General features: G+C 73.6%; 51 protein-coding genes (1 of these 51 running past the window's edge). 28 read left to right on the top strand and 23 right to left on the bottom strand.

Going from position 1 to position 57,056, the window contains the following annotated elements:
* Together BU52_RS08130 and BU52_RS08125 are read left to right on the top strand one after the other, a co-directional pair.
* Positions 1 to 814: the 3' portion of a daunorubicin resistance protein DrrA family ABC transporter ATP-binding protein gene (locus BU52_RS08130; RefSeq protein ID WP_037930524.1), read on the top strand. The gene continues 152 nt to the left of window position 1, outside the view; the window shows 814 of its 966 coding nt (coding positions 153-966); its start codon lies off the left edge, out of view; it ends in the stop codon at positions 812 to 814.
* Positions 811 to 1,635, top strand: coding sequence for an ABC transporter permease (locus BU52_RS08125; RefSeq protein WP_037930516.1), 825 nt, complete (start codon positions 811 to 813; stop codon positions 1,633 to 1,635). The genes BU52_RS08130 and BU52_RS08125 overlap by 4 nt, the downstream gene beginning before the upstream one ends.
* Before the next feature lie 87 nt (positions 1,636 to 1,722).
* On the opposite strand, the gene serC is transcribed toward BU52_RS08125, so the two are convergent.
* The 7 genes from serC to BU52_RS08090 all read right to left on the bottom strand — a co-directional run bounded on the left by serC (position 1,723) and on the right by BU52_RS08090 (position 8,863).
* A complete protein-coding gene (gene serC / locus BU52_RS08120) occupies positions 1,723 to 2,841 on the bottom strand; it encodes a phosphoserine transaminase (protein WP_037930514.1) in 1,119 nt (372 codons plus the stop codon).
* 124 nt (positions 2,842 to 2,965) lie between these two features.
* Positions 2,966 to 4,216, bottom strand: a complete 1,251-nt coding sequence (locus BU52_RS08115) for a cytochrome P450 family protein (protein ID WP_037930512.1) — start codon at positions 4,214 to 4,216, stop codon at positions 2,966 to 2,968.
* Complete coding sequence (locus BU52_RS08110; protein ID WP_037930508.1) at positions 4,213 to 5,448, bottom strand: cytochrome P450; 1,236 nt, start codon at positions 5,446 to 5,448, stop codon at positions 4,213 to 4,215. Before BU52_RS08110 ends, BU52_RS08115 begins: the two co-directional genes overlap by 4 nt.
* A complete protein-coding gene (locus tag BU52_RS08105) occupies positions 5,445 to 6,062 on the bottom strand; it encodes a GTP-binding protein (RefSeq protein ID WP_235216285.1) in 618 nt (205 codons plus the stop codon). Before BU52_RS08105 ends, BU52_RS08110 begins: the two co-directional genes overlap by 4 nt.
* A complete protein-coding gene (locus BU52_RS08100; RefSeq protein WP_037930505.1) occupies positions 6,043 to 6,390 on the bottom strand; it encodes a DUF742 domain-containing protein in 348 nt (115 codons plus the stop codon). Before BU52_RS08100 ends, BU52_RS08105 begins: the two co-directional genes overlap by 20 nt.
* Complete coding sequence (locus BU52_RS08095; RefSeq protein WP_037930502.1) at positions 6,387 to 6,794, bottom strand: roadblock/LC7 domain-containing protein; 408 nt, start codon at positions 6,792 to 6,794, stop codon at positions 6,387 to 6,389. Before BU52_RS08095 ends, BU52_RS08100 begins: the two co-directional genes overlap by 4 nt.
* Positions 6,791 to 8,863: an ATP-binding protein gene (locus BU52_RS08090; RefSeq protein WP_037930500.1), complete on the bottom strand. Its 2,073-nt coding sequence runs from the start codon at positions 8,861 to 8,863 to the stop codon at positions 6,791 to 6,793. The genes BU52_RS08095 and BU52_RS08090 overlap by 4 nt, the downstream gene beginning before the upstream one ends.
* 302 nt (positions 8,864 to 9,165) lie before the next feature.
* Between BU52_RS08090 and BU52_RS08085 the strand changes: the two genes are divergently transcribed.
* Positions 9,166 to 12,027, top strand: coding sequence for an FAD-binding and (Fe-S)-binding domain-containing protein (locus BU52_RS08085; RefSeq protein ID WP_037930497.1), 2,862 nt, complete (start codon positions 9,166 to 9,168; stop codon positions 12,025 to 12,027).
* Here the strand turns inward: BU52_RS08085 and BU52_RS08080 are convergent.
* Positions 12,024 to 12,476 (bottom strand): methyltransferase domain-containing protein, encoded by a 453-nt coding sequence (locus BU52_RS08080; RefSeq protein ID WP_037931034.1) that lies wholly within the window; start codon positions 12,474 to 12,476, stop codon positions 12,024 to 12,026. The two genes, BU52_RS08085 and BU52_RS08080, sit on opposite strands and share 4 nt — an antisense overlap.
* 52 nt (positions 12,477 to 12,528) lie before the next feature.
* Entirely contained in the window at positions 12,529 to 12,981 is a 453-nt protein-coding gene (locus BU52_RS08075; RefSeq protein ID WP_037930493.1) for an NUDIX hydrolase, read from the bottom strand.
* Positions 12,982 to 13,229: 248 nt separating this feature from the next.
* Here BU52_RS08075 and BU52_RS08070 point away from each other — a divergent pair, with 248 nt between their 5' ends.
* The 9 genes from BU52_RS08070 (at position 13,230) to BU52_RS08030 (ending at position 24,518) form a co-directional block, all read left to right on the top strand.
* Complete coding sequence (locus BU52_RS08070; protein ID WP_051858034.1) at positions 13,230 to 14,210, top strand: EamA family transporter; 981 nt, start codon at positions 13,230 to 13,232, stop codon at positions 14,208 to 14,210.
* A gap of 222 nt (positions 14,211 to 14,432) precedes the next feature.
* Positions 14,433 to 15,230 carry a TIGR03084 family metal-binding protein gene (locus BU52_RS08065; protein ID WP_037930490.1) on the top strand — a complete coding sequence of 266 codons (798 nt, stop codon included), beginning with the start codon at positions 14,433 to 14,435 and terminating at the stop codon, positions 15,228 to 15,230.
* The gene (locus BU52_RS08060; protein WP_037930486.1) at positions 15,227 to 16,909 is read left to right on the top strand and encodes an acyclic terpene utilization AtuA family protein; all 1,683 of its coding nucleotides are present in this window, start codon (positions 15,227 to 15,229) and stop codon (positions 16,907 to 16,909) included. Before BU52_RS08065 ends, BU52_RS08060 begins: the two co-directional genes overlap by 4 nt.
* Positions 16,906 to 18,504 (top strand): acyl-CoA carboxylase subunit beta, encoded by a 1,599-nt coding sequence (locus BU52_RS08055; protein ID WP_037930484.1) that lies wholly within the window; start codon positions 16,906 to 16,908, stop codon positions 18,502 to 18,504. Before BU52_RS08060 ends, BU52_RS08055 begins: the two co-directional genes overlap by 4 nt.
* Positions 18,505 to 18,510: 6 nt before the next feature.
* Positions 18,511 to 20,352: an ATP-binding protein gene (locus BU52_RS08050; RefSeq protein ID WP_037930481.1), complete on the top strand. Its 1,842-nt coding sequence runs from the start codon at positions 18,511 to 18,513 to the stop codon at positions 20,350 to 20,352.
* Positions 20,353 to 20,406: 54 nt separating this feature from the next.
* Positions 20,407 to 21,552 carry an acyl-CoA dehydrogenase family protein gene (locus BU52_RS08045; protein ID WP_037930479.1) on the top strand — a complete coding sequence of 382 codons (1,146 nt, stop codon included), beginning with the start codon at positions 20,407 to 20,409 and terminating at the stop codon, positions 21,550 to 21,552.
* Between the two features lie 52 nt (positions 21,553 to 21,604).
* The gene (locus BU52_RS08040) at positions 21,605 to 23,185 is read left to right on the top strand and encodes a 4-coumarate--CoA ligase family protein (RefSeq protein WP_037930477.1); all 1,581 of its coding nucleotides are present in this window, start codon (positions 21,605 to 21,607) and stop codon (positions 23,183 to 23,185) included.
* A complete protein-coding gene (locus BU52_RS08035; RefSeq protein WP_037930474.1) occupies positions 23,182 to 23,916 on the top strand; it encodes an enoyl-CoA hydratase family protein in 735 nt (244 codons plus the stop codon). The genes BU52_RS08040 and BU52_RS08035 overlap by 4 nt, the downstream gene beginning before the upstream one ends.
* Entirely contained in the window at positions 23,904 to 24,518 is a 615-nt protein-coding gene (locus BU52_RS08030) for a TetR/AcrR family transcriptional regulator (RefSeq protein ID WP_078903155.1), read from the top strand. The genes BU52_RS08035 and BU52_RS08030 overlap by 13 nt, the downstream gene beginning before the upstream one ends.
* A 12-nt stretch (positions 24,519 to 24,530) precedes the next feature.
* Here BU52_RS08030 and pdxH read toward each other — a convergent pair whose 3' ends face one another.
* Positions 24,531 to 25,217 (bottom strand): pyridoxamine 5'-phosphate oxidase, encoded by a 687-nt coding sequence (gene pdxH, locus BU52_RS08025; protein ID WP_107061118.1) that lies wholly within the window; start codon positions 25,215 to 25,217, stop codon positions 24,531 to 24,533.
* A 271-nt stretch (positions 25,218 to 25,488) separates the two neighbouring features.
* On the opposite strand from pdxH, the gene BU52_RS08020 reads away from it, so the two are divergent.
* Positions 25,489 to 26,589: a citrate synthase 2 gene (locus BU52_RS08020; protein ID WP_037930469.1), complete on the top strand. Its 1,101-nt coding sequence runs from the start codon at positions 25,489 to 25,491 to the stop codon at positions 26,587 to 26,589.
* A 315-nt stretch (positions 26,590 to 26,904) separates the two neighbouring features.
* Here BU52_RS08020 and BU52_RS08015 read toward each other — a convergent pair whose 3' ends face one another.
* Positions 26,905 to 28,335 carry an NCS2 family permease gene (locus BU52_RS08015; protein WP_037931024.1) on the bottom strand — a complete coding sequence of 477 codons (1,431 nt, stop codon included), beginning with the start codon at positions 28,333 to 28,335 and terminating at the stop codon, positions 26,905 to 26,907.
* A 276-nt stretch (positions 28,336 to 28,611) separates the two neighbouring features.
* Between BU52_RS08015 and BU52_RS08010 the strand changes: the two genes are divergently transcribed.
* Both BU52_RS08010 and BU52_RS08005 read left to right on the top strand, forming a co-directional pair.
* Positions 28,612 to 29,286 carry a helix-turn-helix domain-containing protein gene (locus tag BU52_RS08010; RefSeq protein WP_037930466.1) on the top strand — a complete coding sequence of 225 codons (675 nt, stop codon included), beginning with the start codon at positions 28,612 to 28,614 and terminating at the stop codon, positions 29,284 to 29,286.
* 173 nt (positions 29,287 to 29,459) lie between these two features.
* The gene (locus BU52_RS08005; RefSeq protein ID WP_037931021.1) at positions 29,460 to 30,854 is read left to right on the top strand and encodes a PAS domain-containing protein; all 1,395 of its coding nucleotides are present in this window, start codon (positions 29,460 to 29,462) and stop codon (positions 30,852 to 30,854) included.
* 36 nt (positions 30,855 to 30,890) lie between these two features.
* Here BU52_RS08005 and BU52_RS08000 read toward each other — a convergent pair whose 3' ends face one another.
* Entirely contained in the window at positions 30,891 to 31,646 is a 756-nt protein-coding gene (locus BU52_RS08000; RefSeq protein ID WP_037930463.1) for an SIS domain-containing protein, read from the bottom strand.
* A gap of 226 nt (positions 31,647 to 31,872) precedes the next feature.
* Between BU52_RS08000 and BU52_RS07995 the strand changes: the two genes are divergently transcribed.
* Together BU52_RS07995 and BU52_RS07990 are read left to right on the top strand one after the other, a co-directional pair.
* Entirely contained in the window at positions 31,873 to 32,565 is a 693-nt protein-coding gene (locus BU52_RS07995; protein ID WP_037930460.1) for a metal-dependent transcriptional regulator, read from the top strand.
* Positions 32,566 to 33,049: 484 nt separating this feature from the next.
* Positions 33,050 to 33,928 carry an alpha/beta fold hydrolase gene (locus tag BU52_RS07990; RefSeq protein WP_037930457.1) on the top strand — a complete coding sequence of 293 codons (879 nt, stop codon included), beginning with the start codon at positions 33,050 to 33,052 and terminating at the stop codon, positions 33,926 to 33,928.
* Positions 33,929 to 33,958: 30 nt separating this feature from the next.
* Here BU52_RS07990 and BU52_RS07985 read toward each other — a convergent pair whose 3' ends face one another.
* The 3 genes from BU52_RS07985 to BU52_RS07975 all read right to left on the bottom strand — a co-directional run bounded on the left by BU52_RS07985 (position 33,959) and on the right by BU52_RS07975 (position 37,142).
* Entirely contained in the window at positions 33,959 to 35,551 is a 1,593-nt protein-coding gene (locus tag BU52_RS07985; protein WP_037930453.1) for a hypothetical protein, read from the bottom strand.
* Positions 35,548 to 36,339: an ABC transporter ATP-binding protein gene (locus BU52_RS07980; protein ID WP_037930450.1), complete on the bottom strand. Its 792-nt coding sequence runs from the start codon at positions 36,337 to 36,339 to the stop codon at positions 35,548 to 35,550. Before BU52_RS07980 ends, BU52_RS07985 begins: the two co-directional genes overlap by 4 nt.
* A 140-nt stretch (positions 36,340 to 36,479) precedes the next feature.
* Positions 36,480 to 37,142, bottom strand: a complete 663-nt coding sequence (locus BU52_RS07975) for a bifunctional DNA primase/polymerase (protein ID WP_037930446.1) — start codon at positions 37,140 to 37,142, stop codon at positions 36,480 to 36,482.
* 306 nt (positions 37,143 to 37,448) lie between these two features.
* Here BU52_RS07975 and BU52_RS07970 point away from each other — a divergent pair, with 306 nt between their 5' ends.
* Positions 37,449 to 38,834, top strand: a complete 1,386-nt coding sequence (locus BU52_RS07970) for a tetratricopeptide repeat protein (protein WP_037930443.1) — start codon at positions 37,449 to 37,451, stop codon at positions 38,832 to 38,834.
* A gap of 178 nt (positions 38,835 to 39,012) precedes the next feature.
* Positions 39,013 to 40,752, top strand: coding sequence for a hypothetical protein (locus BU52_RS07965; RefSeq protein ID WP_078903154.1), 1,740 nt, complete (start codon positions 39,013 to 39,015; stop codon positions 40,750 to 40,752).
* A 52-nt stretch (positions 40,753 to 40,804) separates the two neighbouring features.
* Here BU52_RS07965 and BU52_RS07960 read toward each other — a convergent pair whose 3' ends face one another.
* Complete coding sequence (locus BU52_RS07960; protein WP_037930438.1) at positions 40,805 to 42,112, bottom strand: ABC transporter substrate-binding protein; 1,308 nt, start codon at positions 42,110 to 42,112, stop codon at positions 40,805 to 40,807.
* 181 nt (positions 42,113 to 42,293) lie between these two features.
* Here BU52_RS07960 and BU52_RS07955 point away from each other — a divergent pair, with 181 nt between their 5' ends.
* Positions 42,294 to 42,731, top strand: a complete 438-nt coding sequence (locus BU52_RS07955) for an SCO4402 family protein (RefSeq protein ID WP_235216284.1) — start codon at positions 42,294 to 42,296, stop codon at positions 42,729 to 42,731.
* Positions 42,732 to 42,778: 47 nt separating this feature from the next.
* Positions 42,779 to 43,660, top strand: coding sequence for a formyltetrahydrofolate deformylase (purU, locus tag BU52_RS07950; protein WP_037930435.1), 882 nt, complete (start codon positions 42,779 to 42,781; stop codon positions 43,658 to 43,660).
* Positions 43,661 to 44,110: 450 nt separating this feature from the next.
* Here the strand turns inward: purU and BU52_RS07945 are convergent, their stop codons facing one another.
* Together BU52_RS07945 and BU52_RS07940 are read right to left on the bottom strand one after the other, a co-directional pair.
* Positions 44,111 to 45,325, bottom strand: coding sequence for a maleylpyruvate isomerase N-terminal domain-containing protein (locus tag BU52_RS07945; protein WP_235216283.1), 1,215 nt, complete (start codon positions 45,323 to 45,325; stop codon positions 44,111 to 44,113).
* On the bottom strand, positions 45,322 to 45,903 hold the full coding sequence (locus tag BU52_RS07940) for a sigma-70 family RNA polymerase sigma factor (RefSeq protein WP_037930433.1): 582 nt from the start codon (positions 45,901 to 45,903) through the stop codon (positions 45,322 to 45,324). The genes BU52_RS07945 and BU52_RS07940 overlap by 4 nt, the downstream gene beginning before the upstream one ends.
* 363 nt (positions 45,904 to 46,266) lie before the next feature.
* Between BU52_RS07940 and BU52_RS07935 the strand changes: the two genes are divergently transcribed.
* The 3 genes from BU52_RS07935 to BU52_RS07925 all read left to right on the top strand — a co-directional run bounded on the left by BU52_RS07935 (position 46,267) and on the right by BU52_RS07925 (position 48,277).
* Entirely contained in the window at positions 46,267 to 46,647 is a 381-nt protein-coding gene (locus tag BU52_RS07935) for an STAS domain-containing protein (protein ID WP_037930431.1), read from the top strand.
* 168 nt (positions 46,648 to 46,815) lie between these two features.
* Positions 46,816 to 47,328, top strand: coding sequence for an EF-hand domain-containing protein (locus tag BU52_RS07930; RefSeq protein ID WP_037930429.1), 513 nt, complete (start codon positions 46,816 to 46,818; stop codon positions 47,326 to 47,328).
* 484 nt (positions 47,329 to 47,812) lie between these two features.
* The gene (locus BU52_RS07925; RefSeq protein WP_037930427.1) at positions 47,813 to 48,277 is read left to right on the top strand and encodes an ATP-binding protein; all 465 of its coding nucleotides are present in this window, start codon (positions 47,813 to 47,815) and stop codon (positions 48,275 to 48,277) included.
* A gap of 392 nt (positions 48,278 to 48,669) precedes the next feature.
* Here BU52_RS07925 and BU52_RS07920 read toward each other — a convergent pair whose 3' ends face one another.
* Positions 48,670 to 49,716 (bottom strand): GlxA family transcriptional regulator, encoded by a 1,047-nt coding sequence (locus tag BU52_RS07920; RefSeq protein WP_037930425.1) that lies wholly within the window; start codon positions 49,714 to 49,716, stop codon positions 48,670 to 48,672.
* 72 nt (positions 49,717 to 49,788) lie between these two features.
* Between BU52_RS07920 and BU52_RS07915 the strand changes: the two genes are divergently transcribed.
* On the top strand, positions 49,789 to 51,102 hold the full coding sequence (locus BU52_RS07915; protein WP_037930424.1) for an MFS transporter: 1,314 nt from the start codon (positions 49,789 to 49,791) through the stop codon (positions 51,100 to 51,102).
* Between the two features lie 114 nt (positions 51,103 to 51,216).
* On the opposite strand, the gene BU52_RS07910 is transcribed toward BU52_RS07915, so the two are convergent.
* Positions 51,217 to 52,416 (bottom strand): flavin-containing monooxygenase, encoded by a 1,200-nt coding sequence (locus BU52_RS07910; protein ID WP_037930421.1) that lies wholly within the window; start codon positions 52,414 to 52,416, stop codon positions 51,217 to 51,219.
* Between the two features lie 107 nt (positions 52,417 to 52,523).
* On the opposite strand from BU52_RS07910, the gene BU52_RS07905 reads away from it, so the two are divergent.
* A complete protein-coding gene (locus tag BU52_RS07905) occupies positions 52,524 to 53,150 on the top strand; it encodes a GNAT family N-acetyltransferase (RefSeq protein ID WP_037930418.1) in 627 nt (208 codons plus the stop codon).
* On the opposite strand, the gene BU52_RS07900 is transcribed toward BU52_RS07905, so the two are convergent.
* The 3 genes from BU52_RS07900 to BU52_RS07890 all read right to left on the bottom strand — a co-directional run bounded on the left by BU52_RS07900 (position 53,128) and on the right by BU52_RS07890 (position 55,123).
* Positions 53,128 to 53,793 carry a pyridoxine/pyridoxamine 5'-phosphate oxidase gene (locus BU52_RS07900; protein ID WP_037930415.1) on the bottom strand — a complete coding sequence of 222 codons (666 nt, stop codon included), beginning with the start codon at positions 53,791 to 53,793 and terminating at the stop codon, positions 53,128 to 53,130. The genes BU52_RS07905 and BU52_RS07900 overlap by 23 nt on opposite strands.
* 27 nt (positions 53,794 to 53,820) lie before the next feature.
* Positions 53,821 to 54,246, bottom strand: coding sequence for a pyridoxamine 5'-phosphate oxidase family protein (locus BU52_RS07895; RefSeq protein ID WP_037930412.1), 426 nt, complete (start codon positions 54,244 to 54,246; stop codon positions 53,821 to 53,823).
* 229 nt (positions 54,247 to 54,475) lie between these two features.
* The gene (locus tag BU52_RS07890; RefSeq protein WP_235216282.1) at positions 54,476 to 55,123 is read right to left on the bottom strand and encodes a TetR family transcriptional regulator; all 648 of its coding nucleotides are present in this window, start codon (positions 55,121 to 55,123) and stop codon (positions 54,476 to 54,478) included.
* A 122-nt stretch (positions 55,124 to 55,245) separates the two neighbouring features.
* Here BU52_RS07890 and BU52_RS07885 point away from each other — a divergent pair, with 122 nt between their 5' ends.
* A complete protein-coding gene (locus BU52_RS07885) occupies positions 55,246 to 55,968 on the top strand; it encodes a VOC family protein (RefSeq protein ID WP_037930407.1) in 723 nt (240 codons plus the stop codon).
* Positions 55,969 to 56,150: 182 nt separating this feature from the next.
* On the top strand, positions 56,151 to 57,056 hold a 906-nt coding region (locus BU52_RS07880), incomplete at its 3' end, for a serine/threonine-protein kinase (RefSeq protein WP_037930404.1).

The raw sequence follows: 57,056 nt of genomic DNA, 5'->3' as shown, positions 1-57,056 counted from the left end.
CGTCCTGTCGACGCTGGTCCGGCTCGACGGCGGACGTGCCACGGTCGCCGGGCTCGACGTGGCCCGGCGGGCGCGTGCGGTGCGGGCCCGGATCGGGCTCACCGGGCAGTACGCGGCCGTGGACGAGGTGCTCACCGGGCGGCAGAACCTGGAGATGTTCGGCAGGCTGTTCCACCTCGGCGGCAGGCGCGCCGGGGTGCGGGCCGCCGAGCTGCTGGAGCGGTTCGACCTGACCGACGCCGCCGACAAGGGCGTCGGCGACTACAGCGGCGGGATGCGGCGGCGCCTGGACCTCGCCGCCTCGATGATCCTCGCCCCGGCCGTGCTGTTCCTGGACGAGCCGACGACGGGCCTGGACCCGCGCAGCCGGGGTGAGGTCTGGGAGTCGGTCCGGGCGCTGGTGGCGGACGGCACGACCGTGCTGCTGACCACGCAGTACCTGGAGGAGGCCGACAGGCTCGCCTCCCGGATCACCGTCATCGACCAGGGCCAGGCCATCGCCGACGACACCCCGGACGGGCTGAAGAACCTGGTCGGCGGCGACCGCATCGAGGTCGTGGTCGCCGAGCGGTCCGACGTCCCGCGAGCGGTGAAGGCGGTCGCGAGGGTCGCCGACGGCGAACCCGAGTCCGACGAGCACGAGTTGCGGGTGCACGCCCCCGTGACCGACCGGGTGGCCGCGCTGACCGACGTGGCGCGCACCCTGCAGGACGAGGGCGTGCGCATCGAGGACATCGGGCTGCGCAGGCCCAGCCTCGACGACGTGTTCCTGCGCCTGACCGGACACCGCACGGAGAAGGAGGCGGCGGCATGAGCGCGCTCGACCCGGCCACCGGACCGGCCGTCCACGGCCGCGTGTACTGGGCGCTGGCGGACTGCTGGAACATCGTCCGCCGCGGCCTGACCCACTACCAGCGCCAGCCCGTCAACATCGCCTGGCAGCTGGGCTTCCCGATCCTGTCCGTCCTCCTCTACGGCTATGTCTTCGGCAGCGCGATGACCGTGCCCGGCGGCGGGGACTACCGGGACTTCCTGATGCCGGGCATGTTCGTGATGACGATGGCGTTCGGCTTCATCAACACCGCGACCGTCGTGGTGTACGACTCCACCAAGGGCGTCATCGACCGGTTCCGCTCCATGCCGATGGCCTCCTCGGCGGTGGTGGCCGGACGCGGGGTGACCGATCTGATCGTCGCCTGCGCCGAGTTGGGCATCCTGGTACTGACCGCCCTGGCCATGGGCTGGCGCCCGGACGGCGGCTGGGGCTTCCTGGCGGCCTTCGGGCTGCTGCTGTGGCTGCGGTTCGCGCTGATCTGGCTCGGGGTGTGGCTGGGCCTCCTGGTGCCCAACCCGGAGGCGGCGGGCGGCCTGTTCGCGGTCGCCTTCCCGCTGACGATGATCTCCAGCATCTTCGTCGCCCCGCGGCTGATGCCGGACTGGCTGGGCTGGTTGGCCGCCTGGAACCCGATCTCCTCCACGGCCGCGGCGACCCGCGAACTCTTCGGCACCCCGGTCGGCGGCGGCGACTCCTGGGTCGAGCGGCACGCGCTGCTGATGGCGGGGGTGTGGCCGGTGATCCTGACGGCGGTCTTCCTGCCGCTGGCGGTACGGAGGTTCCAGCGGTTGAGCCGGTGAGGTGCTGAGGCCTTCAGCGAGCCGCACGCGCGCAGGGCGCCCGGTGGGTCATCCACCGGGCGCCCCTCGATGCCGTGGCGGGTAGGGCTACAGCTGCTCGATCACGTAGTCGACGCACTTCGTCAGGGCCTCGACGTCCGCCGGGTCGATCGCCGGGAACATCGCCACGCGGAGCTGGTTGCGGCCGAGCTTGCGGTAGGGCTCGGTGTCGACGATGCCGTTGGCGCGCAGGACCTTGGCGACGGCGGCGGCGTCGACCTCGTCCGTGAAGTCGATCGTGCCGATGACCTGGGAGCGCTTGGCCGGGTCGGCGACGAACGGGGCCGCGAACTTCGCGCTCTCCGCCCAGCCGTACAGACGGGTCGAGGAGTCCTTCGTGCGGGCCGTGGACCAGTCGAGGCCGCCCTGGCCGTTGAGCCACTCCAGCTGCTCGTTCAGCAGGAACAGGGTGGCCAGCGCCGGGGTGTTGTACGTCTGGTTCTTGCGGGAGTTGTCGATCGCCGTGGGCAGCGAGAAGAACTCCGGGACGTGGCGGCCGGAGGCGTGGACGCGCTCGGCGCGCTCGATCGCGGCCGGGGAGAACACGCCGATCCACAGACCGCCGTCGGAGGCGAAGGACTTCTGCGGGGCGAAGTAGTAGACGTCCGTCTCGGCGATGTCGACCGGGAGGCCGCCCGCGCCGGAGGTGGCGTCCACCAGGACCAGGGCGCCCTCGTCGGCGCCGGCCACCCGCTTGATCGGCATGGCGACACCGGTCGAGGTCTCGTTGTGGGTGAACGCGTAGACGTCCACGCCCGTTTCGGCGGACGCCTCCGGGTGCGTGCCCGGGTCGGCGGAGACGACGGTGGGCTCGGCGAGCCAGGGGGCGAGCTTGGCGGCCTTGGCGAACTTGGAGCTGAACTCGCCGAAGCTGAGGTGCTGCGACTTGTTCTCGATCAGGCCGTGCGTCGCGATGTCCCAGAACGCGGTGGAGCCGCCGTTGCCGAGGATCACCTCGTAGCCGTCGGGGAGCCGGAACAGCTCGCCGATGCCCTCGCGCACCTTGCCGACCAGGTTCTTCACCGGGGCCTGGCGGTGGGAGGTGCCGAGCAGCGACGTGCCGGTCGCGGCCAGGGCGTCCAGCGCCTCCGTCCGTACCTTGGAGGGACCCGCACCGAAACGACCGTCGGCGGGCTTGATGTCAGCAGGAATCCGGATCTCAGCCACGACCGGAGCCTAACGGCTGAGGGAAACCCGGGCGAAACGTCGTCCGTCCGCTGAGACGGGCGGTGGACAGCCGGTGGGCGGGCGGTGGACGGACCGGAGGAGGTCCGCCCACCGCCCGGGCCGGTCACCCGCCGAGCCTCACCGGCAGCTCGTACAGGTCGTTCTGGGTGACCACGGGCTTGTTGCGCAGCTCGCTCGCCGGGACCGCCAGGTCCAGCCCCGGGAAGCGGGCGTACAGCGCCGGCAGGGCGACACCGGCCTCCAGGCGGGACAGGGCGGCGCCGGGGCAGACGTGCGGGCCGTGGCCGAAGGAGATGTGCCGGCCGGCGCTCTCCCGGGTGATGTCGAAGCCGCCGGCCGTGGGGCCGTGCGCCTTCTCGTCGCGGCCGATCGCGGCGTACGACACGATCAGCGCGTCCCCGGCCGGCAGGACCTTGTCCCCGACCGGTACGTCCTGGGTCGCGAACCGGATCAGCACATGGGACGTCGGCGTCGAGTACCGAAGCGTCTCCTCGACCACCGCCGACCAGTCCGCCTTGCCGGAGAGCACCAGCTCCCGCTGCTCCGGATGGGTGGAGAGGTTGACCACCGCGTTGACGATGAGGGAGATCGTCGTCTCGTGGCCGGCGGCCACCATCAGCTGGAGCGTGGCGACGATCTCCTCGTCGGTGAGGCGGTCGCCGCCCTCCGACGCCTGGATGAGCGCGGAGGTCAGGTCGTCGCCCGGGTTCTCGCGCTTGTGCGCGACCGCCCCGGCCATGATCCCGGCCAGCTCGGTCAGCGTCGCGACGACCTCCTCGGGCGGGGTCTGCGTGGAGAAGAACTTCTCGAAGAGCTCCTTCAGCCGGGGCAGCCGCTCCTGGGCCAGCCCCATCAGGTCGGCGATGACGTACATCGGCAGCGGGTAGGCGAACGCCGCCTTCAGGTCGAGCGTGTCACCGGGCAGGGCGGCCACCTGGTCCAGCAGACCCTCGGTCAGCTCCGTGATCCGCCCCCGCATCAGCTCCACCCGGCGCGGGGTGAGCGCCTGCGCGACCAGCGTGCGCAGCCGGCGGTGGTCGGCGCCGTCCACGGTGAGCATGGAGCGGGGCGGGTTCGCCAGGCCGATCAGCGGCCAGTCCGGGGCGATCTCGCCGCGCTGCCAGGCACCCCAGACGTTGATGTCCTTCACCAGACGCGGGTCGGTGAGCAGCTTCTTCGCCTCGGCGTGGTGCGTGACCGCCCACACCGGCACGCCGCCCGGCAGCGTCACGGCGGCCAGCGGCCCCGCGGCCCGCAGCGCCGCGCTCTCCCCGTCGAGGTCGGAGACGAAGGGGTCCAGGGGGATACGGGTCTGCGCGGTGTCCGTCGTCGTGGTGTCCGTACCAGCCGTCATGCGGGCGAGCCTCCAAGGGCGGGAGTGGGTGTGAACGTCACCGGGAGTTCGGACAGACCGCGCAGCCACGGCGACGGGCGCCGGGTCAGCCGCCCGGCCGGCACCGCGAGGTCGAGGTCCGGCAGCCGGTCGAGCACGACCTCGATGCCGGTCCGGGCGATCACCTCGGCGATCTCCTGCGCCGGGAACGGGCACCGGTGCTCCCCGTGGCCGAACGAGAAGTGGGCGCCGTTGCCGCCGGTGAGCGCCGAGGCGTCGGTCCGCACCTGGGGATCGGAGTTGGCGCCCTGGAGGCCGAGGAGCACCATGTCGCCCGCGCGGATGCGGCGCCCGCCGAGCTGGGTGTCGCGGGACGCCCAGCGGGCGGCCACGTTCTGCGTCGGGGTGTCCTCCCACAGCACCTCGTTCATCGCCTCGGCGATGCTGTTGCGGCCGCCGAACAGGGACGCGGCGAACCGGCTGTCGGTGAGCATCAGGTGCAGCGAGTTGCCGATCCAGTCGGCGGTCGGCTGGTGCCCGGCCGCCATCATCACCATCAGGTCCTGGCAGATCTCCTCCGCGGTGAACCCCGAGGTGTCGGCCAGCATCCGGGACGCCACGTCCTCGGCGGGCTCCTCCTGACGGGCGGCCACCAGTTCCGTCATCGACGTGAACAGATGGACCTGGCCCGCCAGGGCGCGCTCCCGCCCGTCGATCATGTCGTTGAGGGCGGTGACCAGACCCGGCCCCTTGTCGTCGGGGAACCCGTAGAGCCGGGCGAGCACCCGCACCGGCAGCAGCATCGCGAACTCGCTGATGATGTCGGCGCTGCCCCTGGGGCAGATGCCGTCGATCAGTTCGTCCGCGAACTTCTCCGCGTAACGCCGCAGTTCGAACGGGTCGACCGCCTCCAGCGCGTTCACCAGCATCCCGGCGCGCTCGCGGTGCCGCTCGCCGACGGTGTACAGGATCGACGGCTGCCGGCGGCCGATCATCGGCAGCAGCGGCCAGTCGTCGGGGATGTTGTCCCACTGGTTCCACAGCTCGGAGTCGCGGCTGAACAGCACCGGATCGCCGGTGATCTGGTGCAGTTCGCGGTAGCCGAGCACCAGCCAGGCCGGTGCGTCGCCGTCGAGGACCACCGGTACGACGCTGCCGTGCTCACGGCGCAGTTCCCGGTACACCCGGGCCGGGTCGTCCTGGAGCAGGGGGCCGCCGAAGCGGACGGCGTTGGGGACGGACGCGGGACTCACACCAGCTCCTGACGGGGGGCTCGGACCGGGTCGGCGTACAGGCTCTGGATGTGTTCCACCAGCGTGATCAGCACGATCTTGCTGGACTCCCGGGAGCGCGCGTCGCAGTTCACCAGCGGTACGTGCGGGTCGAGGTCGAGGGCCTCGCGGATCTGCTGGGGGGTGAACACGGGGCCACCGAAGTCGTTGCAGGCCACGATGAACGGTGTGCCGTGCCGCTCCAGCCGGTCGATGGCGTACCAGGAGTCGTCGATGCGGCGGGTGTCGACCAGCACGACCGCGCCGAGCGTGCCGGAGAAGAGCCGGTCCCACAGGAACCAGAAGCGTTCCTGGCCGGGCGCGCCGAACAGGTACAGCACGTTGTGCGCGTCGAGGGTGATGCGGCCGAAGTCGAAGGCGACGGTGGTCGCGGTCTTGCCGCGCACCCCGCTGATGTCGTCGACGGCCTCGCCCGCCTGGGTCATCGTCTCCTCGGTGTTGAGGGGACGTATCTCGCTGACCGAGCGGACCATCGTCGTCTTGCCGGCACCGAAGCCGCCCACGACCACGATCTTCAGGCCGTTGTCGGCCGACGCGTCCAGCGGCGTACGCGTCTCAGAGGTTGCGGAGTCCAACGAGCACCTGCTCCAGGATGTCGGGGTCGGGTACGGCGGCCTTGCGGGGGTGACGGGCGCTGACCCGGCCCGCCGCGAGGAGGTCGGAGAGCAGGATCCGCGTGATGCTCACGGGCAGCTTCAGCTCGGCCGCGAGCTCCACGACCGCCGTGGGGCGTTCGGCCAGCCGCAGGATCGCCGCGTGCTCGGACTGCATGCCGGGCACCGGATCGCACTCGGCGACGACCAGGGTCACCAGGTCGAAGGGGTTGTCCGGCCCGGACCGGCTGCGCCCCCCGGTGAGGGTGTACAGCCGGTCGGGGGCGTCGTCCCTGCCGGGCCTGCTCATGAGGTGCGCGGCAGGGCGGTCAGGTGCTCGCCGATCTGTTCCACGAGCTCGCTCATGTTGTGCCCGATGAGTCCGGCGTCCGCGTCCTCGGTGGTGACGACGGCCAGGTGCGCGCCCTGACCGGCCTCCACGATGAACAGGACGCCCCCGTAGAACTCCGTCATCGCCGAGCGCACCCCGCCGGTCCCGTCGCCGAACTCGACCGAGGCGCCGTGCGACAGCGACTGGATGCCGGCGGCGATCGCGGCGAGCTGGTCGGCCTGGTCGGCGGACAGCTCCGGGGTGCGGCACAGTTTCAGGCCGTCACGGGACAGCACGAGCGCGTGCCGCGCGCCCGGCGTGCGCTCCAACAGGCCCTCAAGGAGCCAGGTGAGCTTCTCGTCGGCGGTCGTCGTGCCGGTCATGAGGTCGTGTCGCCTTCCGGGTTCGCGGGGGTGGGTCGTGCTTCGGGGGTCGGGTCGGGGGTGGTGCGGGTGTCACCGGCGTCCGGGGAGCCCGTGACGTCCGTGGGGGCGCCGGTGTCCGGGTCGGCCGTGGCGTCCGGGGTGGGTGGGCGCACGGCCTGGCGGAAGCTGCTGAAGCGGGCGGTGCGGGCCCTGGTCTCCTCGGCCGTGGGGGCGGGCCGGGGGGCGGGCGCGCGTCCGCTGCCGGAGCGTGTGCGTTCGGCTTCGGCGAGGGTCCGGCCCCGGCGGCGGCGGGGCAGCACCAGGGGCGGCGCCGCGTCGACGTCCGGGGAGGGGGACTCGTGGGTGGGGACCGGGTCGGGGTCGAGGTCGGCCGGTGCGCGGGAGGCGGCGTAGGAGGCCGCAGGCCGGGCGCCGTCGGGGGAGGCCGGCCGGTCGGCCGGGGCCGTGCCGGTGCCGGGGCGCGCGGTGGTGTGCGTGGTCTCCGGTTCCGGCCGGTAGGAGGCGGTGGCCGGGGCGGTCTCCGGGCGGCTGTCGCGTCCGCTGTCGCGGCGCTGGGGAAGGCCGGGGGCCGCCGCGTCCGCGGAGGTCCCCGAGCCCTGCAGGGCCGCGGAGGCCGGAGTTCCGGCGGACACGCCGGTGCCGGTCGCCGGCGCGCCGGCGCGGGGCGCGGTGGTGGTGGCGCCGGCCGCCGTGGCCGCCGTCGCCGGGACCGGGGGCGCCGCGTCCGGCGGTACGAGGATGTCCTGCGGCACCAGCACCAGGACACCCGTGCCGCCGCGGGCCGAGGGACGGTAGGAGACCCTCAGGCCGTACCGCCGGGCCAGCCTGCCGACCACCGCGAGGCCCAACCGGGTGCCGGTCAGGCCGCCGAGTTCGGCGGACTCCCCGGAGACGGCGCGCTCGGCGCGGCGCAGTTGCGCCTCACCCATGACGAGCCCGCTGTCCTCGACGGACACGATGACCCCGGCCGGGACCTCCTCCACGTACACGTGGACCTCGGCGGTCGGCGGGGAGAAGTTCGCTGCGTTGTCGAGGAGTTCGGCGAGGGCGTGCATCACGCCCTCGGCGGCGTGTCCCGCGACCGCGGCGTCGCTGGCCGAGTGGACGCGGATCCGCTGGTAGCCGCTGATCCGGCCCATGGCGCCGCGCAGGATCGACTCCATGGCGATGGGCCGGGCCCAGCGGCGGCCGGAGCGGGCGCCGGTGAGGACGGCGATCGAGTCGGCGAGCCGGCCCGCCTGGGCGGTGCGGTGGTCGAGGTGCAGCAGGTCGGCGAGGACCTCCTCGTCGTGGTGCTTCTCCTCCATCGCGCGCAGGTCCGCGAGCATGCCGGTGGACAGCGCCTGCATCCGTCCGGCCGCGTTGGCGGTCGCGGAGAGCGCCGCGGCGCGGGCGCCTCTGGCCTCACGCAGCCGGGTGGTCAGCCGTGCGTTCTCCGCGGTGAGCCGCTCCAGGTCGGCCCTGAGCCGGTCCTGCTCCTCGCCCAGTTGGTCGCGTGCCTCCGCGTGGTCGCGGGCCGCCCGGGCGGTGTGGGCGTCGTGCTCCTCGGTGATGAGGCGCAGCTTCCCGGCGTGCTCCTCGGCGAGCCGCTCCAGTGCGGCGGCGTGGTCGTCCATGAGCCGGGCGGTGGCGGCGGCGTGCTGCTCGGCGAGCCGGTCGCGCTCCGCGGCCAGGGTCTCGGCGAGGTGGGTGCGCTCGTGGTCCAGCTCGGCGGACAACCGTGCGCGCTCCCGGTTGAGTTCGCCGGTCAGCCGTTCGTGCTGGCGGCGGGCCTCCTCCACCAGCCGGGACCGTTCCTGGAGCAGCCGGCCGACGTCCTCGGTGACGGCCTCCAGCCGGGTCCGTGCCGCCCGCGCGGACAGGGCGGTGTACGTGGCCGCGGTGGCGGCCGCGCACAGCAGCACGACGGCGATCGTCCCGGTCAGCGCCACGGCACCGGCCGCGGAGTCCGGGACGAGGAAGACCGCGGCGAGCACGGCGAGCGCGCCGAGTGCCGCGGTGAGCAGCGGGACGGGCAGCAGGCTGCGGGGGGTGGGGCGGTCGCCGGGGAGCAGGGGAGAGGTCATCAATCAGGGTCCTCGGTCGGGTCCTCGGTCGGGTCCGCGGGCGTGCACCGTCATGGCTGCGCGGCCCTCGGGCGGGTTCGATGGGGGCGCCGGACCTGATTCTGGGGTCGCTTACTCGAACGCGGTCCGACAACTGCGCGCAACTCGCGGTCACTATATGAGAGTTCGTGATCGGCTTGGGAAGATTCAGCGTCCCTTTTCCTCGAACGACCCGTCCTGGGCGTGTTCCGGGCCTTCGTGAAGGCCGCGGCGGCCTGTGCGCCACCGCGTGCACCCGGCCCCGCCGGAGGCATCCTGAGGGCATGACGGATCACCGGGAACTGTCGGCCCGGCTGCGGGCCGCCGTGCGCGGCGAGGTCGACTTCGGGACCACCGCACGGGCGCTGACCACGATGGACGCCTCCAACTACCGCCGCGTGCCGCTAGGCGTGGTGGCCCCGCGGGACGCCGACGACGTGGCGGCGGCGCTGTCGGTGTGCCGCACGTACGGCGTTCCCGTGGTGCCGCGCGGCGGCGGCACGTCGATCGCGGGGCAGGCGACCGGCACGGGCGTGGTGCTCGACTTCACACGGCACATGAACCGTCTGCTGTCCCTCGACCCCGGGGCGCGCACCGCCGTGGTCCAGCCCGGTCTGGTCCTCGACCGCCTCCAGGAGGCCGCCGCGCCGCACGGTCTGCGCTTCGGTGCCGACCCCTCCACCCACAGCCGCTGCACCCTCGGCGGCATGATCGGCAACAACGCCTGCGGCTCCCACTCGGTGGCCTGGGGCACGACGGCCGACAGCGTGCGCGAGCTCGCGGTCGTCACCTCGCGCGGGGAGCGCCTGCGTCCGGGCCGGGACTGGTCGGGCGCCCCGGCCGGGCTGCGCGGCCTGGTCGACGGCGAACTGGCCCGTCTGCGCACGGGTTTCCCCGACCTCCCGCGCCGCATCTCGGGATACGCCGTGGACGCCCTGCTGCCCGAGAGGGGCGCCGACGTCGCCCGCTCCCTCTGCGGCTCGGAGGGAACCCTCGGCGTGCTCACGGAGGCGGTCGTGGACCTCGTACGGGTTCCCCGCGCGCGTGCGCTCGCCGTGCTGGCGTACGCGGAGGAGAGCGGGGCGGCCGAGGCGGCGGCGGGGCTGCTGCCGTACCGGCCGCTGACCGTGGAGGGCATGGCGGCCGATCTGGTGCCGTCCGCGGCGGACCTCCCGCGCGGCGGGGCCTGGCTGTTCGTGGAGACGGGCGGGGACACGGAGGCGGAGGCACGCGCGCGTGCGGAGAGGATCGTCCGCGCGGCGGACGTCACGGACTCCCTGGTGGTCACCGACCCGGCCCGGCAGCGCGCGCTGTGGCGGATCCGGGAGGACGCGAGCGGCACGGCGACGAGGATGCCCGGGGGCGCGGAGGCCTGGCCCGGCTGGGAGGACTGCGCGGTGCCGCCCGCCCGGCTCGGCGCGTACCTGCGGGACTTCCGGGCCCTGCTGGCGGACCACCGGCTGCACGGGACGCCCTACGGGCACTTCGGGGACGGCTGCATCCACGTCCGCATCGACTTCGACCTGCTGACCGGTCCCGGCGTCGCCCGCTTCCGGCGCTTCTCCCAGGAGCTGGCGGACCTGGTGGTGCGCCACGGCGGCTCCCTCTCCGGGGAGCACGGCGACGGCCAGGCGCGGGCCGAACTGCTGCCGCGCATGTACGGCGAGGAGACGGTCGCCCTGTTCGAGCGGGTGAAGGCCCTCTGGGACCCGGACGACCTCCTCAACCCGGGCATGCTGGTCCGGCCGGCCCCGCTGGACTCCCACCTCCGCTTCTCCGTCCTCCCGCGCGAACCGGTGGACGTCGCCTTCGGCTACCCCGCCGACGGCGGTGACTTCGCGGCGGCGGTGCGGCGCTGCGTGGGCGTCGCCAAGTGCCGCACGACGTCCGTGGCCGGGCCGGAGGTGATGTGCCCGTCGTTCCGGGCGACGGGCGAGGAGGAACACTCCACGCGCGGGCGCGCGCGCCTGCTCCACGAGATGCTCGCGGGCGAGCTGGTGACCGGCGGCTGGCGGTCGACGGAGGTACGGGACGCCCTGGACCTCTGCCTGTCCTGCAAGGGCTGCCGCTCGGACTGCCCGGTCGGCGTCGACATGGCCACGTACAAGGCGGAGTTCCTCCACCACCACTACGCGGGCCGCCGCCGCCCGGCCGCGCACTACGCGATGGGATGGCTGCCGGTGTGGCTGGGCTGGGTCGCGCGGACGAGGACCGCGGGGGCGGTGAACGCCCTGGCCTCGGTGGCTCCGTTCGCGCGCGTGGCGAAGCGGCTGGGCGGGATCGCGGGGGAGCGGGAGATCCCGCGGGTGGCCGGGGAGACGTTCACACGGTGGTGGCGGCGACGGCGGGTGCCCCCCGGGGAGGGGAGGCTGGTGGTCCTCTGGCCGGACACGTTCACGGAGCACCTGTCCCCGTCGGTGGGCCGGGCGGCGGTACGCGTGCTGGAGGCGGCGGGGCTGCGCGTGGCCCTCCCCCCGACCCTGCGGCCGGCGGGCGGCCGCGTGGGCGACGCCCGCTCCCGCTCGCCCCTGTCCCTGCCGGCGGCGCGCGGGGTCCGGGTCTGCTGCGGCCTGACCTACCTCTCCACGGGCCAGCTCGACCGCGCCCGTACGGTCCTGGGCCGCACCCTCGACCTCCTGGAACCCGTCCTGGCCACGGACGCCCCGCTGGTGGTCCTGGAACCGAGCTGCGCGGCGGCCCTACGCACGGACGCCCCGGAACTGCTCCCCGGCGACCCGCGCGCGGCGCGGCTCGCCGCGCGGGTGCGGACGTTCGCGGAGACCCTGGAGCAGTACGCCCCGGACTGGGCCCCGCCCTCCCTGAACCGCCCCGTCACCGGCCAGACCCACTGCCACCAGCACGCCGTCCTGGGCGACGCGCCCGACCGCCGCCTGCGCGCCGCGGCCGGCCTCACCGGCGAGCTGACGGGAGGCTGCTGCGGTCTGGCGGGCGACTTCGGCTTCGGGAAGGGCCACTACGAGGTCTCCCGGGCCTGTGCGGAGGAGCAGTTGCTCCCGGCGGTCCGGGAGGCACCGCGGGACGCGGTGGTCCTGGCCGACGGCTTCTCCTGCCGGACGCAGCTGGAACACCTCGCGGGCGTGCGGGGGCGGCACCTGGCGGAGGTGCTGGCGACGTACCTGCCCTAGATCTCGTCGGGTGACTCGGGCCGTGGAATGAGCAGTTCACGCAGCGGGTCGCCGCCGTCGACGAAGAGCCGGGCGTCCGCCGTGGTCGCCCTGCCGAGACGTCGCAGCACCCGCTCACCCGCCTCGGGGTGCCGCCCGTCGAGGGCGCCGACGCGGACGGCGAACACGAGGTCGAACGGCTCCTCGTCCGGTTGCAGGACGAAGCCCTCGGCCGCGACCTGCCGGACGCTCATCCGGCCCGACCCGATCTCCTCCGCCGCGGCGGCACGCGCCTGGGCGACGGCGGTGGCGGATCTGTCGACGGCCAGGATGTGGCCGGTGGTGAGCCGTCCCGCGACCGCTCGTGCGGCCGCCCCCGGTCCGCACCCGATCTCCAGGACGCGGGAGTGCGGTTGGAGGGGGAGCGCGTTCACGATCGCGGAGAGCCGCGGCGACAGACGGACAGGCACGGAGGAGACGATAGGCGCCGGACGGCCGGTGTGCACGCGCGGCCGCGCACCGTCACGGCGTGGTCTCGCCCCGCACCAGCGGGTGGCACACCGGCTGGACGTCCTCCGGGAGGTCGTCCGGCCGGCACCAGCGGGCCTCCAGGATCTCGGTGGGGTCCAGACGCAGTTCGCCGCCCAGCAGGCGGGCCTCGAAGGCCACCTCCAGGCGGGTGCGGAAGCCGCTGTTCAGCATGACGAGGCGGCCCGTCTCGACGTCGAGCCCCGTCTCCTCCCTGACCTCGCGCACCACGGTCGCGCGGAGATCCTCGCCCTTGCGCGCGAAGCCGCTGGGCAGGCCCCACTGGCGGCCCGGCGGCCACATCCGGTGCCGGAGCAGCAGCACCCTGCCCTCCTCGTCGCGCACCACACCGGTCACGCCGACCACGAACTTGGCATGCAGGGCCCACACGATGCGGCCCTGCACGGGGCGCAGGAGTCGCCACAGCCGGACGAGCAGTCGTCGCACAGAACCTCGGATGGTGGAAGCGGACGGGGTTGTCACGGAGATGTCACCACGGGGATGTCACCAGGGGAAACCGTACCCGCTGGGGTCCACGTGGCGGACGGAGTTGACCGCGGCGGGGCCGGGGCCGCATCGTCAGGCATGTAAGCGTTGTACGGTGCTGACGAGGTCCAATACGCTGGACTGCGAAGTGCATCAAGTCGCACACTCGGTACAGGCAAGTGTCCGCTCCGACGTCCCTGGAAGGCCCCGTGACCACCCCCAGCGCCGCCACCCCGCCCACCGCACCGGGGATCGCCCCCGCGCCCCCGCCGGCCGGCGTCCCGCGCGGGCGGGGTTCCCTCGGGCCGGTCGGGCTGGTGCTCGCCGGCGGGATCTCCGTGCAGTTCGGCGGGGCGCTGGCGGTAACGCTGATGCCGCGGGCCGGGGCGCTCGGGGTCGTGTCGCTGCGGTTGCTGGTGGCCGCGCTGGTGCTGATGGTGCTGTGCCGGCCGCGGCTGCGCGGGCACTCGCGCGCCGACTGGGGCACGGTGATCGTCTTCGGCGTCGCCATGGCCGCGATGAACGGCCTCTTCTACCAGTCCGTCGCCCGCATCCCGCTCGGCCCGGCGGTCACCCTGGAGGTCCTCGGCCCGCTCACGCTGTCCGTCCTGGCCTCCCGGCGGGCGGTCAACCTCGTGTGGGCCGCGCTGGCCCTCGCCGGCGTGTTCCTCCTCGGCGGCGGAGGCTTCAGCGGCCTCGACCCGCTGGGCGTCGCGTTCGCGCTGGGCGCCGGCGCCATGTGGGCGGCGTACATCGTCTTCAGCGCGCGGACGGGGCGCCGCTTCCCGCAGGCGGACGGGCTCGCCCTGGCGATGGCCGTGGCGGCCGTGCTGTTCCTGCCGCTGGGGATCGCCGAGTCCGGCACGAAGCTGCTCGACCCGACGGTCCTCGGCCTGGGCGCGGCGGTCGCGGTGCTGTCGTCCGTCCTCCCGTACACCCTCGAACTCCTCGCCCTGCGCCGCCTGCCCGCGTCCACCTTCGCCATCCTGATGAGCCTGGAACCGGCGCTCGCGGCCGCCGCGGGCTTCCTCATCCTCGACCAGGTCCTGTCCGCCCCGGAGGCCGCGGCCATCGCCCTGGTCATCGCCGCGAGCATGGGGGCGGTGCGGACACAGGTGGGACGGGTGAAGGCCGGCGCCGGGTCGGGCGAGCGGTCCCCCGAGCGATCTGACGGACCCGGCCCTGGGTGACGCCCTTTGCCTTCACGCCCTGAGCCCGGGTGAGGCCCTGGGCCTTTGCGCACTGAAGCGGCTCGTCTCCGGGGCAAACGGTTGGTCCTCCCCTGCGCCTGCCCGCCGGGACGGGGGGTGAGGAAAATCCAGCAAGCATGCTTGCTTGTTTCCGGGCGGGCTGCCATGCTCCACGCAATCGCGCCGCACACCGCCGTGTCCGTGCACCGAGGGGAGCGCCTCGTGTCCGATCCGACGCCCGTGATCGACGACCTGCGTGAGGAGAGCGAGGGGCTCGACCGGCTCGTGGCCGGGCTGAGTCCCGGGCAGTGGGGGCTTCGGACGCCCGCGGCCGGGTGGACCGTGGCCCACCAGGTCGCCCACCTCGCCTGGACCGACCACTCCGCGCTGCTCGCCGTCACGGACGCCGACGCCTTCCGCGCGCTGGTCGAGCAGGCGCTCGCCGCCCCCCACACCTTCGTCGACGACGGCGCCGAGGAGTACGCCCGGTCCGCGCCCGCCGAACTGCTCGCGCGCTGGCGGGAGGGGCGCGCGGCGCTGGACAAGGCGCTGCGGGAGGCGCCGGCCGGTGCACGCTTCCCCTGGTACGGGCCCCCCATGTCCGCCGCCTCAATGGCGACCGCCCGTCTCATGGAGACCTGGGCCCATGGACTGGACGTGGCGGAGACGATCGGTGTGGCGCGGCCACCCACCGACCGACTCAGGCATGTGGCGTGGCTCGGCGTGCGCACCAGGGACTTCGCCTACGGGGCGCACGGGCTCACCCCGCCGGCCGACCCCTTCCGGGTCGAGCTGGCCGCACCGGGGGGCGGGGTGTGGGCGTACGGGCCCGAGGACGCGGCCCAGCGCGTCACCGGCCCCGCGCTCGACTTCTGCCTCCTCGTCACCCAGCGCGCCCACCGCGCCGACCTCGCCCTCACCGCCGAGGGCGCCGACGCCGACCGCTGGCTGGACATCGCCCAGGCCTTCGCCGGTCCGCCCGGGGGCGGGCGGGAACCGAAGGGGGACACCGCGCGGTGAGAGCGACGACCCTGCGCGTCGGGAACTTCTCCGGCTTCTACGGCGACCGCTTCGACGCCCTGCGCGAGATGCTCACCGGGGGCGAGGTCGACGTCCTCACCGGTGACTACCTCGCCGAGCTGACCATGCTCATCCTCGCCCGCGACCGGCTGGGGGACCCCTCCGCCGGATACGCCCGCACCTTCCTGCGGCAGCTCGAGGACACCCTCGGCCTCGCCCACGAGCGGGGCGTCAGGATCGTCACCAACGCGGGCGGGCTCAACCCGGCGGCACTCGCCGACGCCGTGCGCGCGCTCGCCGCCCGGCTGGGTATCCCCGTGCGGGTCGCCCACGTCGAGGGCGACGACCTCACGGCGCGGTACCCCGGCGCCCTCGCCGCCCACGCCTACCTCGGCGGGTTCGGGATCGCCGCCTGTCTGCGCGAGGGCGCCGACATCGTGGTCACCGGCCGGGTCACCGACGCGGCCCTGGTCACCGGTCCCGCCGCCGCCCACTTCGGCTGGACGCCGACGGACCACGACCGGCTCGCGGGGGCCGTCGTCGCCGGGCACGTGCTGGAGTGCGGGGCGCAGGCGACCGGCGGGAACTACGCGTTCTTCGGTGAGGGCGGGGCCCTGCGGCCCGGGTTCCCCCTCGCCGAACTGCACGAGGACGGCAGCAGCGTCATCACCAAGCACCCCGGGACAGGAGGCCTGGTCGACGTCGGCACGGTGACGGCCCAGCTCCTCTACGAGACGGCCGGCGCCCGGTACGCGGGGCCGGACACCACGGCCCGCCTGGACACCGTGCGGCTCACCCAGGAGGGCCCCGACCGGGTCCGGATCGACGGTGTCCGGGGCGAGGCGCCACCCCCGGCCCTCAAGGTCGGGATCAACCGGCTCGGCGGCTTCCGCAACGAGGTCGTGTTCGTGCTCACCGGGCTGGAGATCGAGTCCAAGGCGGCGCTGGTCCGGCAGCAGATGCGCGCCGCCCTCGCCGAGTCCCGTCCCGCCCGGGTCAGCTGGGACCTGGTGCGCACCGACCAGCCCGACGCCTGGACCCAGGAAACGGCGAGTGCGCTGCTGCGGCTGGTCGTGCGGGACCCCTCCCAGGAGAAGGTCGGGCGCGTGCTGGGCGCGGCCGCCGTCGAGCTGGCGCTGGCGAGCTATCCCGGGTTCCATGTGATGGCGCCACCGGGGAAGGGCTCCCCCTATGGGGTCTTCGAGGATGTGTACGTCCCCCATGGCGACGTCGACCATGTGGCCGTCCTCCACGACGGACGCCGTGTCACCGTGGACCCGCCGCACGACACCGCCGTACTCGACGACGTACCGGAGCCCGAGCTTCCCGACCCGCTGCCCGAGGGACCCACGACTCGCGCGCCCCTCGGCCTCCTCGCCGGTGCCCGCAGCGGCGACAAGGGCGGGAACGCCAACGTCGGCGTCTGGGTCCGCTCCGACGACGCCTGGCGGTGGCTCGCCCACGAGCTGACCGTCGAACGGTTCCGGACGCTGATCCCCGAGGCCCGCGAGCTGCCCGTCACCCGGCACGTCCTTCCCCGCCTGCGCGCCCTGAACTTCCTCGTGGAGGGAATCCTCGGCGAGGGCGTCGCCGCGCAGGCCCGCTTCGATCCGCAGGCCAAGGCGCTCGGCGAATGGCTGCGCTCCCGGCACCTCGACATCCCGGAGGTCCTGTTGTGACGCTCCTCGAATCCGCCCTGAACACGGCCGATCCGGAGTACCGGGCCAACCGCGAGGCCATGCTCGCCAAGCTCGCCGCACTCGACGCCGAACACGCCAAGGCGCTCGCGGGCGGCGGCGACAAGTACGTCGAGCGGCACCGGGGGCGCGGCAAGCTGCTCGCCCGTGAACGCATCGAACTGCTCCTCGACCCCGACACGCCCTTCCTGGAGCTGTCCGCGCTGGCCGCCTGGGGGAGCGAGTACGCGGTCGGCGCCTCGCTCGTCACCGGCATCGGCGTCGTCGAGGGGGTGGAGTGCCTGATCACCGCGAACGACCCGACCGTGCGCGGCGGCGCCAGCAACCCCTGGTCGCTGCGGAAGGCCCTGCGCGCCAACGACATCGCGCTCGCCAACCGGCTGCCCGTGATCAGCCTGGTCGAGTCCGGCGGCGCCGACCTGCCCTCCCAGAAGGAGATCTTCATCCCCGGTGGCGCCATCTTCCGGGACCTGACCCGGCTGTCGGCGGCCGGCATCCCGACCGTCGCCGTCGTCTTCGGCAACTCCACCGCCGGGGGTGCCTACGTCCCCGGCATGTCGGACCACGTGATCATGGTCAAGGAGCGGGCCAAGGTGTTCCTCGGCGGGCCGCCGCTGGTGAAGATGGCCACGGGGGAGGAGAGCGACGACGAGTCCCTGGGCGGCGCCGAGATGCACGCGCGCGTGTCGGGTCTCGCCGACCACTTCGCCGTCGACGAGCGGGACGCGCTCCGCCAGGCCCGCCGGGTCGTCGCCCGTCTCAACCACCGCAAGGCGTACGGCGATCCGGGACCGGCCGCCCCGCCCACGTACGACGAGGACGAACTGCTGGGCATCGTGCCGGGCGACCTGAAGATCCCCTTCGACCCCCGCGAGGTCGTCGCGCGGATCGTCGACTCCTCCGACTTCGACGAGTTCAAACCGCTCTACGGGACCAGCCTCACCACCGGCTGGGCCGCACTCCACGGCTATCCCGTCGGCATCCTCGCCAACGCCCGGGGAGTCCTCTTCAGCGAGGAGTCCCAGAAGGCCGCCCAGTTCATCCAGCTCGCCAACCAGCGCGACATCCCGCTGATCTTCCTGCACAACACCACCGGCTACATGGTCGGCAAGGAGTACGAGCAGGGCGGCATCATCAAGCACGGCGCGATGATGATCAACGCGGTCGCCAACTCGAAGGTTCCGCACCTGTCCGTCCTCATGGGCGCCTCCTACGGCGCCGGGCACTACGGCATGTGCGGTCGCGCCTACGACCCGCGGTTCCTCTTCGCGTGGCCCGGCGCCAAGTCCGCCGTCATGGGTCCGCAGCAGCTCGCCGGGGTGCTGTCCATCGTCGCGCGGCAGTCGGCGGCGGCGAAGGGACGGCCGTACGACGACGAGGCGGACGCGGCGCTGCGCGCCATGGTGGAGCAGCAGATCGAGTCCGAGTCGCTGCCGATGTTCCTGTCCGGGCGGCTCTACGACGACGGCGTCATCGACCCGCGCGACACCCGCACCGTCCTCGGCCTGTGCCTGTCGGCCGTCCACACCGCGCCCTACGAGGGCGCGCGCGGTGGCTTCGGCGTCTTCCGGATGTGAGGGGACATGATCACTTCCGTTCTTGTCGCGAACCGGGGCGAGATCGCCTGCCGCATCGTCCGCACCTGCCGTGAACTGGGCATCCGGACGGTCGCCGTGCACTCGGACGCCGACGGAAACGCCCTCCACGCGCGCGTGGCGGACACCGCGGTCCGGCTGCCGGGGGCGGCGCCCGCCGACACGTACCTGCGTGGCGACCTGATCGTGCGGGCCGCCCTCGCCGCCGGCGCGGACGCCGTGCACCCCGGCTACGGCTTCCTCTCCGAGCACGCCGGCTTCGCGCGCGCCGTGCGGGACGCCGGACTGGTGTGGATCGGGCCGCCCCCGGAGGCGATCGAGGCGATGGCGTCCAAGACGCGCGCCAAGGAGCTGATGGGGACCGAGCCCCTGCGGGAGGTCACCGAGGCCGACCTGCCGGTGCTGGTCAAGGCCGCGGCGGGCGGCGGCGGACGCGGCATGCGCGTCGTACGGCGTCTCGCCGACCTGGACGCCGAACTGGCCGCCGCCCGCGCCGAGGCCGCGAGCGCCTTCGGGGACGGCGAGGTGTTCGTCGAGCCGTATGTGGAGGGCGGCCGGCACGTCGAGGTGCAGGTGCTCGCCGACACGCACGGCACGGTGTGGGCGCTCGGCACCCGGGACTGCTCGCTCCAGCGCCGCCACCAGAAGGTGATCGAGGAGGCCCCGGCGCCCGGACTGCCCGCGCGGCTCACCGAGGAGCTCCACGCCCTCGCCGTACGCGCCGCGCGTGCCGTCTCCTACGTCGGTGCGGGCACGGTGGAGTTCCTCGTCGCCGAGGGCCGGGCGCACTTCCTGGAGATGAACACCCGCCTCCAGGTGGAACACCCCGTGACGGAGGCCGTGTACGGCGTCGATCTCGTCGCCGAGCAGATCCGCGTCGCCGAGGGCCGCGCCCTCGACGGCGAGCCGCCCCGCCCGCACGGGCACGCCGTGGAGGCCCGCCTCTACGCCGAGGACCCCGCCCGGGACTGGGCGCCGCAGGCCGGCCGGCTGCACCGCCTCGCCGTCCCCGGCGACGTGCGCCTGGACACCGGCTGCACGGACGGCGACGACATCGGCGTCCACTACGACCCGATGCTCGCCAAGGTCGTCGCCCACGGCCGCACCCGCGCGGAGGCGGTCCGCAAGCTGGCCTCCGCCCTGGAACGCGCGGTGATCCACGGTCCCGTCACCAACCGGGACCTCCTCGTCCGCTCCCTGCGGCACAAGGAGTTCGCCGAGGCCCGCACGGACACCGGCTTCTACGACCGCCACCTGCCGGAACTGACGGCCCCGGCCCCCGATCCGTACGCCCCGCTCGCCGCCGCCCTCGCCGACGCCCACGGCCGCTCCCGCTTCGGCGGCTGGCGCAACCTGCCCTCGCAGCCGCAGGCCAAGCGGTACCTCGTGGCCGGCGAGGAGCACGAGGCCCGCTACCGGCACACACGGGACGGCCTCACGGCCGACGGGGTGCGGGTCGTCCACGCGGACGCGGGGCTCGTGATCCTCGAGGTGGACGGCGTCCGGCGCAGGTTCGAGGTCAGCCGCTACGGCGACCAGGTGTACGTCGGCGCCACCGCCCTCACCGTGCTGCCCCGCTTCCCCGACCCCACCACCCAGCACGCCCCCGGCTCCCTCCTGGCCCCCATGCCGGGCACGGTCGTCCGCGTCGCGGAGGGCCTGACCGAGGGAGCCGCGGTGGAGGCCGGACAGCCCCTCCTCTGGCTGGAGGCGATGAAGATGCAACACAAGATCACCGCTCCGGCCACGGGAACCCTGATCACCCTCCACGCCGTACCGGGACAGCAGGTGGAGCCCGGAACGCTGCTCGCGGTGGTGCAGGCGACCTAGGGGCGCGGGGAACTGCGCGACCAGCCACACACCACCCGCAGTCGAAGGAGCCACATGACCACCCTCGTCGAATCCGAAGAGCACAAGGCCCTCCGCGAAGCGGTCGCCTCGTTCGCGAGGAACCACCCCCGCACCCCCGCCACCGACAGCCGGCGGTTCTGGCAGGACGCAGCCAAGCTCGGCTACATCGGCGTCAACCTGCCGGAGGCGTACGGCGGTGGCGGTGGCGGCATCACCGAACTCTGCCTCGTCTCGGAGGAGATGGGTGCCGCGGGCAACCCCCTCCTGATGATGATCGTCTCCCCGGCGATCTGCGGCACCGTCATCTCCCGCTTCGGCACCGAGGCCCAGAAACGGGAGTGGCTGCCCGCCCTGGCCGACGGCAGCCGCCTGATGGCCTTCGGCATCACCGAACCCGACGCCGGTTCCAACTCGCACCGCATCACCACCACCGCGCGGCGCGACCCCGGCACCGGCGACTGGCTGCTGACCGGACGCAAGGTGTTCGTCTCGGGTGTCGACATCGCCGACGCGACCCTCGTCGTCGGCCGCACGGAGGACGCCCGGACGGGACGCCTCAAGCCCTGCCTGTTCATCGTCCCGCGCGACACCCCCGGCTTCGGGCGCCGGATGATCGACATGGAACTTTACGCCACGGAGAAGCAGTTCGAGCTGGTCCTCGACGACGTGCGGCTGCCCGCCGACGCGCTCGTCGGCGACGAGGACGCCGGGCTGCTCCAGCTCTTCGCCGGCCTCAACCCCGAACGCATCATGACGGCCGCGTTCGCGATCGGCATGGGCCGCTTCGCGCTGTCCCGCGCCGTCGAGTACGCGCGTGAGCGCACCGTGTGGAAGGCGCCCATCGGCGCCCACCAGGCGATCGCGCACCCCCTCGCCCAGGCGCACATCGAGCTCGAACTCGCCCGCCTGATGATGCAGAAGGCCGCACACCTCTACGACGCCGGGGACGACGTGGGCGCGGGCGAGGCCGCCAACATGGCCAAGTACGCGGCCGCCGAGGCATGCGTGAAGGCCGTCGACCAGGCCGTGCACACCCTCGGCGGGAACGGCCTCACGCGCGAGTTCGGGCTCGCCTCGCTGGTCACCGCCGCGCGCGTGTCCCGTATCGCCCCGGTGAGCCGGGAGATGATCCTCAACTACGTCTCCCACCAGACCCTGGGCCTGCCCAAGTCCTACTAGGGGCCGGACGCCCCGCAGGCCCGCTCTGCTTCACGGCCGTCCTGGAGGAACCATGTTCCGAAGCGAGTACGCGGACGTCGCCCCGGTCGACCTCCCCATCCACGACGCGGTGCTCGCCCGGGCAGCCGCGTTCGGGAGCACCCCGGCGCTGATCGACGGCACCGACGGCACCACCCTCACCTACGAGCAGCTGGACCGCTTCCACCGGCGGGTCGCCGCCGGGCTGGCCGAGGCGGGCGTCCGCAAGGGGGACGTGCTCGCGCTGCACAGTCCCAACACGATCGCCTTCCCCACCGCGTTCTACGCGGCCACCCGCGCGGGCGCCTCCGTCACCACCGTGCACCCCCTGGCGACCCCCGAGGAGTTCGCCAAGCAGCTCAAGGACTCCGCGGCGCGCTGGATCGTCACCGTCTCACCGCTGCTGGGGACCGCGCGGCGGGCCGCCGGACTCGCGGGCGGCGTCGAGGAGATCCTCGTCTGCGACAGCGCGCCCGGACACCGCTCGCTGATCGACATGCTGGCCTCCACGGCCCCCGAGCCGGTGGTGGGGATCGACCCCGCCGAGGACGTCGCCGCCCTGCCGTACTCCTCCGGCACCACCGGCGTCCCCAAGGGCGTGATGCTCACCCACCGGCAGATCGCCACCAACCTCGCGCAGCTCCAGCCACTGATCACGGCCGGCCCCGGCGACCGCGTCCTCGCCGTGCTCCCGTTCTTCCACATCTACGGGCTGACGGCCCTGATGAACGCCCCGCTGCGGCAGGGCGCCACCGTCGTCGTCCTGCCGCGTTTCGACCTGGAGACGTTCCTCGCGGCCATCCAGAACCACCGCATCACCGCCCTGTACGTGGCCCCGCCGATCGTGCTGGCCCTGGCCAAGCACCCCGTGGTCGACCGGTACGACCTGTCGTCCCTGAAGCACGTCGTCAGCGCCGCCGCGCCCCTGGACGCGCGCCTCGCCGCCGTCTGCTCGCGGCGGCTCGGGCTGCCGCCCGTCGGGCAGGCGTACGGCATGACGGAACTGTCGCCGGGCACCCACGTCGTCCCCCTGGACGCCATGGAGGAGGCACCCCCCGGCACCGTCGGCAAGCTCGTCGCCGGCACCGAGATGCGCATCGTCTCCCTCGACGACCCCGGCAAGGACCTCGGCCCCGGCGTGTCCGGCGAGATCCTCATCCGCGGACCCCAGGTCATGAAGGGCTACCTCGGCCGGCCCGACGCCACCGCCGCGATGATCGACCGGGACGGCTGGCTGCACACCGGGGACGTCGGCCACGTCGACGAGGCAGGCTGGCTGTTCGTCGTGGACCGGGTCAAGGAGCTCATCAAGTACAAGGGCTTCCAGGTCGCCCCCGCCGAGCTCGAGGCCCTGCTGCTCACCCACCCGGGGATCGCCGACGCCGCCGTCGTCGGCGTTTACGACGAGGACGGCAACGAGGTCCCGCACGCCCACGTCGTCCGCCGTCCGACCGCCCCGCAGCCGTCCGAGGGCGAGATCATGATGTACGTCGCCGAGCGCGTCGCCCCGTACAAGCGCGTCCGGCGCGTCACCTTCGTCGACGGCGTCCCGCGCGCCGCCTCCGGAAAGATCCTGCGCCGCGAGCTCCGCGCGGCGCACGAGGAGCCCTCGTGACCCTGATCGGCCGCACCCGCGCGCGAGGCGTCGAAACGCTCTGTCTCGACGCCCCGGAACGCCGCAACGCCCTGTCCGCCGCCCTCGTCGCCGAGCTGGCCGGCGCGCTGACCGACGCGGGGGAGGACACCGCCGTGCGCGCCGTGGTCCTGACCCACACCGGCACCACCTTCAGCGCGGGCGCCGACCTGCGCGACCCGCCCGCGCCCGAGGCCCTGGTGGGCCTGTTGCGGCAGATCGTCGAGCTGCCCAAACCGGTGCTCGCGCGGGTCACCGGGCACGTCCGCGCGGGCGGTCTGGGACTGCTCGCCGCCTGCGACATCGCCGTCGCCTCGCCCGCGGCCACCTTCGCGTTCACCGAGGTCCGCATCGGGGTCGCCCCGGCCGTCATCTCGCTTCCGGTACTGCCCCGCGCCGACCCGCGCGCGCTGGCCCGCTACTACCTCACCGGGGAGCGCCTCGACGCCGCCGAGGCCGTCCGCGTCGGCCTGCTCACGGCGGCCGGTGAGGACGTGGACGACACCCTCGCCCCCATCCTCGACGGCCTGCGCAGATCCGCCCCCGAGGCCCTGGCCGAGACGAAACGGCTGCTCACGGCTAAGGTGCTGGAGACCTTCGACCGGGACGCGGCCGGCCTGGCCGCGCTCTCGGCCCGCCTCTTCGCCTCCGCCCACGCGCGCGAGGGCATGACGGCCTTCCTCGAACGACGGGATCCGGAATGGCTGGTGTGAGCACGACCGACCGTGCGGAACGAGTCCCCAAGCAGGACCGCAGCCGGGCCACCCGGCAGCGGCTCCTGGAGGCCGCCGTGGCCTGCCTCGCCGAACACGGCTGGGCGGGCTCCACGGTCTCCGTCGTCGCCGAACGCGCGGGTGTCTCCCGGGGGGCCGCCCAGCACCACTTCCCGACCCGTGAGGACCTCTTCACGGCCGCCGTGGAGTACGTCGCCGAGGAGCGTTCCACCGCCCTGCGCGCCCTCTTCCCCCAGGGCGCCGCGGCGAGCGGCCGCCGCGCGGTGGTCGCGGCCCTCGTCGACCTCTACACCGGTCCGCTCTTCCGCGCGGCGCTCCACCTGTGGGTCGCCGCGTCCAACGAGGAACAGCTGCGCCCCCGCGTGACCGAGCTGGAGTCGCGCGTCGGCCGTGAGACCCACCGCATCGCCGTCGAACTCCTCGGTGCCGACGAGTCCCGCCCCGGTGTCCGCGAGACCGTCCAGGGCCTCCTCGACATGGCCCGCGGCCTGGGCCTCGCCAACCTCCTCAGCGACGACACGGCCCGCCGCGAGCGGGTGGTGGCCCAGTGGGCGGACCTGCTGGAGCAGACGCTGAGCTGAGGCCGCCCGGGGTCACGGGGCGAGCCGCTCCACCCGCCAGCCCCCGTCCGCCTCCGCGACGTACCGCAGGCGGTCGTGGAGGCGGTTCTCGCGGCCCTGCCAGAACTCCACCGCCTCCGGCACCACCCGGAAACCGCCCCAGTGGGGTGGCACCGGCACCTGCTCCCCCTCCGGGTAGCGGGCCGCCAGGTCGGCGTAGGACGCGTCGAGCTCCGCGCGGCCCGCGATCACCGACGACTGGCCGCAGGCCCACGCGCCGAGCTGGGAGCCGTGCGGGCGGGTGCGGAAGTAGGCCGCCGTCTCGTCGCGGCCGGTGCGCAGCGCGGTGCCGGTGACGATGACCTGCCGGGCCATCGGGTGCCACGGGAAGAGCAGCGAGACGTGCGGGTTCCCGGCCAGGTCACGGCCCTTGCGGGAGCCGTAGTTCGTGTAGAAGACGAAACCCTCGTCGTCGAAGTGCTTGAGCAGCACGGTGCGCGAGCTGGGCCGGCCCTCCGTGTCCGCCGTCGAGACGATCATGGCGTTCGGCTCGAACATCCCGGCGTCCGTCGCCGCCTGTCTGAACCAGCGCGCGAACTGTTCCACGGGAGTGGCGGCCAGGTCGGTCTCGGAGAGCCCCTCGGTCCGGTAGTGCTTGCGCATCGCGGCGAGAGCGAAGGGCACGGCGTCTCGGTCGGTCACGCCGTCATCCTGCCCCATGCGCGCGGCGCCCGGGGGAGCGGTGGCCTTCGTCACCCCATGGCACTGAGTGCCGCGAACCCTCCCCAAAGCTGGCACTCAGGGATATCGTGCTGGCACTGATCCGGTTGGGTGACCGCCAGCCGGGCATCACAGGGATACGTCCAGGACGGCGAGTCCACACAGCGTGACCGCGGATCCACCGGACGCACCCGCTCGCGCCGAGCCGACCCGACACATGGTCGTCCCACCCCACAACACCATCTGTCACCACCTCACGAGGAGCCGCCTGATGTCCGACTTCGTACCCGGGCTCGAAGGAGTCGTCGCGTTCGAGACGGAGATCGCCGAACCCGACAAGGAGGGCGGCGCCCTGCGGTACCGGGGCGTCGACATCGAGGATCTGGTCGGGCACGTCTCCTTCGGCAACGTCTGGGGACTGCTCGTCGACGGGGCGTTCAACCCCGGGCTGCCGCCCGCCGAGCCGTTCCCGATCCCCGTGCACTCCGGTGACATCCGCGTCGACGTGCAGTCGGCGCTCGCCATGCTGGCCCCCGTGTGGGGTCTGAAACCGCTTCTCGACATCGATGCCGAACAGGCCCGCGACGACCTCGCGCGCGCCGCCGTCATGGCCCTGTCCTACGTCGCCCAGTCGGCGCGCGGCCAGGGGCTGCCCATGGTGCCCCAGCGCGAGATCGACAAGGCGGAGTCCGTGGTCGAGCGCTTCATGATCCGCTGGCGCGGCGAGCCCGACCCGCGGCACGTCGCCGCCGTCGACGCGTACTGGACGTCGGCCGCCGAGCACGGCATGAACGCCTCCACGTTCACCGCGCGGGTCATCGCCTCGACCGGCGCGGACGTCGCCGCGGCCCTCTCCGGGGCCGTCGGCGCCATGTCGGGACCGCTGCACGGCGGCGCCCCCTCACGCGTGCTGGGCATGATCGAGGAGATCGAACGCACCGGCGACGCCGAGGCGTACGTCAAGCAGGCCCTCGACAAGGGCGAGCGCCTCATGGGCTTCGGCCACCGCGTCTACCGCGCGGAGGACCCCCGCGCCCGCGTCCTGCGCCGCGCCGCCCGCGAGCTCGGCGCCCCGCGCTTCGAGGTCGCCGAGGCCCTGGAGAAGGCCGCCCTGGCGGAACTGCACGCCCGCCGCCCCGACCGGGTGCTCGCCACCAACGTGGAGTTCTGGGCCGCGATCGTGCTGGACTTCGCCGAGGTCCCGGCGCACATGTTCACCTCGATGTTCACCTGCGCCCGTACGGCGGGCTGGTCGGCGCACATACTCGAGCAGAAGCGCACGGGCCGCCTGATCCGGCCGTCGGCCCGCTACGTCGGCCCCGGCAGCCGCGACCCGCGCGAGATCGAGGGCTACGGGGACATCGCCCGCTGATCCGCGGGCCCGGGAACGCGCACGACCCGCGAGTCTGGTTCCTCCCTGGGGAGGAGCCGGCCGGACGTTACCGGCGACTCGCGGGTCGGGTGACTGCGTGGGATTGGGCCGGTCGCGTGCATCACGCACACGCTGGTCCGGCGCCGAACCGAGTACGGCGGCGGGCCACTAGCCCGCAGCCACCTCTTCCGTCCGGTGTGCATACATCTGCCGAACCACCTCCTTTCCGAAGTACCGCCCACATTAGGAACCGATCGGCGTCGGATCAACCACTTTTTCTCCGGGCCGGTCCGCCGCGGGAGGTCCGCACCCCGGTCAGATGCCCAGGAGCTGCTTCACCGGCTCGATGGCGAAGTAGGCGAGGAAGAGCGCCGCGGTGCCCCAGAGCAGCCAGTGCACCTCCCTGGCCTTGCCCAGGCACGCCTTGATGACCACGTAGGCGATGAAACCGGCGCCGATGCCGTTGCTGATGGAGTAGGTGAACGGCATGACGACGATGGTCAGGAAGGCGGGGACGGCGAGGTCGTAGCGGTTCCAGTCGATGTGCCTGACCTGCGTCATCATCAGGAAGCCGACCGCGATGAGGGCCGGCGAGGCGGCCTGCATCGGAACGATGGTCAGCACGGGCGTGAAGAAGAGGGCGAGCGCGAACAGGCCGCCGGTGACGAGGTTGGCGAAGCCGGTCCGGGCTCCCTCGCCGACACCGGCGGCGGACTCGATGTAGGTGGTGGCGGACGAGGAGGAGGCCGCACCGCCCGCGACGGCCGCCGCGCTGTCGATGAGCAGGACCCGCCCGAGGCCGGGGACCTGCCCGCGCTCGTCGAGCAGGCCGGCCTCGGCGGTGACGCCGACCACGGTGCCCATGGTGTCGAAGAAGTCGGAGAGGATCAGCGTGAAGATCAGCAGGACGACGGTGAGCACGCTGACCTGGCCGAACGAGCCGAACACGTCGAACTGACCGAGCAGTCCGAAGTCGGGCGCGGCGACGGCCTTGTCCGGCAGCTCCGGCGCGGTCAGCCCCCAGGACTTGACGTCGGCGAGCTCGTTGATGACGACGGAGAGGACGGTCATCACCACGATGCTGATGAGGATGGCGCCCCGCACCTTGCGGGCCATCAGGACGACCGTCAGCAGCACGCCGAGGCAGAACACGAGCATGGGCCAGCCGGTGAGGCTGCCGGTGCCGAGCTGGACCGGCACGGTGGTGTTCGCGGCGTCCGGGATACGGGTCACGAACCCGGAGTCCACGAAGCCGATGAAGGCGATGAACATGCCGATGCCGACGCTGATGGCCTGCTTGAGCGGCTGCGGAATGGCGTGCATGACGGCCTCGCGCAGACCGGTCAGCACCAGCACGCAGATCAGCAGGCCCTCGAGCACGACCAGGCCCATCGCGTCGTCCCAGCTCATCATGGGCGCGATCTGGAAGGCGACGACGGCGTTCAGGCCGAGGCCGGCGGCCAGGGCGAGCGGGAGGTTGCCGGCCACGCCCATGATGAGGGTCATCACGGCGGCGACCAGGGTCGTGGCGGTCGCCAGCTGGGCGGGGTCGAGCTTGTCGCCGAACTTGTCCTCGGTACTGCCCAGGATGATCGGATTGAGCACCAGGATGTACGCCATGGTGAAGAACGTCGCGAATCCGCCGCGTATCTCACGACCGTAGGTCGAGCCGCGTTCGCTGATCCGGAAGAACGTGTCGAGGGCGCCGGCTCTGGGGGGTGCGGGGTCGGTCCGGCCGGTCGTCATGGTCTGCAAGGGATGTCTCCTGGGCATACGCGGGGGTGGGTGCACGACGCTGCCGCCGGAGAGCTTGGCATTCGGTACGCGGTCACACGCACGGCGGCCTGCGAGCGGATCCTACGGAGCCCTGGGAGGTGGTCAATACCCCTGCAGGAAAAGGAAGTTGCGAGCGCAATGATCTCCGTTGCTTCCTACAGAATCGGCGCCGACCTTCCCGCCATAACGGGATGCAGGCGACAGGAGCCGTGGTGTTCACCCAGCGTCGCTCCCTACTCTCGCACCGTGCATCCTCCACTCCCCTTCAGCGCACGCGCCGCCCGCATCCTGCGCGAGAAAGTCGGGATGGCTCCCGGCCACGTCGCCTACGGCATGCGCGCCTCCTACGGAATGACCCACGTCACCCCCGACCACATCGCCGCCTGGGAACGCGGGCTGGCCGTCCCCGACGCCCATGAGCTGACCGCCCTGGCCGGCGCCCTGTGGTGCGCCCCCCGCGACCTCATGGGCGCACCGCGCACCCTGCGGGAACACCGCATCGCCCGGGGAATCGCCCCGGAGGACGTCGCCCGGGCCACCGGCGTCCCGCTGCACACCTACCTCGCCATGGAGGAGAGCGGCCGCTGGACCGGTGGCCGACGGGAGTCGGCCCTGCTCGGGGCCGCCCTCGGACTCCCCCCGCGGGCGCTGCTCTCCATCACCGGCGGCGAGGAGGAACTGGCCCGGCTGCTCACCGAGGCCGTCTCCACCCGCTGGCAGGCGCACATCCGCGAGATCGCCGACCTCGTCTCCGTCGACCGCCGGGACCTCAAGAGCACGCTGCGCGCCATGCACGACGAGTACCAGACCCTCATGGCGGCCACGCTCAGCCGGGGCGGTGGCGCCGACGCCGGCGAGAGCGGGCGGCGCTACCTCGAGGAGATCGTCCACCACTTCTGGACACGGTTCGAGAACCGCTGACCGCCGCGATCGGGCAGTATGTCCCGCCCGGGCGGGGGACCCGGCCCCCGGCGCACAACGATTCCCCCAATCTTGTCGGGAACCCGGTGTGCGCTGTGTCACGTTCACGTTGAATGATTGCAGTGAGCGAACCGTCGTGCCGTACGTGCGGACGCAGCCTGCAGGGGGTCCAGGTGAGTGCTTCCCGGCGTAGTGGGACCACCGACGAGCTGGGGCCTGACGAGCCCGAGCCCGCGCGGGAGGGGTCGGTCGGCTCCGACCTCCTCGCCGCGCTGCTCGACGGCATGGACGCCGCCCTGTGCGCGTTCGACGCGGACGGTGTGGTGACGCACTGGAACCGCGAGGCGGAGCGGATCCTCGGCTGGACCGCCGCCGAGGCGGTGGGCCGGGCCGGGTTCGCCGGGTGGGCCGTGCGCAGCGCGGACGCCGCGGAGGTCGAGGCGCGGCTGATGTCGGCCATGGACGCGCCGGGCCGGCAGGTGAACGAGTTCGCGCTGCTGACCAAGGACGGCGGCCGGGTGCTGGTGCGGACGCAGTCCGCGGCCGTGCGCGGGCCGGACGGGAAGCCCGCGGGGGTCTACTGCGCCTTCAGCGAGGTGCACGCGCAGATCGACCTCGAGCGGTCGATCGCGCTGAGCGAGGCACTGCTGGAGGACGCGAGCTGGGGCGTCGTCCTGGTCGACGCCGACCTGCGGCCCGCGGTGGTGAACGCGCACGCCGCGCGGGCGCTGGGCGCCGGGCGCACGTCCGTGCTCGGGCGGCCGCTCGGGGAGCTGCTGGCGCGGGGCGCGGAGGAACTGGAGAGCGCCCTCACCCATGTGCTCGCGGAGGGCGCGCCGCCGGCGCCGGCCGAGCTGTGGGTGAGCGTGCGCACGCCGGACGGCGAGCGCAGACGGTGCTGGCGGAGCGGGTTCGTGCGGCTGGCGTCACCGCTCGCCGAGGAGCCGGTGCCGCTCGGCGTCGGGTGGCTGTTCCAGGACGTGACCGAGTCGCGGCAGGGTGAGCAGGAGGCGTCGCTGCTGCGGTTCCGCGCGCAGCAGCTGCACCGCGCGGCGCGCGCGGCGGCGGAGTGCGAGGATCCGGCGGAGGCGGCGACGGTCCACCTGGACTTCGCGCTCGCCGGGTTCGCCGACCATGCGCTGATCGACCGCGTGACCGACGGCGCGGAGGGCGCCGACCGGGTGCGGCTGGTGCGGATCGCGGCCACGCCGTCCGGCGCGCCGGGGCCCAGCAGGCTGGACGGACGGGCGGGGCTGCCGGTGCGGTACGGCGAGGGGCATCCCGCGGTGCAGTGCGTGGAGCGGGCCGGGTCGGTGCGGGCGGCGGCGGGCTCCCTGTCCGCGGAGGACGCGCGGGCGTGGGCGCTGGCCCGGCAGTGGCCGGCGGACGCGGTGCACGCCCTGTGCACGGTGCTGCGCAGCCGGGGGCGGACGCTGGGGGCCGTGACGTTTCTGCGGGGGGCCGGGCGTAACGCGTTCGAGCGTTCCGACGCGATGTACGCGGAGGACGTGGCCGTCCGCATCGCCACGGCCCTGGACCTGGCGAGTCTGCTCACCCCGGACGACTGACCGGGGGCGGCGCCCCCGCGGAACCGGGCCGCGGGGTCAGTGGCCGTAGAAGATGCGGTCGGCGTACTGCTCGAAGACGCGCGCGTTCCACTCGTGGCCGCCGTCCACGTTGCCCGAGCGGAGCAGCGGCGGCTCGATGCCCCGGTCGGCGAGTGCGGCCGCGGCGGTGGCCACGACGGCCTGCAGCAGCGCCGTGGTGACGACCGTGGAGGCGGGAGCGAAGGGCGCGGGCACGTGGTCGTGCGTGAGCTCCGCGTCGCCGACCGCGATGCCGGAGTCCAGGACGAGGTCGCAGTGGTCCTTCAGGAACGTCCCGGAGGAGTGCCGCGACGAGGTCTGCGACGCGTACGCCACCGAGGTCACGCCGATGACCTTCACGCCCAGCTCGCGTGCCTTCATGGCCATCTCCACGGGCAGCGCGTTGCGCCCCGACAGGGAGATGACGAGCAGCGCGTCACCCGCGCGCAGCGGCGAGGACTCCAGCACGACGCCCGCCAGCCCGTCGACGCGCTCCAGGGCGGAGCCCAGCGTCGCCGGCCGCACGTCGACGCCGACGGCGCCCGGCACGGTGAGCAGGTTCATCAGGGCGAGTCCGCCCGCGCGGTAGACGAGGTCCTGCGCGGCGAGCGAGGAGTGCCCGGCGCCGTAGGCGAAGAGACGGCCGCCGTCCGCGACCGTGTCGGCGAGCAGCGCGCCCGCGGCCGCGACGGAGTCGGCCTCCTCGTCGCGGATCCGCCGGAGCAGGTCGATCGCGGCGTCGAGGAACTGACCGGCCGGCGTGCGGTCGCTCATACGGCTTCCCTTCGCGGGTGGAGTGTTGCGGATCACCGTGCGGTCTGGACCAGTACCGTGTCAATACGGCGCCCGAGGGCCCGCCTTCCGGCCCGCTGCCCCCGTTCCCACGGTGCGGCACGGTTGCCGGCCGCATGCGTAAGAATTGAGTCCTGGGCCAGCGCACGCGCCGGTGAGCAGTCCAGCCTCCGGCAGAGCCATTCGCACATCTCATCAAGGGGCATGTATGTCCGGACTGATCGACACCACGGAGATGTATCTCCGCACCATCCTCGAGTTGGAGGAGGAAGGTGTGGTCCCCATGCGTGCCCGGATCGCCGAGCGGCTCGACCAGAGCGGGCCCACGGTCAGCCAGACGGTGGCGCGCATGGAGCGTGACGGACTGGTGTCCGTCGCCACCGACCGCCACCTGGAGCTCACGGAGGAGGGGCGCCGGCTGGCCACGCGGGTGATGCGCAAGCACCGCCTCGCCGAGTGCCTGCTGGTCGACGTGATCGGCCTGGAGTGGGAGCAGGTCCACGCCGAGGCCTGCCGCTGGGAGCACGTGATGAGCGAGGCCGTCGAGCGCCGCGTGCTGGAACTGCTGCGGCACCCGACCGAGTCGCCGTACGGCAACCCGATCCCGGGCCTGGAGGAGCTGGGCGAGAAGGACGGCGCCGACCCGTTCCTGGACGAGGGCATGGTGTCCCTGGCCGATCTCGCCCCGGGCACCGAGGGCAAGACGGTCGTGGTGCGCCGGATCGGCGAGCCGATCCAGACGGACGCGCAGCTGATGTACACGCTGCGCAGGGCGGGTGTGCAGCCCGGTTCGGTGGTGAGCGTGACGGAGTCGGCGGGCGGGGTGCTGGTGGGCAGCGGCGGCGAGGCGGCCGAACTGCAGACGGAGGTCGCCTCCCACGTGTTCGTCGCCAAGCCCTGACCGCGCGTCAGGACCTGGATCCGCCGCTGCGAACGAGCCGATTCCAAGATCCAGTACGTCGAATCGCAGCGCTCGCCGGAATCGCGTGCGAGGCTGTCACGTGAGGCATATGACCTGAGGGGCTCTGGGCCGGGCCGACAGCGATGTCACCCCCGGCCGGGGAGGGGCGGGACGGTGTGCCGTGACCACGTGAGGAGCCCCGGCGCCGCAGGGCGCCGGGGCCTGTCCTCCCCTGTGCTGACCCGGAGCCCCGAGCTCTCAGGGTCATTCCCCTCGGACCGATTTCCCCGAGCGGTCCGCCTCCCGCTGAAGATCTCCCCCGGCCCGCGGCGATCAATCCCCGCCGGGGGTCACTCGAACGAGGGGTGTTGCCGGGCGAAAAGACGTCTTCGAATGTGTATTCGATAATCTGCGGGCGGGCAGGGCGACAGGCAGGGCCGGAACAGGCAGTGGGCAGGCAGCGAGCTTGGGGGGTGCCAGGACCATGGCGCGACGCATCGACGTGACCGGGGCGGACGGGGTACGGCTCGCCGCCTGGGAGTTCGGCGATCCGTCCAAGAGCGGGGCGGGCCCGGCGGAGTCCACCGGGCCGGACGCGCCCGGTGTGCTGTTACTCCACGGCCTGATGGGCCGTGCCTCGCACTGGGCGTCCACCGCCCGCCGGCTCTCCGCGCGCCACCGCGCGGTCGCCCTCGACCAGCGCGGCCACGGCCGCAGCGACAAGCCTCCGCAGGCCTCCTTCACCCGCGACGCCTACGTCGACGACGCCGAGGCCGCCCTCGAACAGCTCGGCCTCGGCCCCACCGTCCTCATCGGCCACGCGATGGGCGCGCTGACCGCCTGGCAACTGGCCGCCAGACGTCCCGACCTGGTGCGCGGCCTGATCATCTGCGACATGCGCGCCTCCGCCCTGGGGGCCGCCTCGCAGCGCGAGTGGGCGGAGTGGTTCAAGGCCTGGCCGGTTCCCTTCGCCACCCTCGCCGACGTCCGCAAGTGGTTCGGCGAGGACGACCCCTGGGTGGAACGGCCGAACCCCGCACGCGGCGAGTTCTACGCCGAGGTGATGGCCGAGTCCCCCGACGGCTGGCGTCCGGTCTTCGACCCGGACCAGATGCTCCGCTCCCGCGAGACCTGGGTGTACGACGCCCACTGGGAGGAGCTGGCCCAGGTGCGGTGCCCCGCCCTGGTGGTCCGCGGCCTCGACGGCGAGCTCGGCCGCGCGGAGGCCCAGGAGATGGTGCGCGTCCTGCCCCGCGGTCAGTACGCGGAGGTCGCCGACGCGGGCCACCTCGTCCACTACGACCAGCCCGAGGACTGGCTGGCCGCGATCGAACCCTTCCTGGACTCCCTCGGCGGTAACTGAGCGCCCCGCGCGGCGTCCGTCGCGCGGGCCTCACCCCTTGCTCACCGCCGTGATGATCTCCGGCAGTCGGCGGGCCGTCTGCGGCGCGGCGAGCCGCAGTCCCAGCAGGGCCAGGGCCGCCCCGTGGACCGTGCCCGCCGGCAGCAGCAGCCAGAGCAGGCCGTGGCCGGCCGCGTCGAGGTTCAGCCAGATCGTGAGCGCGATGACCGGGAGGCACAGCACCGCCGCCGCCACCATCCCGCCGAAGATGGAGATCCAGGCCAGCCCGACCTGGCCGGGGGCCACGTTCTTGTAGCCCTCCTGCGGGATGGAGTACGGGAAGCGGGCCGAGGTCCACGCGCCCGTCGCGAGCATCGCGCCGAGCAGGGCGAAGGACAGCCCCAGCGCCTCCGGCAGCCGCGCCCAGTCGCCCAGCATCGCCGTCGTCAGCACGGTGACGAGCACCGAGTACGGCAGGGTGATCAGCAGCAGGGCCAGCGCGCGGCCGCGCAGTTCGACGTAGGCGTCCCGGGCCGACGAGATGGTCGTCGCGACCATCCAGAACGCCGAGGTGTCCTGCCCGAACTGGTTGTACATCATCACGCCGAGCATCCCGGCGGCGAAACAGGCGAAGTAGACCGAGCCGGTGCCCTGCCAGGCGTTGAACACCGGCACGATCAGCCCGATCGCCAGCGAGGTCACCCACGCGGTCTTGGTCTTCGGGTCGCGCCAGATGTAGCGCAGGCTGCGCTCCATGACCGTGCCGGTCCGGCCCGGGGGCAGCAGCCGGGCGAGCCCGGCCGACGCCCGGTCGCGCACCGGCGTCTCGCCCCCCTGCAGCGTGGAGCCGTCGGGCGAGGTCATCAGGCGCGTCAGGGAACGCGACCACAGGGCGAGCAGACCCGCCAGCGCCGCACCGGACAGGACGAGTTGGGTCGCGGCGACACCGTACGAGCCCTCGCCCGCCGCGTGCACCGCGCCGATCGCCGACGCCGGCGGGAGCCACCGCAGCACGTCCGCGGACGGGCCCAGCTCCGCCAGGCCGGACGAACCCAGGCGCTGCGCACCGAAGTTGACCACCTGCGCACCCACGGCGATGACCAGTCCGCTGAGCACCGCGAGGTCCCGGCCCTTGCGGCTGGTCAGCAGCCGCACCTGGGACACGGCGACCGCCCGCGCGAGCGCCACGCACACCAGCAGCGCCAGCGGCACGGCGAGGGCGCCCACGGCGAACGCCGCCCCGCCGCGCGCGACGGCGATCACCGAACCGGCGAGCAGACACAGCGTGAACAGCGGGCCGATGCCGACCAGCGAGGCCGCGAGCAGGGCCCGCACCAGCGGCCGCGGCCGCAGCGGCAGCATCACCAGCCGGGTCGGGTCGAGGGTCTCGTCACCGCCGGGGAAGAACAGCGGCATCACCGCCCAGCCCAGCCCCAGCACCGCCACGAGGAGCACGACCAGGGACTCGGCGTGGTCGACGCCGCGCAGCGCGATCAGCCCGATGAGCTGGAGCGCGGCGAACAGCAGGGCGGCGACGGCGGAGGCGATGTACGCGGCCCTGCGGCCGCCGGACTGCCGCAGGCCGTTGCGCAGCAGGGAGAGCTTCAGCCGGACGAGGACGGGAGTGATCGCCGGCGCGCTCACCGGGCCCCGCCGCCCAGCCAGTCGAGGTCGGAGCCGGCGTCCCGGCCGTCCGCGCCCACGAGTTCCAGGAACGCCCGCTGGAGCGAGGGCGCGTCCCCGCGCACCTCGGCGAGCGGGCCGTCGGCGCGGATGCGGCCCGCGGCCATCACCGCCACCCAGTCGCACAGCGACTCGACGAGCTCCATGACGTGGGAGGAGAACACCACCGTGGCGCCGGACGCCGTGTACCGCTCCAGCACGCTGCGGATGATCTGCGCCGAGACCGGGTCGACGCCCTCGAACGGCTCGTCCAGGAAAAGGACTTCCGGATTGTGCAGCAGGGCGGCGGCGAGGCCGATCTTCTTGCGCATGCCGGTCGAGTAGTCGACGACGAGCTTGTGCTGGGCACCGGCCAGGTCGAGGACGTCCAGCAGCTGCGTGGCCCGCTTGTCGACCTCGGCACCGGGCAGCCCCCGCAACCGCCCCGTGTAGGCGAGCAGTTCCCGCCCCGACAGCCGCTCGAACAGCCGCAGCCCCTCCGGCAGCACCCCGATCCGGGCCTTGACCTCCACCGGGTCCCGCCACACGTCGTGCCCGACGACCTCGACGGTGCCCTGGTCCGGCCGCAGCAGCCCGGTCACCATGGACAACGTGGTGGTCTTCCCCGCCCCGTTCGGCCCGACCAGCCCGATGAACCGGCCGGCCGGCAGTTCCAGATCGATCCCCCCGACGGCGACCTGCTGCCCGAACCGCTTCCAGAGCCCCCGTACGCGTACGGCATTGCCACCCACCACGTCTCCCTCCGTCACGTGGAAGCCTACGGGGGGAACAGCACACCTCAAGGGGCGCGGGGCTGTGCCGGTGTGCGGCTCCGCCGCGTGGGCGCGACCGGCCACGACGGACCCGCAGCCGCGCGACGGCATCAAGGCTCGTGGGCGCCCCACCCGCCCTACCGATCCCTCCCGCACGCATACGCCAACGACGGCACCAACTCCTCCGCATCCGGCAGCCACCGGTTCGCCGCGGTCGGCCGGCAGGCCCACTGCACGGCCCCCCGGCACCCGAACCGCGTGGGCGGCGCCGCCACGTACGCACCCTCCCCCAGGACCGTCAGGTCCAGCGACGCCATCGACCAACCGGCCCTCCGCACCAGGTCGGGAACCTTCACCGCCGCCCCCGGCAGCACGAAGAACTCCGTCCGCCGGTCCGGCGTCACCGTGACCGGCCCCGGCGTCAGGCCCATCCGCTCCATCCGCGCGAGCGCCAGGAACCCGGCCGTCTCCGGAACGGAGACCGCGTCGAACGTCCGCCCCGTGGGCAGCAGGATCGAGGCGGCCGGCTGCGCCTGCCACATCCGCCGCGCGACGGTGGCGCTGCCGGTCGCCCGGCCCGCCCAGTCCCGGCGCTCCGGATGCGCGCCGGGTGCGGCGCACGCCGCGTCACCGCACGAGCAGCCGTGCACCCCGTCGACGACCTCGACCCGGGTGCCCGGGAACACCTCCCAATGCCGTTCCTCGACGTAGCGAACGGCGGTGTCCAGCAGCGATTCCCCGCGCTGCTTCGGGATCTGTACGGCGTCGGCGCCCGCGATCGTCTCTTCCACGATGAACACAACTACGGCCGTCACCAGGGGTTACGCCCGCCCGCATGCGCGGGGGAGGAGCATCGCCGCCGTACTCGGGGCGCATGGGTGCATCCGTGGGGGCGCGCGGGGGGATCCGCATCCGCGCATGGGTAACCACGAGGGGGGCCGGCACCAGCCGTTACCCCGGCAATCCTCACATGTCCCGCATTGTCGGCACTTCGGCGGGGCATTGATCTTCACGGCCGGTTCTTCTCGCCGGGACGTGAGAAGTACGGCCGCGGAAGAACGTCAACCCGGTGCGTGGGCAGGCACCGCAGCCTCAGGGGGTACGCCATGGCCGCAAGGCCTCTCGTCGCGCGGCAGCCGAACGAACGGCTGCAGGCGCTCATCCAGGAAGCCGGATGCTCCAACGCCGGTCTCGCCCGCAGGGTCAACATGTGCGGCGCCGAGCACGGCCTCGACCTGCGCTACGACAAGACGTCGGTGGCGCGCTGGCTGCGCGGACAGCAGCCGAGGGGCCGGGCACCGGCGATCATCGCCGAGGCCCTGGGCCGCAAACTGGGCCGTACCGTCACGATCGACGAGATCGGCATGGCCAACGGCAAGAACCTCGCGTCGGGTGTCGGTCTCCAGTTCTCGCCGACGGTGCTGGGGGCCATCGAGCAGGTCTGCGAGCTGTGGCGCAGCGACGTCGGGCGGCGGGACTTCCTGTCCGGTTCCTCCGTCGCCGCCTCCGCGCTGGTGGAGCCCAGCCGCGACTGGCTGATCTCCGCCCCCGACGGCCAGGTGGCGCGGTCCGCCGGTCCGCGCGTGGGACAGTCCGACGTGGCGGCCGTACGGTCCATGACGCAGGCGCTGGTCGACCTGGACCACCAGTACGGCAGCGGGCACGTCCGCCCTGTCGTGGTGCACTACCTCAACAGTGTCGTCTCGGGGTTGCTGGCAGGGTCGTACCGCGAGGCCGTGGGCCGGGACCTGTTCGCCGCGGTCGCGCGGCTCACCGAACTCGCCGGCTACATGGCCGTCGACACCGGGCAGCCGGGTCTCGCCCAGCGCTACTACATCCAGGCGCTGCGGCTGGCGCAGGCGGCCGGGGACCGCGGGTACGGCGGGTACGTGCTCGCCGCCTCCATGAGCCACCTGGCCGCGCAGCTCGGGAACCCCCGCGAGATCGCGCAGTTGGCGCGGGCGGCGCAGGAGGGCGCGCGGGGGCGCGTGACCCCCCGCGCGGAGGCGATGTTCCTCGCCGCGGAGGCGCGCGGGCACGCGCTGATGGGCGACGCGCACGCCGCGCAGGGGGCGGCGGGGCGGGCCGTGAGCGCCATGGAGGCCGCCGACGCGGCCTCCGGTGACGACCCGGCCTGGATCGCGCACTTCGACGAGGCCTACCTGGCCGACGAGTTGGCGCACTGTCACCGGGACCTCGGGAACGCCGAGGCCGCCGCGCGGTGCGCCCGGCAGTCCCTGGAGGGGCATCCCGAGTCGCGGGCCCGGCGGCGGGCGATCGGCTACGTGCTGCTGGCCACCGCGCAGGTGCAGCAACGTGAAATCGAGCAGGCCTGCAGTACGGGTCTGAAGGCGGCCGGCCTGCTGAACGGGCTGCGGTCCAACCGGGGTGCCGAGTACCTGGAGGACCTCCAGCAGCGTCTCGAGCCGTACCGGGAGGAGCCGGTGGTACGGGAGTTCGGGGCGCGTATGGAGCTCCAGGCGGCGGCGTGACGCCGGGTACCGGGCGGGGTCAGGGACAGAGGGGGTGAGCCGATCGGCGTGCGGTGAACCGGTGCTGTTACCGCGCTCACAGGGCAGGGGGCGGGTCCTGTGCTGCGTGGCACCGGGCTCCGGGGACCCGGTAGCGTGAGCCGACGATGCACAAGATCCCCCATGGGTAGGAGTCCCGGTGACGCAGAGTGGACAGGGCGAGGAGCCCTCGCCGCGCCCCGCGCGCGAAGGCATCGTGCTGCCCTCCGACGGTGGTGAACCGCTGCTGCCGGGCACCACGCCCGGACCGGCCGCCCCCGGCGGCGCGGACGGCAGGCCGTCCGCCGGCGGCTTCCCCGCCTCGGCACCGCCCGGCGGCCAGACCTGGGGCACGCCGTGGGGTCCCGGCGAGCACACCCCGGGGCCGCCCGCGGGCCGGGACTGGCAGCCCGCCCCGGACGCCGGACAGTGGGGCACGGGCACCCCGCAGCAGTCCTCCTGGGGCGAGCAGAACCCGCCCCAGGGCACCCAGGGCCCCGGCCCGCTGCCCCCCGAGGGCGCCCGGCCCCCGGCGCACGGGGCCGGTGGGGCGTACGGCGACAACGCCGCGTCCGCCGCCCTGCCCCAGCCGGACGCCGGATACGGCGGCCACCCGGGCACGAACGGTCCGGCGGGCGCGCACGGGGCCGGTGACGCGTACGGCGCCCACGCCGGGGGAGCCCCCGCACCCCACCCGGGCGCCGGCCACCCCGGCTCCGGCTACGGCGCCCCCGCCCCGAACACCTACGGCGGCCCCCCGGCCGGGGGCGCGCCGCTGCCGCACGCCGCGCCCGACGGAGCGGAGGGGGCGACCCAGTTCCTGCCGCCGGTACCCGCCGGCGGTGCCGACGAGGGCGCGACGCAGTACATACCCCCGGTGGGCCCGGGCGCGCTGCCGCCCGAGATGCCCGCCGCGCACGACTCCGAGACGACCCGTTACCTGGGCCTGTCCCCGCAGCACGCCCCCGGCGCCGGCCACCCGCCGGCCGCCGCGAACCCCGACGCCGAGGCCACCCAGTACATCGCCCCCGTCACCGACCAGCCCGCCGGGCAGCCCTACGGCGCCCCGGCCGCGCCGCCCGGTGAGGGCAACCGGCAGCCGCCCGCCGAGTTCGACAACCTCTTCCGCAGCGACGACGGCGGTCCGGCCGCATCCACGCAGCAGCTCCCACAGGTGGGGTACGGCGGGCCCGCCGGGGCCGCCCCCGCACCGCCCCCGGCCGGCCCCGTCCGCGGCGGCCGCGCCGGACGCGGCGGGGGCCGCTCCGGCACCCGCATACCGGTCATCGCCGCCGTCGGCGTCGGCATCGCCGTCCTCGGTGTCGGCGCGGGCGCCCTGCTCGGCAGCGGGGGCGGCGACGACGACGGCGGCGGCAACCAGACCGTGTCCGCCACCGCGCCCGCGAGCGAGGAGGCCTCCCCCTCACCGTCCGTGGATCCCGTCCGTGAGCAGGCCGTCGAGCTGGACAAGCTGCTGGCCGACAGCGGCGACAGCCGCACCGCCGTGATCAACGCGGTCGCCGACGTGAAGGCCTGCCGCGACCTCGGCCGGGCCGCGAAGGACCTGCGGGACGCGGCCGGGCAGCGCAGCCGGCTGGTGACCGACCTCTCCGCCCTCTCCGTGGACAAGCTGCCGGACCACCAGGCGCTGACCACCGCGCTCACCAAGGCGTGGCAGGCGTCGGCCTCCGCGGACAACCACTACGCGGCCTGGGCGGACCAGGTCGCCGGCAGCAAGGGCAAGTTGTGCAAGAAGGGCCAGGCCCGGTCGACCGGCCAGACCCAGGCCGGCAACCGGGCCAGCGGCACCGCGACCGCGGAGAAGGGCAAGGCGGCCCGGCTGTGGAACGCGATCGCCAAGCAGTACGGCCTGACCGAACGTCAGCCGACCCAGCTGTGACGAGTCCCCGGGGGCACTGAGGCCGCTCAGGCCCCCGAGGAACGGCGGCCGGTCACAGGTCCGCGTGCCGCAGGGTCTTCGTCACATCGGTGAAGCCCTTGCGGGCCGCCACCAGCCGGCCCTTCTCGACCACCTGCAGGGTCACGTGCGCGTTGACGAGCCGGGGGAAACCGACGGCGGCGAGCTCGTCCTGGAACTTCCACCGCAGCGTCGGGGTGAGCCCGCCGGTGGTGACCTCCAGCCCGCCGTCCAGCGCCCCGCTCACGGTGTCGGCGGTCACCTCGCCGTCGCCGAGCGACTCGACGGTCTGCCGGAACACGGTGTAGGCGATCCAGGTGGTCTGCACCCCGGCGTCGGCCGCGTCGATCCGGTTGTCGCCGAACGCCTCCTCCTTGATCACCTTCCTCATCGGGTCCCAGGCGGCGTCGCCGGCCGCCGGGTACCAGCCGGTGACGTACGAGCCCTCGTACGGCCCCGACCCCCCGCCGGACGCGTCGACCGTCGACTGGTCGACGCTGCCCAGCACGGTCGCCGTGCGCACGCCGGAGCGGTCGCCGCGGGCCCGCCGGAAGGAGTCCATGAAGGTGCCCGTGCGATCGCCGAGCGCGGGCACCACGCACCCCTCCTCGCCGGGCTCGGCGGTGGCGCGCTCCAGGGCCCGCCCCACCTGGCTGTCGTACGCGGTGGCGGCCTCCGCGGCGCGCTGGTCGCCCGCGGGGGCGTGCCCGCCCGCCGTCAGGCCGGAATCCAGCAGCGGGGGCAGCTGGTCGCCCACGATGGTGTCGGGCCGGACCAGGGTGACCGGACCGCAGAGGTCGGCGAGGGTGCGGCCGAGGCCGGCCAGCAGCGCCGGCTGCCCGCCGTTGACGGGGTAGGACAGAGGGCTGGTGAACTCGTCGTTGGTGATGCCGTAGCCGCCGATGTACGGGATGCCGGCGGCCTCCAGGGTGGGCAGGAAGGAGTCGGCGTACTGGCTGTAGGAGCCGACGACCGCGACGGCCCTCTCGTCGACCGCGCGCCGGGCGCACCGCGCGGCGGCCACGGTGTCGTTCTGCTCGTTGCAGGTGAGCACGTTCAGCCGGCGGCCGTTGATACCGCCCCGGGAGTTGACCCAGCGGGCGTAGGCCTCGGCGAACGCGGGCATTCCGGGCTTGTTGGTGGCGTCGGTGTCCTCGGGCGCCCACGTCATCACGGTGATGGTGTCGTCCCCGGAGCCCCCCGTGGCACCGGGGACGATCCCGCACCCGGTGGCGAGCGACGCGCACGCCACCAGCACGCCCGTGGTCAGGGCGCCGGCTCTGACGGGCCGGGTGAGGAGGCGGGGGAGGAAGGTGCTGCGGGTCTGTCGCCTGCCGGTCATGCTCCCGCACGATTCCGTCACACGGCCAACCGGGGAGTGACCTTTGTTCAACGGTGGGTGACGTGGAGGTGAATTGCGGGGTCCGCTGTGACCGGTGGGGCACGGAAACGTACGATCGACGACCGTGCAAGGTTCGGAGAACTCTTCCCGTCGCGGCCGTCGCTCCTCCACCATGGGCGGCATGCCACTCAACGACATGCCGTGGTGGCGCTGGCGCAGCAATGTGCGCTCCGCGCTGCACATGCTCTCCGACCCGGGCTTCCAGCGGGACGTCTGGCTGGCGGGCGTGCCCGGCTACGGGGACGTCACCGACGCCGTCTACCGCCTGGTCGAGGACACCTGGCTGGACAACTGGTCCGCCGAGAAGTACGTCGGCACGATCTTCCGTGACTCCCAGGAGGCGGCGCTCGTCGACACCGCGGTGCTGCGCGTGCTGCGGATCATGCACCAGGTCGGTCCGGACGCGCCGGTGATCGCCTACCTCGAGCACGAGGGCTGGCCGGAGGCGGTGCGCGCCGCGCGGGACGCCCACGTGCGGATGGCGACGAGCGACGGCGAGGACCCCGACGCCCCGCCGAGCACCCTTGAGGTGCTGCGCATCGTGACGCGGTCCGCGTAGCGGAACGGCCGGCCGGGCGCCACCTGGCGTGTGGGACCCTTTTCTGCATGAGCGAGCAGTCCACCCGAGCCGCGGCCCCGGCCGACCAGTACGTCCTCACCCTGTCCTGCCCCGACAAGCAGGGCATCGTGCACGCCGTGTCCAGCTACCTGTTCATGACCGGCTGCAACATCGAGGACAGCCAGCAGTTCGGCGACCACGACACGGGACTGTTCTTCATGCGCGTCCACTTCTCGGCGGACGCCCCGGTGACCGTGGAGAAGCTGCGGGCGAGCTTCACGGCGATCGGTGACGCCTTCCACATGGACTGGAAGATCAACCGGGCCGACGAGAAGATGCGCATCCTGCTGATGGTCAGCAGGTTCGGGCACTGCCTGAACGACCTGCTGTTCCGCGCGCGGACCGGTGCGCTGCCGGTGGAGATCGCCGGGGTGGTGTCCAATCACACCGATTTCGCCGAGCTGGTGTCTTCGTACAACATTCCCTTCCACCACATCCCGGTGCCGAAGGACGGCAAGGCGGAGGCCGAGGCCAGGCTGCTGGAGATCGTGCGCGAGGACAGGGTCGAACTCGTCGTCCTCGCCCGCTACATGCAGGTCCTCTCCGACGACCTGTGCAAGCAGCTCTCCGGGCGGATCATCAACATCCACCACTCCTTCCTGCCGAGCTTCAAGGGCGCGAAGCCGTACCACCAGGCGCACGCGCGGGGCGTGAAGCTCATCGGTGCCACCGCGCACTACGTCACCGCCGACCTCGACGAGGGGCCGATCATCGAGCAGGAGGTCGAGCGGGTGGGGCACGACGTCACCCCCGACCAGCTCGTCGCCGTCGGCCGTGACGTGGAGTGCCAGGCGCTGGCGCGGGCGGTGAAGTGGCACGCGGAGCGCAGGATCCTGCTGAACGGCCGCAGGACGGTGGTGTTCGCCTGACGGCTCGGGGCTTCCGTCTTGTCGGCGGCTGCGGGTTCGTGTGGGCCGGTCGCGCAGTTCCCCGCGCCCCTGAGGCAGGTGCGGTGGACGCTTCTTCAGCAGTGCGGGGCTGTTTCGGCCTGTGGCTCCGCATCGCGGGCGGCTGCGGGTTCGTGTGGGCCGGTCGCGCAGTTCCCCGCGCCCCTGAGGCAGGTGCGGTGGACGCTTCTTCAGCAGTGCGGGGCTGTTTCGGCCTGTGGCTCCGCATCGCGGGCGGCTGCGGGTTCGTGTGGGCCTCTCGCGCAGTTCCCCGCGCCCCTGAGGTACGTGCAGTGAACGCACCTCCAGGGGGGCGGGGCTGTTTCGATGTGCGGCTCCGCCGCGTGGGCGCGATCAGCCACCGACTGCCCGCGGCCGCCGACGCACCGCACCCGCCCCACGCGCACCGCGCACCGCGCACTCGCACCCGCCCTACATGCGGCTCAGGCTCGCCGCGGCGAACAGCACGTCCCTGATCGCCTCACGGTCCCCCTCCTGCCCGGCGGCAGCCTCCCGCGGCGGCACGTGCCCCGCGGCCAGTCTGCAGAACTCCGCCCCGTCCAGAGCGACATGGGCCACTTCGTGCTCCGCGGAGCCCTTCGCCGCGGGGGAGTCCAGCGGGATCAGCCACTCCCCGCCCCCGGACCCCTCGATCTCCAGCCGCAGGCTGCGCCCCGGCTCCCCGGCGGCGACCAGACGGCGCTCGACGGGGGAGGCCAGCCCGTGCAGCCGGCGGTGCTCCAGGACGGCGGGGAGCATCCGCGCGGCCAGGTCGACCATGCGGTGCAGATGCCGCCCGGAGGGCGGGTCGTAGGGGTAGTCCACCGCCTCGGCGATGTCCTCCGCGTGTACCCAGCACTCGAAGGCCCGGTCCAGCATCGCGTCGTGCAGCGGCAGTTCGAAGTCGCCGTACGGCACCGTCGTGCGCCCGGACCCGCCGTCCGTGACGGACGCCGTCCGCACGAGGGCGTGGGTCTGCGCCCGCCAGGGCGCCCGGACGGAGCGGCCGGGCGGGAGGCGGGCGGCCCGCCAGTAGGCCTCGGTCCGGTCCGAGGGGGTGGTGGGCCGGGCGGGTGCGGCGTCGCCGAGCGGGTCGTCCAGGCCGAGGGCGACCGCGACCAGCCCGTCGACCGTCAGCAGGTGCGCGATCACCCCCGCGACGGTGGTGCGGCGACTGCTCGCCTCGTCGGCCTCGTACCAGCGCAGCCGCACCGGCGCACGCCACTCGACGTCACCGAAGTCCTGGAGCAGCGCGTCCAGTCGCGCGGCCTCGGCGTCGTAGGCGGCGGCCCACTCCGGTACGGGAACGCGCGGCGGGCGCCGCTCCAGGCAGGAGTCGAGCACGCGGGTGCGCAACCTGGGGTTCAGGTCGAGGCTCTCCGGCCGCTGGAGCAGGCCGACCGCCTCGCGCAGCCGCAGCGCCTCGTCGGCGCAGGGGCCGCAGTCGCCCAGATGCTCCTCCACGGCCTCCGCCTCCGCCGGCGCGCAGGCGGCCAGCGCCCATGCGCCCAGCAGTGACTTCAGGACGTGGTGTTCCAGCACGAGGGGCACAGCGTCCGGCCCGTTCGCGGGGCGCGTGCCGACGGCCGCCGGCCCGTGCCGGTCCCCGGCGTTCCCGTCGTACGGCTCGCGGGGGTGCCCGGTCACGCGGCACCCCCGATTCCGGGCGGGGCGTCCGGGGCCCCGGTGTCGTGGGCGGTGGCCAGCAGTTGCAGGCCGAGGCGGAGCCGACGGCGGGCCTCTTCGTCGGTGACGCCCAGGTCGAGGGCGGTCTGGCGGTAGTCCCGGCGTTCGAAGTAGGCCAGCTCCAGGGCGGCCCGCAGGGGCGTCGGCATGGACTGCACGATGTAGTCGGCGCGGGCGGCGACCGAGGCGTGCCGCACCTTGCGCTCCAGGTCCTCCGTGGTGCCGGGGCCGCCCCGGGCGAGCGCCGCCGTCCCGGTGGTGCGCAGCCGCTGCACGGCCAGCCGGCTGGTCAGCGCGGCGAGCCAGCTGCGCAGGGGTCCCTGCCTAGGGTCGTAGGAGTCCGGGTGCTCCCAGAGATGGGCGAAGACGTCACGGGTGATGCCGTCGGCCGTGTGCTCGTCCCCGACGACGCGGTGGGCGAGGCCGTGGACGAGGGAGGCGAACCGGTCGTAGAGCTCACCGAGGGCGGCCGCCTCGCCGCGCGCGAGCCGTTGCTGCATCGTGCGGTCCCAGCGGGGCGGTACGTCCCTCTTCGGCATGCGGCCCCTCACCCCCTGTTCCTCCCGCGGGACCCCGGGCCGGTCGGTGCCCGGGGCCGGCGTGCGGCCGGCGACCCCATGAATGTAGTCGGCACGAACGAGGGCGCACGCCCCTTTGCGGCATTGTGCGCCCCCGGGGGAGCCGCAGGTGGTAAAGGGCCTCCGGGGCACGTCAGTTGTTCCTCGGGCCAACGCCTACCCCTCCTCGGGTCGTTCGGAACCGATCGAATCGGATCGAAGACGACTAAAACAAGCCCTTTCTGATCGACACCCGTTTTTAGGGCCGCGTTTCAGGGAACGGCCGGTGGGCAGCCGCGCTGCAAGGAAGCGTAGGCATTGCTTCCGTTTCGGCGAGCGAGGGGCGTGGTGGTGACCTTCCAAGTGACCGATCGGGAGCACGGCGACTGGGCCGTGCTCCAGGTGTCGGGCGAGCTCGACCTGATGACGTCCCCGGTGCTGCGCCAGCGGGTGCACGACGTGGTGGCCGAGGGCCGGCACAGCCTCGTCCTCGACCTCTCCGACGTGTGGTTCTGCGACTCGAGCGGGGTGGGCGTGCTCATCGCCTCGCGCCGGCTGCTGCGCTCCTGCCAGGGCAGCCTGCGGCTGATCCTCCCCGCGCGGGGGGCCGCCGACGGCAGCCACGTCAACAAGGTGCTCGGTGCCCTCGGCGTCCGCCGCCTCTTCGAGATCCACCCGGACGTCCCGTCCGCCCTCGACGAGGACTCCCGTCCGCTGTCCGCCTGAGCCGCCCGGCCGGACGGCGGACGCGGTGCGACCGCTCGCGTGTCACACGCTTGTCCCGTTGTTCCCCCGGTCTTGGTCCGGGCGCCGCTTTCGGGCTCCCCGGCGGCCCTTCACCACGTACGCTCCCTGCGAGACGTCCCCACCGACCTAAGGCGGCCTGAAAGAGACATGGTCACCAGCGAGTACGAGCGCAGGATCGCGGCACGGTTCGCCACCTTCGACCAGGACGGCAACGGCTACATCGACCGCGAGGACTTCAACGGAGCGGCCAAGGCGCTGCTCGCCGAGTTCGGCACCGCCGCGCGCTCCGACCGGGGCCAGGCCCTGTACGTCGGCGCCGAGGCGTTCTGGCAGGGCATGGCGGGGATCGCGGACCGGGACGGCGACCAGCGCATCACGCGCGAGGAGTTCGTGAACGGCGCCGTCAAGCGGCTGCGGGACAACCCGGAGCGCTTCGCCGAGATCGCCCGTCCCTTCCTGCACGCGGCGCTCGCCGTCGCCGACACCTCGGGAGACGGCGCGGTCGGCGTCGAGAGCACCGCTCGGATGCTGAAGGTCCTCGGCGTCGCCGGGGACTTGGCCGGTACGGTCGCCGCCGCGCTGGACACGGACGGCGACGGCAGGATCGGCGAGGAGGAGGTCGTCCGGGCCTTCGCCCGCTATTTCACCGTGCCCGAGTGACGCGCCCCGCGCGGATGTCGCGGATCGTGGCATTCCCCGTGATCACGGAGCGTTGATACGGGCTTGTGCCCTCCGCGCGACTCGTCACGGCCCGGAGTCGGATGTCCGCTCCGGTACCTTGTGTGGGATGCGAGTCGTTGTGAGCACGCACCGCGCCGGAGTCGCCCCCGAGGCGACTCCGTCTCCGCTGGTGCCTGCGGTCGCTCGCCGGGTGTCCGGGCCGTCGTCCGCCGCCTGTTCGACGTCCCGTGGCGAGCGTCGCACAGTATGCCGCACGGGTACTCCTTCGCGCTGGAATATGCCCGAAGCGCTTGTTGGCGTGACTGTACGTCAACCATGCTGTCCCACACGGGATTCACGTTCCGTGACTCCCGTCCAGTCCATTGTTCTGGGCATGCAGAAAGTGGCTACGATCGTGGCCCTCGTGAGGCGCGAGTCCAAGTGTCCGCCGGTTCGGATGGTGTGAGCGGTGCAGGTGCTTCAAGTGCAGCTGGAGATCCGGCCCGACCCCGCTGAGGTGGGACGGGCCCGGCGGTGGGCCCGCTCACGCCTGGCAGGGGCCGGCATAGGAGTCGACGAACCCCTGGCCGAGACGCTGATCCTGCTCGTCTCGGAGCTCGTCACCAACGCCGTGGTGCACACCGGCCGTCCCGCCGTGCTGCGGCTGTCCCTGCCGGGCGCGGGGGCGGCCGAGGATGCCATCGTCCGCCTGGAGGTGGCCGACCGCAGCGACCGGGCGCCGGTGCCCCGCTGTGTGGACGGCGAGTCGACCGGCGGGCGCGGGCTCGCCCTCGTGGACGGCCTGGCCGACCGCTGGGGCTGGAGCGCCGAGGCTGCCGGCAAGCGCATCTGGTGCGAACTGGACCGCTGCGCGGGGGAGTCCGAGGCCGCTCCGGTCTGCGGCGGGGGCGCCGCTGCCTACGACGGGCTGGCGTACGAAGCCGTGTGAGAACACACGGGGCACGGGTGCACGGTGGGCCGGCCGCACGGGGCGGCGTGTGAACCGGTGCGCCGGGTGTGCTTCCGTGCGCGGTGTGCACGAACAGGGCATATGCCGCATACCCCACCGCCTCACCCGAACCGGTGTTGACGCGCCGTGACGGTGTGATCACGCTGTTCGTCAGCGATTCGCCGCGAGGGGACGGCGAGGGCCCGACGACGGGAGCCCTCGACGAGTGTGGGTCGTGATTCGGCGTCGGATCCTCCAGGGCCGAGGGGAAGCGGGCGGGAGCGCCGAGCCGAAGAGCGGTGCGGCGCTGCCGTGCTCGGGGCGCACAGCGCCGCGCCGCCGCCGACGGCAGGAGTGCCTCGACTGTCCACAGGCTGTGGACAGTCTTCCGCTCATCTCACGGCCGACGCGGCGACCGGTGCGTCCTGCCGTCCGCCGGCCGCCCGGAAGGTGCGCCGGTACGCCGTCGGCGTGACCCCCAGTGCGGCCTGGAGGTGCTGCCGCATCGACTGCGCCGTGCCGAAACCGGCGTCCCGCGCCACCTGGTCCACGGACAGATCGGTGGACTCCAGCAGATGCCGGGCCCGCTCCACCCGCTGCTGGGTCAGCCACTGCCCCGGGCTGATGCCGACCTCCTCCCGGAAGCGGCGGGTGAAGGTGCGTACCGACATCGCCTCCCGCGCGGCCATGTCCCGCAGCTGGAGGGGCGCGTGCAGCCTGCTCAGGGCCCACGCGCGGGCGCCGCTCGTGGACGCCTGCTGCGGGTCGGGCACCGGCCGCTGGATGTACTGGGCCTGGCCGCCGTCGCGGTGCGGCGGTACGACCGTGCGCCGGGCCACGTCGTTGGCCACGGCGGCCCCGTGGTCGCGCCGCACCATGTGCAGGCACAGGTCGATGCCGGCCGCGACACCCGCCGAGGTCAGGATGTCGCCGTCGTCGATGAACAGCACGTCGGGGTCGACCTCGACCCGCGGGAAGAGCCGCTGGAGCCGCTCGGCGTCCGCCCAGTGCGTGGTCGCGCGGCGCCCGTCGAGATGCCCCGCGGCGGCGAGGACGTAGACGCCGGTGCAGATGGACGCGATGCGGGTGCCGGGCCGGATCAGGGCGAGTGCGGCCGCCAGTTCGCCGGTCAGCTCACCGTGCTCGTAGACCGGGCCGAGTTCGTAGGAGGCCGGGATGATCACCGTGTCCGCGGTGGCCAGGGCCCCGGGGCCGTGGGCGACGTGGATCGCGAAGTCGGCATCGGTCTCGACCGGCCCGGGCGGCCGGACGGAGCAGGTGACGACCTCGTACAGCCGCCGTCCCCGCCCGTCGCGCGGGCTGCCGAAGATGCGGTGCGGGATGCCCATCTCGAAGGGCAGCAGCCCGTCGAGGGCGAGCACGACGACCCGGTGGCGGCGGACGTCGGTGGACGGGTGCGCAAGGGTGGCCGGATCCATGGCCCGATCCTAACGAATGCTGTCCTCCGGGCCACTGGATGCGGAGGTACCCGCCCCCGGAAGCTCTATGGCGTGACCCAGACAAGCGAGACAGCCGCCGTCGTGGAGCGGCCCGCGGGCGGCCGCGGACCCGCCCGCACCCGCGTCCACCGGGCGTGGTTCGTCGCCGCCGTCACCTTCGTGACGATCATCGGCGCCGCCGCGTTCCGTTCCGTGCCGGGCCTGTTCATCGACCCGCTGCACGACGAGTACGGCTGGTCGCGCGGGACCATCGGCGCCGCGGTCTCCGTGAACCTCGCGCTGTACGGCCTCACCGCGCCGTTCGCGGCGGCACTGATGGACCGCTACGGCATCCGCCGTGTGGTCGCGGTCGCCCTCACCGTGATCGCGCTCGGCTCGGGACTGACGGTCTGGATGACCGCGGCCTGGCAGCTGATGCTGTGCTGGGGTCTGCTCGTCGGCCTCGGTTCCGGCTCCATGGCGCTGGCCTTCGCCGCGACCGTCACCAACCGCTGGTTCACCGAGCGCCGGGGCCTGGTCAGCGGCATCCTCACCGCCGCGTCCGCCTCGGGGCAGCTGATCTTCCTGCCCGTGCTGTCCTGGATCGTCGACCGGTACGACTGGCGGCCGGCCGCCGTCACGGTGGCGCTCGCCGCCCTCGCGGTGGTGCCGTTCGTCTGGCTGCTGCTGCGCGACCACCCGGCCGACGTGGGGCAGAAGCCCTACGGGGCGAAGGAGTTCGTGCCCAAGCCCGCGCCCGTGCCGGGGGCGGCCCGGCGGGCGGTGACCGTGCTGTTCTCGGCGGTACGGACCGGGCCCTTCTGGCTGCTCGCCGGTACGTTCGCGATCTGCGGCGCCTCGACGAACGGGCTGATCCAGACGCACTTCGTGCCGGCCTCCCACGACCACGGCATGCCGATCACGACCGCGGCGTCGCTGCTGGCCGTCATCGGGGTGTTCGACGTCGTCGGGACGGTGGCGTCCGGGTGGTTCACCGACCGGTTCGACTCGCGGCGGCTGCTCGCCGTGTACTACGCGCTGCGCGGGGTGTCGCTGCTGTTCCTGCCGATGCTGCTGGCGCCGGGCGTGCATCCGCCGATGATCTTCTTCATCGTGTTCTACGGGCTCGACTGGGTGGCCACGGTGCCGCCGACGCTGGCGCTGTGCCGCGAGCACTACGGGGACGACAGCCCGATCGTGTTCGGGTGGGTGCTCGCCTCCCACCAGGTGGGGGCGGCTGTCGTCGCCTTCGTGGGGGGCGTGGCCCGGGACGCGTTCGGGTCGTACGACGTGGTCTGGATCGCGTCGGGGGCGCTGTGCGCGGCGGCGGCGCTGATGGCGCTGGTGATCCGGCGCCCGGCCGCCACGGTGGCGGCGGTTGCGTGAGGTCCCCTGCACGGGGCCGGGCCGGGGGCGTGGCGCAACCCGGCGCCTGCGGGGTGCCGCTGCGCCCACCCGTGCCGCCCCAGCGGCACGACTGCCCGCAGCCGGGTCTGCGGGCTACCCGGTGGGGAGGCGGGATGCCCTCGTCGTGCGGGAGACCGCCTTCGCTATGCGCGGCGCGTCCAGGGCCAGTTCGCGGAGGGTGCCGCTGATCGGGTTGGTGTAGCCGGTGAAGTGCAGGCCGGGGGCGCCCGGCGCGGTGCGGGGGCCGTGGACCACGGGTCTGCCGTGGTCGTCCAGCACGCCGAGGTCACCGACCAGCGTCTCCAGGCCCCGCGCGTACCCGGTGGCCGCGATGACCGCGTCCGGGGCGATGCGGTCCCCGTCGGCCAGGACGACCCGGTCCTCCTCGAACCCCTCCACCGCCGCCACGATCTCCACCCTCCCCTCGCGCACGGCGTCGATCAGGCCGACGTCCTGCACGGGGATGGCGCCCTGACGCACCCGGCTGTACAGACCGGACGCGGGGCGGGGCAGGCCCCGGTCGGACAGGTCGGGCAGGGCCAGCCGGGCCTGGACGCGGCACAGCCGGTCGACGAGGCCGACCGGCAGCCGGCGGACCAGGACGCCCGAGTACTGCGCGGGCCAGCCCGCGGTCGAGCGGCGCACGATGTGGGGCGGGGTGCGCACCGCCAGCCGCACCCGGGAGGCGCCCCCCTCCATCAGGTCCACGGCGATCTCGGCGCCCGTGTTGCCGACGCCCACGACGAGCACGTCCCGGCCGGCGTAGGGCTTCGGGTCGCGGTACGCGCGGGCGTGCAGGAACTCGCCCGTGTAGGTGTCCCGCCCGGGCCAGTCGGGGACGCGCGGGGTGTGGTTGCAGCCCGTGGCGACGACGACCGCCGCCCCCGTCAGCTCGCGGCCGCCGGTGGCGTGCAGCACCCAGCCCGTGCCGTCGGGGGTGCGTTCGATCCGGGAGACCTCGACACCGGTGACGATCTCCAGACGGTGGTGCTCGGCGTACTTCTCCAGGTACCGGACCACGTCGTCCCGGGCCGGCCACCGCCCGAACCGGCGCGGCATCGGCAGCCCCGGCAGGGCGGACAGCCGCCGGGTGGTGTGCAGGCGCAGCCGGTCGTAGTGGCGCCGCCAGGAGTCGCCCACGTGGTCGGACCGCTCCAGGACGACGGCCCGTATCCCCCGGGCACGCAGGGCGTACGCGACGGAGAGTCCGCCCGGTCCGCCGCCGACGACGTAGACGGGGCGGTCCGCCGGGTTGGGCGCGGAGGGCCGCGCGGTGGGGGAGGAGTCGGTCATGAGCGCGAGCGTAATCCCGCACCTGCTTGATGGGTCTCGGTCAAGACCGGAATTGGTTGCGGATCGATCACATCGCTCCACCGGTTCCCCGGGTTTGAATGGAACCCATGGCCTCCGCACGCAAGCGCACCCGATTCCACCCGCGGCCCGAACTCGACGGCCACGGCCTGCACCTGGGCCCCTGGGACCCGGCGTCGCCCGCCGACGTCGACGTGTGGCTGCGCGGCACCACGGACCCGGAGTTCCGGCGCTGGAACACCCCGCTCCGGCCGGTCGCCGACCGGGCCGGGGCCCGGGAGACACTGCGCGTCCGGGCGGAGCAGGCCGCGGACGGCGGTGCCGCCTCCTTCCGGATCGCGGACGCGGACACCGGTACGGTGCTCGGCCACATCGCCGTCAACGAGATCCGTCCCGTGCTGCGCGTCGGCCGCGTCGGCTACTGGGTGCTCCCCGAGGCCCGCGGCCGGGGCGTGGCCACCCGCGCGCTGCTGCTCGCCGCGCACTGGGCGTTCACCGAACTCGGCCTGCACCGGCTGGAGCTGGACCACGCCGTGGGACACGAGGCGTCCTGCCGGGTCGCCGAGCGGTGCGGGTTCCGCTACGAGGGGACGATGCGCGGGGCGGTCTTCGCGGCGGACCGGCACGACGCCTTCCGCGACGCCCACCTGCACGCCCGTCTCGCCACCGACCCCGCACCGGGCCCTCCGGCGGCTACGGCCACAGCAACTCCCTGACCCACCCGCCGTCGGCCCGCCGGTAGCGCAGCCGTACGTGCCGCCGCCGGTCGTCGCCCTGGAAGAACTCCACCTCGTCCGGCCGCAGGCGGTACAGCGTCCAGGACGGCACCGGCGTCCCCGGCTCCCGCCGCGCCCGCTCCCAGGCGCCGTCCGAGGCCCGGGTCAGCTCCTCCACCGAGCCGAGGACCTCGCTCTGCCTGCCGGTCAGGGCGGCGGCCAGCGCCCCCGTGGAACGGGCGTGCAGATCCGCCTGCGCCTCCTCGGCCGTCGCGGTCCCGACGGGCCCGCGCACCCGTACCTGGCGGCCCAGCACGGGCCAGTAGAAGGCGAGCGCGGCATACGGGCGGCCGGCGAGCTGGCCGCCCTTGCGGCTGTGCGCATGGGTGGCGAAGGACCAGCCGTCGTCGTCCGCGCCGTGCAGCGTCACGATCCGCACGTCCGGCAGGCCCTCGGCGTCCGCCGTGGCCAGCGACATGGAGTGCGGCTCGGCCTGTCCGGCCGCCGCCGCCTCCGCCAGCCACCGCGTGAACAGCGGCAGTGGCCCGTCGGGTGCGGCGTCCGGGTCGAGCGGTCGCAGGTCGGTGACCGCCGGGTCCCACACCCGCAGGGACCGCAGCAGCTCGTGCATATCGGGTTCCATGCCCCGATTGTCGGGTGTCCGGCCCGCTCAGACCGACCCGAGGTCGGAGGAGACCCACCGTTCGGGCCGCATCCGCACGACGACCTGCTCACCGTGGGCCTTCCAGGCGAAGTCGACGTATCCCTCGACCTTGCCGGCCGGGAGGTAGCGGGCGGAGATCTCCCGCAGCAGCTCGATCGTGGCGGGGGCGGTGCCGACGACCGGGCCCTCGACGGAGACGTAGCGGATGGTGGGCTCGACGCGGTCCACCATGAGCGAGAACCGCCCCGCCGCCCCGATCAGCCGGTTCTTGCGCGAGTCGAGACCGGTCATGATCCACAGGTCGCCGCCGGGCGCGTACTGGTACCAGATCGGCACGGTGAGCGGGGCACGGCCGTCCTCGGCGTCGACCGAGAGTGCGGCGACGTGCGGCTCGGCCAGGAACTGTTCACGCTCCGCGCGGGTCAGGGCCATGTCGGTGTCCTCCTGCGGCTGCTGCGTCGGGTGCCCACGGCCGGGGCATTCCGGCGTGGGGACGGACTCGAAGGGGTACGGCGCCGACCGCGCGCCGGTGTGTCCTCCGCGCTGTCCACCCTCGGGTACCGCCCCGCACCACGCGACAGGCGGCGGTCCACCGGAGTGGCCCGCCGCCTGGCTGACAGGACGTGGAGATCGCGTGGGAGAGGGGGGTGCCGCCGGGCGGCTACTTCGTCGGCTTCCTGCCGGTGACCCCCAGGTGCACCAGCAGAGCCAGGTTGGGTTTGAGCTCCGCCTGCTTCACGCCCCAGGAGGAGAAACCTTTCTGGTGCGAGGCCGCGGCCGCGAGCATGGCGACCAGGGAGCCCGCGATCGCACCGGGGTTCACGTCCTTGTCGATCCGCCCCTTGGACTGCAGCTCGGCGACGGAGGCCGCCAGCGAGGTGTTGACCGAGTTCAGGACCTTCATGCGGATCTTGTAGAAGCGCTTGTCGCCCTCGGCGGCGCCGAGGTCCACGACCCGCAGGATCGCGTCGTGCTGCCGCCAGAACTCCAGGAAACCGTCGACGAGTTCCTGAGCCGTCTGCCAGCCGGCCCGCCCCGCCCAGGAACGGCCCTCCACCAGCGCGGTCAACCCGCCGCTCTCGGAAGCCATTTCCTCGGCCAGCTCCAGGACCGCGCCCTCGACGTCCGGGAAGTACTGGTAGAAGGTGGCCGGAGAAGTCCCCGCGCGGCGGGCGACGTCGATGACTTTGACGTCCCGGTAGGGCGAGGAGCTGAGCATCTCGCTGAGGCAGTCGAGCAGCTTCTGCCGGGTCGCCTGCCCACGCCGGCCGGCCACGCGGCCGTCGACGGTACGCACTTGTCCTGTCATGCCGTCAGCTTACCGACGGGTGATACGAGCGCGATTCGGCCGACTGCAAATGGGGTGCTCGGCTGCCCGCACACTGGTGTGCCTGGTCTGCGCGGTGCGGGCCGCGCCGCTAGTTTGGCGGCATGGCCGAAAACAGGGCATCGGAATACACGGAGGGCACGCCGTGCTGGGTGGACGCGCAGCTCCCCGACGTGGCGGCGGGCAAGCGGTTCTACGGTGAGCTCTTCGGCTGGACCTTCGAGGACCAGCCCCAGGGGACCGTCCGGGCGCTGAAGGACGGGGCGCCCGTGGCCTCCCTCGCCCACAAGCCGGACGGCCGGCTGCCGACCGTGTGGACGGTGTCCTTCGCCACCCCGGACGCCGGGGCGCTGTGCGCGCGGATCCGCGCGGGCGGCGGCCAGGTCGTCTCCCCGCCGCTGCCCTTCGGCGACCTGGGCTCCACGGCGCTCGTCACCGACCCGGAGGGGGCCGTGTTCGCCCTCTGGCAGGGAGCGCGGACCCCCGGCTTCGGCCGCCGCCACGAGCCGGGCACCTTCGCCTGGGTGCAGCTGTACACGCGGGACACCGAGACCGCGAACACCTTCTACGGCGACCTCTTCCGCGACGCCCTGTTCGGTCCGGACGCCGACCCGGACTTCGGCCGCTCGCCGGTCACCGACGTCTTCGCCGCCGAGATGCCGCCGCACTTCCTCGTCCACTTCGCCGCGGAGGACCTGCCGGCCGGCCTGGCGCAGGTGGCCCGGCTCGGGGGCCGGGTCCAGGTCCCGGCCTTCGAGACGTCCTACGGCACGGCTGCCGTGGTCACCGACGATCAGGGGGCGTCCTTCGCGCTGCTGCGCCGCTGAGCCGTTTCCGCCCGCCATGTCATATGTCAACCCGGACACCCGATTTGTCGGCCGGTTCGCCACCGGGGGTCCTGACAGGAAGAATCGGGGTGCGTGCCGCCACGGCGGGGCGGTGGTGAGACGCTGCACTACGGTCGCGGGCACAGGTGGTGGCGCGACGCGTACGGGGAGGTGGCAGGCAAGTGGTGGATCAGCTGACGCAGCACGATCCGCGGCGTATCGGGCCGTTCGAGGTGCTGGGACGGCTGGGAGCCGGCGGCATGGGGCTGGTCTATCTCGCGCGCTCGGCGTCCGGCCGGCGGGTGGCGATCAAGACGGTCAGGACCGAACTGGCCGAGGACCAGCTGTTCCGCGTCCGCTTCACGCGTGAGGTGGAGGCGGCCCGCGCCGTCTCCGGCTTCTACACGGCGGCCGTCGTGGACGCCGATCCGCGCGCCGCCGTGCCGTGGCTGGCCACCGCGTACGTCCCCGCACCCTCCCTCGAGGAGATAGTGAACGAGTGCGGGCCCCTCCCGGCCCAGGCGGTGCGGTGGCTCGCGGCGGGCGTCGCGGAGGCGCTCCAGTCGATCCACGGGGCCGGACTCGTCCACCGCGACCTCAAGCCCTCCAACGTCCTCGTCGTCGAGGACGGCCCCCGGGTGATCGACTTCGGTATCGCCTCCGGCGTCTCGAACACCCGCCTGACGATGACGAACGTCGCCGTCGGCACCCCCGCCTACATGTCCCCGGAGCAGGCCAAGGACTCGCGCAGCGTCACCGGCGCCAGCGACGTCTTCTCGCTCGGCTCGATGCTCGTCTTCGCCGCCACCGGCCACCCGCCCTTCCACGGCGCCAACCCCGTCGAGACCGTGTTCATGCTGCTCCGGGAGGGTCCGGACCTCGACGGCCTCCCGGACGAACTGCGTCCGCTCATCGAGGCCTGCATGCAGATGGAGGCCACGGCCCGGCCCAACCCCGCCGACCTCCAGGCCCAGCTCGCCCCGCACCTGTTCGGTTCCGGATCCGACGACAGCGGTACGGCGTCGGCGTGGCTGCCCGAGCGGGCGGTGAGCCTGATCGAGACGCGCCGCGGCGGCCGTCCGGCGGCC

This window comes from Streptomyces toyocaensis (genome assembly GCF_000725125.1).
Taxonomy (GTDB): domain Bacteria; phylum Actinomycetota; class Actinomycetes; order Streptomycetales; family Streptomycetaceae; genus Streptomyces; species Streptomyces toyocaensis.
Note: the sequence above shows the minus strand (reverse complement) of the source record. Positions and strands in the feature narration are given on the sequence as shown.

Bases quoted from the DNA above. Each gene is read 5' to 3' on its own strand.
- BU52_RS08085 (WP_037930497.1), top strand. From the start codon at position 9,166: ATGACGGATCACCGGGAACTGTCGGCCCGGCTGCGGGCCGCCGTGCGC.
- BU52_RS07920 (WP_037930425.1), bottom strand. From the start codon at position 49,716: ATGGATCCGGCCACCCTTGCGCACCCGTCCACCGACGTCCGCCGCCAC.
- BU52_RS07960 (WP_037930438.1), bottom strand. From the start codon at position 42,112: ATGACCGGCAGGCGACAGACCCGCAGCACCTTCCTCCCCCGCCTCCTC.
- BU52_RS08015 (WP_037931024.1), bottom strand. From the start codon at position 28,335: ATGACGACCGGCCGGACCGACCCCGCACCCCCCAGAGCCGGCGCCCTC.
- BU52_RS08050 (WP_037930481.1), top strand. From the start codon at position 18,511: ATGATCACTTCCGTTCTTGTCGCGAACCGGGGCGAGATCGCCTGCCGC.
- BU52_RS08040 (WP_037930477.1), top strand. From the start codon at position 21,605: ATGTTCCGAAGCGAGTACGCGGACGTCGCCCCGGTCGACCTCCCCATC.
- BU52_RS08115 (WP_037930512.1), bottom strand. From the start codon at position 4,216: ATGACGGCTGGTACGGACACCACGACGACGGACACCGCGCAGACCCGT.
- BU52_RS07905 (WP_037930418.1), top strand. From the start codon at position 52,524: ATGGCCTCCGCACGCAAGCGCACCCGATTCCACCCGCGGCCCGAACTC.
- BU52_RS08030 (WP_078903155.1), top strand. From the start codon at position 23,904: ATGGCTGGTGTGAGCACGACCGACCGTGCGGAACGAGTCCCCAAGCAG.
- BU52_RS07930 (WP_037930429.1), top strand. From the start codon at position 46,816: ATGGTCACCAGCGAGTACGAGCGCAGGATCGCGGCACGGTTCGCCACC.
- BU52_RS07910 (WP_037930421.1), bottom strand. From the start codon at position 52,416: ATGACCGACTCCTCCCCCACCGCGCGGCCCTCCGCGCCCAACCCGGCG.
- BU52_RS08020 (WP_037930469.1), top strand. From the start codon at position 25,489: ATGTCCGACTTCGTACCCGGGCTCGAAGGAGTCGTCGCGTTCGAGACG.
- BU52_RS08100 (WP_037930505.1), bottom strand. From the start codon at position 6,390: ATGAGCAGGCCCGGCAGGGACGACGCCCCCGACCGGCTGTACACCCTC.
- BU52_RS07990 (WP_037930457.1), top strand. From the start codon at position 33,050: ATGGCGCGACGCATCGACGTGACCGGGGCGGACGGGGTACGGCTCGCC.
- BU52_RS08090 (WP_037930500.1), bottom strand. From the start codon at position 8,863: ATGACCTCTCCCCTGCTCCCCGGCGACCGCCCCACCCCCCGCAGCCTG.
- BU52_RS07995 (WP_037930460.1), top strand. From the start codon at position 31,873: ATGTCCGGACTGATCGACACCACGGAGATGTATCTCCGCACCATCCTC.
- BU52_RS08095 (WP_037930502.1), bottom strand. From the start codon at position 6,794: ATGACCGGCACGACGACCGCCGACGAGAAGCTCACCTGGCTCCTTGAG.
- BU52_RS07900 (WP_037930415.1), bottom strand. From the start codon at position 53,793: ATGGAACCCGATATGCACGAGCTGCTGCGGTCCCTGCGGGTGTGGGAC.
- BU52_RS08045 (WP_037930479.1), top strand. From the start codon at position 20,407: ATGACCACCCTCGTCGAATCCGAAGAGCACAAGGCCCTCCGCGAAGCG.
- BU52_RS07885 (WP_037930407.1), top strand. From the start codon at position 55,246: ATGGCCGAAAACAGGGCATCGGAATACACGGAGGGCACGCCGTGCTGG.
- BU52_RS08125 (WP_037930516.1), top strand. From the start codon at position 811: ATGAGCGCGCTCGACCCGGCCACCGGACCGGCCGTCCACGGCCGCGTG.
- BU52_RS08000 (WP_037930463.1), bottom strand. From the start codon at position 31,646: ATGAGCGACCGCACGCCGGCCGGTCAGTTCCTCGACGCCGCGATCGAC.
- purU (WP_037930435.1), top strand. From the start codon at position 42,779: ATGAGCGAGCAGTCCACCCGAGCCGCGGCCCCGGCCGACCAGTACGTC.
- BU52_RS07890 (WP_235216282.1), bottom strand. From the start codon at position 55,123: ATGACAGGACAAGTGCGTACCGTCGACGGCCGCGTGGCCGGCCGGCGT.
- pdxH (WP_107061118.1), bottom strand. From the start codon at position 25,217: ATGGGGCAGGATGACGGCGTGACCGACCGAGACGCCGTGCCCTTCGCT.
- BU52_RS07895 (WP_037930412.1), bottom strand. From the start codon at position 54,246: ATGGCCCTGACCCGCGCGGAGCGTGAACAGTTCCTGGCCGAGCCGCAC.
- BU52_RS07955 (WP_235216284.1), top strand. From the start codon at position 42,294: ATGCCACTCAACGACATGCCGTGGTGGCGCTGGCGCAGCAATGTGCGC.
- BU52_RS07970 (WP_037930443.1), top strand. From the start codon at position 37,449: ATGGCCGCAAGGCCTCTCGTCGCGCGGCAGCCGAACGAACGGCTGCAG.
- BU52_RS07940 (WP_037930433.1), bottom strand. From the start codon at position 45,903: ATGCCGAAGAGGGACGTACCGCCCCGCTGGGACCGCACGATGCAGCAA.